The organism is Alistipes putredinis DSM 17216, assembly GCF_000154465.1.
Lineage (GTDB): Bacteria > Bacteroidota > Bacteroidia > Bacteroidales > Rikenellaceae > Alistipes > Alistipes putredinis.
Genome location: NZ_DS499577.1, coordinates 57,672 through 115,342, shown reverse-complemented (window position 1 = coordinate 115,342; position 57,671 = coordinate 57,672). Strand labels below are relative to the sequence as shown.

Here is a 57,671-nt window from a genome sequence, read left to right as displayed (position 1 = left end):
GCCGGGATGCGTACAAGAGGTTTGGCCGGGTTGAAGTCGTAGCGGCCCGAAATCCGACCGTTGAGAGAGCTGATGATCCTACACAGCGACAGCACGATGTTGTAAGACCTTTGAGGAGCCTCCAACAGGATACAGCCGCTGATGGTCCGATACGCCTCGTCCGTCTTGTCGTTGTACTGCCGGGCGGCTCGGTCGTCGATCTTGCGAAGCATCGACCACGCGACGCCGTGAGCCTGCGAGACCAAAGTCTGAGCCTGCGTATAGCGGCGTTTGGTTTCATGGTGGAACAAGCCGGATGCCGTGAGTTCGGACTCAAGGTCGAGCATCGCGTAGTTCAAGCAGCCGACCAGCGTAAGCATCCGCACCGCGAGCGGCACGTACCGCTCGTCTTCCGGCCGAGGACCCCGCGCGAGCAAGCGAGTGTTCATCCAGGCCGTATGTTTAATCAACATTGCCTGGCGGTAAGAAAGGTTGGTCATATAATCAATGCGTTTTACCCATAGTGAACCACTCGGCAGAATGAAGCCAGTGATAAAATTGTCGTTTTGTCATTTATCCAAATAATTTTGAACTGCCGTTATAGCTTCATTCAGTGTGCGAACAAGTACATACTTGTTTCCAACCTGTTCAAAAGATTTCTGCCATTGTTTTTGTGCTGGGGTCTGACGACTTCCTTTTACTTGGGTCTTAAATTCCAGTCCCAGTACACCAAACCCATCTCGGGGAACAAGTAACAGTAAATCCGCCGCTCCAGCCGTCATCCCTTCAGCTTTCATGATGGCCGCCTCGGTTTTACTTCGCAATCCACCATTGGGCACGCTCGTCAAATTCAAAGCATACTCGGGGTATTGAAGCCGGAACCAACGTACAAAAGCGCGTTGGATGTTCGATTCAAGGTGTTTCATTTGCGTAAACTGTTTCCATTAAAAGCGACCCGATGGCATAGATACTTGATCCGGTCGTATATCCGATCTCCATATCGGTCCTTGATCGCTTCGCCTGTAAGGTTCGAAGATATGAACAGAAGCGTATCGGGATTGTCCTGTGCCTTGTTGATGAGTTCTACGACCAGATTACGTCGTGTCCCGAACTCTACTCGGTCCACCTCCACGCCCATATCGTCCAGTGTGATAAACTTGCGTTTAATTACGTCGTCGATATTGACACTCTGTGACCCGCAGTCCACGACCGTTACGATCCGGTTGGCGAACTTGCGTAGCAACATCGGAATTGCGTAGCGGACCAACAGCGATTTCCCGCGTCCGCAGTTTCCGAACAGTAGTAACCCTTTTCCGTTGTTTGCCGACAGCCATTCCGCTACCTTGTCGTATTCCGGCAACCAGACAAACCGTTCGCCCATAGCTCCCAGAACTGCGGACATCGCAGTCACCAACTCTTCTTTCGCATTCGGAATACTGAAGGTGAAACGGGCGCAAGGCGTAGGATTACCTTCGATTTTCAACTGTTTCAGGATTTCATCGTAGTTCATTGTCAGAAGTCTTCATACGTTTGGCCCGGTTGGGCGTGATAGTCCGTTGCCGGATGGCGATTTGCCGAATTGTCCTGGTCATGTGGAGGGAACAGCCCCGAATAGTTGTTGGCGATCGAGAAGTCCACGATACGGCGAGCTTTGGCCGCATCGTTGCCCGAAAGCGTCAGCAGGCGTACATAGCAACGCTGTAATCCGAGCGGTCGATAGGTCTGTCCGCGTTCAGACTTGTAAGCAAGCCAATCCGCCATGATAGGCTGGAACGCAGGTTCGACAGCCGAGAGATCTATATTACGCCTGGATTTTTTCGGGAAAAAGTCGTTTAACCACGTTTGGAAATAAACATTTTTCGCAAATTGAGCGCTGCGTTGCAATTTAACATAATCTATAACCAGTCCCTCCGTCTTTTTGCAAAAGTCCTTGTAGTCATCGGTAAGCGACTTGCGCTTTCCCTTGAACTTATCCCACAACGTCACAAATTCAGTCGGAATATAATCTTCTTCCCCCTCGGGGGGATATAAGGGGGGATTATTTATATCTTCGACGTAAGGAGAAGATATAATACTTTTCTTTACTTCGCGGCAAAATTCCGGAGTATTCGGCGATTCTTCCGGAAGTTTGGCTGTTTCTTCCGGAAGAATGCGGCAAAATTCCGGTATTTCAAGATTCTTGCGTTTCGCTCGTATGCAAGTGTCAATATATCGCCTTTGGATGGCTGCCGACGTTATGATCCCACGAGAGAGCAGTTCTTTATTGAAAAGACCCACAACACCGCAGTACCGAACAATCTCCAAAACAACCGACTCCTTTAACCTGAGGTATTCAGCCACGTTGAAGGCAGTACTTTCGTCCCACGCAGCAAAACAGCCTTTTACCCGGTATATATTACATAGCAAGTAGTCGTAAACCGCAATACCGTCACAACCGAAAGCCTTAACAAGCCGCCTTATCCGAATATCCAAATATCTATCCGTATCGACGCTGTAATAGCTTAATCCGACCCTAATATTGGCCATATCATTGTATTATTTCGGTGGTTTATCAAACACTTCAATCATCTTCTTTATTTACAATTTTAAGCGTTCTTTCTCGTAACTTATCATAGTCCGAAGGTTGTCGCACTGATGCTTGCAAGATGCATTGATGCGGTCCAACCACTTTTCTAAAGCATTCAGCTCCGAAGCAGAACTGTTCACCAATTTTGTCGCCAACGATGGAGACAAACTGATAATCGTTTCTTTTTCATCGTGAAACAACCTGGCCACCGCAGCGTCACGCATTCCGACAACCTCACTCAACAATTCACCGCTGCGAGCGTAGTAAACACCCAGCTGGTCCAAACGCTCTATCATGGCTTCGATATTGGGATTATTCATACATTCAAGAGCCATCTGAATATTCCGAGCTTCCTTCCGTATTTGTTCGATTCTTTGCATGGCGTTTAATTATTTTTTTATACAGGATTCTACCCATACGGATAGCATTTAGTCCTCGGATAGTCGAGGCATCGCAAAACTCCAGGTCACGCAGAATACGTACTATTTGCCGAATCTCCCAAGACTTGATTTCATAACCGATCATGGGATTCCGAATATTAGAATGGAAGATCATCTACCCTATCTGCCAAAGGCATATCCGCGATATTCTCCACTGTAACCGGTGCCGAAGTGAAGTTTATGGCCTTACCCCGGCCGATATAAACACGAGGTGCTTTCGCCTCTCTCTCCTCTTTAGTCTGACGCATAAATACCGAATGGGTATTTTCGTAGGAATCCGGTTCCCGGAACTGCGAAACGCATACGGCGATATACTTCTTGCCATTATTGGCAACTTTGATCTGGTCGCGGGGAATATCCGAAACGCAAATCGATACATTGATAAGTTGTGACATAGCTACGGTTGTTTTTTGAATGTTGTTTTGATACTCGTTTTACTACTTCGAACGGGCGGGTAAAGCATCTCACCCGTTTCGGGATCGGCAAGCCCGGAAACAGGCAGTTGTCGAAGCATTGTTTCTCGCTCTTTAATGTCAGCTTTCAAGGATTCAAGAGTTGCGTACATATCATATAACTTACTGTCACCGCAATCCGCATAATCGTATTTGACACCGACCTCGGCTTCTTCCAACCGGCAATCCCCGAATTGGTGCGATTTCCCGTATTGGGATAATTCGCGGAGTGTGATGTCCCGGATCTCTTCATTATCCTTGAACGCCTTGATTGCCGCTTCCATCCTGCTGATATTGATATGGGCCGTTATCGGGTCAATATCCCCGTTTACGACAGCCCTGACCGCCCGAGAGGTCAATTCACTGACCGAGGCCGTTTCACAGAGCAATAATGAATTATTTTCCATGCCGAGCCATCTTATAAGAATTGAACAAAGCCGCATAACGTTTAAGCACGTCAGTATCGGCGTCATAAGATTTCAGAAGACGTGCGGCAATATCGAAATCTGCCGCATAGCCTGAAGCGGTCCATAAGTCATAACCCCAATTAAGCAGACAATCGCACTTGATCGGATCGTCAAGCATATCTGTCGTAATCCGATGTTTTGTCCGGGGCGTATCGGGCCGGGCCGAAGCGAGAGGGTCCGGAGCAGCTGCCGCGCATTTTGCTGACATATTGCGCGATTTACCCTTGAATACATCGGCACCAATCCCGAGCCAGGACCCGATCTTTGTCAAAGCATCGGTTGTAGCCCCCTTGTGGGCATCACCCAAATCTGAGTTATCGTTACCTCCATAACATTCATAATAGATACCATATTCAGGTATCTCGAACGTTACCTTGACAACCACCATCTTATTGTCACGGGCAACCTGTTCGGAGCGGACACGCCAGCTACCTACTCCGAACACGTCATTCAGACGCTCGGTAACGTAGATCGCTTTGATCGTGGACAAGTAGTTCTTTGTCGGATGCGGCGATATTGCCTCTGAAGGCAGCGGCCGATCCAGTAATCTTTTCTGTTCTTCGGATATTTTACGCAGTTCCATATTTTCAATCTCTATCGGTTATCACTCGTGATGCGAACTTTTTAGAATCGCTATACCGCATCATATATTTGGTTTCCTTGCGTATCTCGGCAGTCGAGAGTTGCCTATTCCAAGAACCCGAGGCAACAATGTTTTGCGGGCGGTCGATTTCGTAAATCTCGATTCTCGTTTTCATTTGTTTCACATGTTTTATTCGGTTAAACAGATATATTCCTTGAGTTTGCTGAATTGAAAATCGTTGATCTTCTCGTCACCTTCGGGCGTATAACTGTGAAACTCCCACCAACCCGAACCCAAGTCATCGACGACCTCCATACTGCCTTCCGGGAATCGGACCCTCTTACGATACACCCAAACAGAGCTGTCCGTAAAGGTGTAACTATTGCCGTCCTCATCCTCCCAATCGATCTTTACATTTGACAGACAATTACGATCACCGAGCATATCCTGAAGTATTCCGGCCACCTGCCGATAGATTGCAGCTCCGATCCGAAAATAAGGGATTTGATCCGATGGAGCGGGACATTCGGACTTACTTGTCGCTTGCAGTCCCTTATCCCACTCGATACTCGGATAATCGATGTACTCGTCATACATCCGATGGCATGATACATTGCCTTTTGTTGTGTGCAAGTCTGTATTCATCGCTGTTCGAAAATTTCATTCAACAGATAGCGGGTGATCCGCATACGCCGGGGCCTGGACAGCACCCAGTTGAACACCGCTGCGATCGGTGCGATCACAACGGCAAGCGTTATTACGTGTGCCATAGCTGAATTGGTTATTTGACAACTCGTTGTTTGATAATGATGCTGCCGATACGGCCGCATACATAGTTGTCGTAGAACTCCGTAACGGCACGTCCTATGGCCATCAATGGATGGAGCTCATCATAGACGCGAGATACCTCGACCTTGTGATCGTCGAGTGTTGTGCCGCTAATATTAACAAGATAGGTTTCGGGATGCTCTGAAAAGCCAACTCGAAAGAGATGAGTTCTGTACAGATACTTGTAATGGATTTGTTGCTGTACGTCGAATACAGCCGGAGTAAGGGTACTGTTATTCACCTTACTACTCGTGTCGGTCTTTGGCATTTAATTGAACACAAGTTAGTTTAACAAAAATGTACAAAAAGAGAGACGCGCCCCCTAATCTCGCCAAAGACCCACGACTACGTAGAGTAGAAGTGCAACAGGGACACGCCTCAAATAGCGTTCGTATGTACTTGTAATCACGTTACCGTGAGTCTTTGGCAAGGCAAATATACGAAATCATTTTTTATCTTGCAATAACAAATAAGAAAAAGGCATCGAAATCGACACCTTTTCAAAGTTGATGTAGGAATTTACTATGATTCGAACATCTCGTGAAACTTGACTATTCTGTATGCAACGGGCTTATTTTGTGACGTTTCCACTTTAACGTCCACCACATATACCGAGGTTAGTGGATTGTCTTCTCCGTACAACATCATCCGCTTTATATTTTCATCGTCAAACAATACTTTCATTGCATGACCCGGGAAAATACTATCAATAACACCTCTGTTCTTGGCATTGTTTTTTATGTCGCTGCTGGCCTGCTGCCATGTCATTAGCACATTCTTGTGGATGTCGGTTTGCTCGTGTGCCGATAGTTTATCTATTTCTTTCCTTATGGCATTTTGTATTGCATTAGATTCAATGCTATCCACTTGCAATCCGACGTTTATATTTCCATTGATATATGTCCCAATATTGATTACAGCTCCATTATCCGCCGCAATCGGATTTACTAAATTGCCGAAGTCTCGGCAGTCGGAAATCGTCAAGCCCGGATTATCAGCTCTTTTCCCTAAAAAGTATTTTATCGCATCTTTGCAATATCCGACAAAACCAATGATGGAATTGGCATTTTCCATAAACGGCAACACGGCAACTGCCAGAGTATCGATAAGCTCCACGATAACGCTCCCATGCCGAATCTCTTTAACATATAGCTTTGCATCGCTGTTTATGTTTTGTTCGGGATGCTTTTTGAGGTAAGCCACATACTGATTATTCAACGCGACGAGAGAACTTGTTAAATCCAGCAGTTCCATCGGTTGCGTATCCTCAATATGAATATGTAGCCTAATATCCTGCATAACATCTGAGTTATTCATATTTCCAAAGATACGAAAGTTTTTCATTATGCAAAAAACATACTTTTATTATGCCGACTATGAGAAAATTACGATAAGTCCTATCGAATTTCTACCCGATAGACACGGGGTCGGTTTTGGAGTTTATATGCCCGGCGGCGGGACTTGTCGATCATCCGGCGCACCTTGCTCTTGAGGCGGTACCACGCACGCCAGAGGCGGCCCGCAAGCGTGCCCCACAGACTTTTGACTGTGCTTTCGGAAAAGAAGGTTTGCATGTTGGTAAAGATTTACTTGTGGATGATATTTGCTGTTATTCTGCTGCTTCGACAAACTCGCCGCCTTTCAGTTGATAGAAAACATCCTCCTTGAGCGATTTCCCATCGATCTGTGCAGACCTTACGCACACTGGTTTCAGATCCTCGCCATATTCAGCGAGGGTAATCCAGCTACCTTTCTTTGCCTTTATTTTTGAATCTATACCTATGGCTGCTACAACAGCATTGTTACCTTCGCTTTCGATCTTTGCGAGGTCGCCCGAGGAGCCGATCTGTGCGTCGTCGCCCGAGGAGCCGATCTGTGCGCCGTCGCCCGAGGAGCCGATCTGTGCGCCGTCGCCCGAGGAGCCGATCTTTGCGCCGTAGCCCGAGGAGCCGATCTTTGCGCCGTAGCCCGAGGAGCCGATCTTTGCGCCGTAGCCCGAGGAGCCGATCTGTGCGAGGTCGCCCGAGGAGCCGATCTGTGCGCCGTCGCCCGAGGAGCCGATCTGTGCGAGGTAGCCCGAGGAGCCGATCTGTGCGCCGTCGCCCGAGGAGCCGATCTGTGCGCCGTCGCCCGAGGAGCCGATCTTTGCGTCGTCGCCCGAGGAGCCGATCTGTGCGTCGTCGCCCGAGGAGCCGATCTTTGCGCCGTAGCCCGAGGAGCCGATCTGTGCGCCGTAGCCCGAGGAGCCGATCTGTGCGTCGTCGCCCGAGGAGCCGATCTTTGCGAGGTCGCCCGAGGAGCCGATCTGTGCGTCGTCGCCCGAGGAGCCGATCTTTGCGCCGTAGCCCGAGGAGCCGATCTTTGCGAGGTCGCCCGAGGAGCCGATCTTTGCGAGGTCGCCCGAGGAGCCGATCTTTGCGCCGTAGCCCGAGGAGCCGATCTTTGCGAGGTCGCCCGAGGAGCCGATCTGTGCGTCGTCGCCCGAATTAACATTGTCGGTCGGACCCTCTTTGATGCACTTCTCGTAAATGAAATCTATACCAGCTTTAATGAATCCTTTGAAATCGAGTTTTGCCCCGATGTGAATCTTTGTCGTCGCCGTTTTATCCGAGTCGGAATGACATCGCCCCAAAGCTGTTACATGATGCACAGGGATGAACTTGCATTCATCATCCAGCATATCACGATAGCTAAGGACAGAGAACGGTGATTCGCAGAAATGAAAGCCTCGATTACAAACTTTCAACTCAACATCCTCTTCGTAAGTCTTGCCCTCCTCGAATTTGAAGCCCAGGCAGGTCATATCTGCATTGAACCCTTTAAATCCATCGATATGTTTTTCTTCGCCGAACTCTTGCGGAAGCACCACGTTATCGCCGAACGAGACGCTTTTGAATACTTCCACAATCTCTTCGACCGAGAATCCAGCGATGCCGCATCCGATCTTGGTTACATAGAAAACCTTATCGGTATTGTACCGTGTATAGTCTGCGAATCTCCGTACCGATCGCGTCAATTCCTCGGTAGACACCTTGTCCATCTGTTCATCGAGCGTAGGGATAGCGTAGGACTGGCCCTGTAAGCCCTCGCCGTGCCCCATGATCGCGCCGAACTTCTCGACCGCGACACGAGCTGCGCCGCCAACGTGGTTACCGGCCTTATTACTGCCGAATACAAAGACCTCGTTCTGTTTTAATTTGGAAATGTTCTCTGGGGTAAATACTTTGTTTGACATTGCACGTAAATTGTTTTGATTAAAATTTGCACCCTGTCGTCATCGAAGACCACGACTGAATCGCAGGGTATATCGCTACCGGCTCCCCGAATTGCTCCGGATCGTCGCCTGCTTTTTGGTATTGATCGGCCTAATATCCGCCCTTCTGCGCCAAGTCGCTCGCCGGGTTTTACATCCCTTCGGATGGTTCTCGTATTTCAATGAACCGCTTATTCGTTCCAGCCTTTCTGCCTTGCGGCCGGGGTTTATGGCAGGCTTTAGGACCCCTACGGCTTCCGTGCCGTCCTTTGCGCCCGCACCGGGACATTCAACCCGATACGGACTTTGAAAATCCGCGCCCGGAAAGGGCAAACTCAACTTAATCTCAAACTCTTAACTAAACTCTGAAAAATCGGGCGCGGGTTATTCGTGGTTATCGAACCAGCTGGCACGATTGCTTTGTGAGGCAACCAGTTCTATGCGCTCTACTAATACACGACACTTGCTATTGCGGGTTCCGTCTTTGATTATCTTGATCAGCCCCTCGGCAGCCCACCGATCGACCGTACCCCGGCCGAATTTCCGGTAGCATTGTGTGAGGGTGTAGTATTTCGCATCGTCGGCCAGCTCCGCCCGGGCCATACGATACCCGGCAGCGTAAGCGGCGGCTATCTGCTGCAAGTGCAGTCGGTCGAGAGGTTCGTGGTTCATGGTATTACGATTTACGTGTGATTTTGATAACGCCAATTACATCTCTTGCTTTCAGTTCTCCGGAGAATATGTCTTTGCTAAAAACAGCCCCTCCACCGGAACCTGGAACATCTCGGCAAGAATGGCCTGCCGTCTTTTGCTCGGCCTGCGATACCCGCCTTTCTCCGGATCTGTTATCCACGACTGAATCGTCCACATACTCACTCCTAATCGTTCCATAATCTCATTGGCCCGGCGGCTCTGTTCCGAAGGCGTGAGGGAGTGCCATATCTCCCCGAATGTCTGGTTGCTCTTCTTCGTCTCCATCATATTGCTATCCTTAATCTCCGAAATACTGTCCCGGCCGCGCATCGGCATAATAGTCCAGGCATCCCGCCGCGAAAGCCATACTTGCTGCAACATTGTGTTCTCCGGTCGTTTTAGGTGCGGAGGCTTCCAAAGTGCGTCCTTCGATCATCGCGCGGATGTTAGCCAGCTTCTCGTTATTCCATGCTTTGCGCAAGGCCTCCGCGAAATTTTTCACCATTTTCACCCGGAACATATACCAGGCATTCAGCATGATCTTCGATTTGTTATACACGGCCTTCATAATCAATATTATTTGCTATATTTGTGTTGTTGTATTGTTTGACAATGCAAATATATGCAATTTGCTTTAACAAACAAAGTATTTTGCATATATTTTTAAATCAGACAAATTAAAATCATATTAAAATGGCAGATTTTGAGGTAAATAGGCGATTAAAAAAAATTATTAGAGAGGTGTATAACATCTCACCATACGCTTTTTCTCAAAAATACAATGATAAAGGAGGGGTGAAAACTTCTCAAGTTTTACGCGAACGCAACGGACTTTCAAGCAAATTACTTGAACAAATATTAGAAGCATATCCCGAAATTAACCGTATTTGGCTCCTCACCGGCGAAGGCGAGATGCTTCGAGAAAGCCACAGCACATCTCCGGTCGGCAATGCTGCCACCAGTGCTGACAAGAGTGAAATGCAGCAAACGCAGGGTTCTCCCGCGCCTACAACCGAGAATATTACTAATCTTATAGCGATCACTCGTGAGGCGATGGCAGTCATAAGAGAGCAGAGTGCCCAGATGAATCGGTTAATTACACAAGTCGAGCTGTCGAATGCCCGTTACGATAGGCTGTTTGCGTCGATTTCAGGCGTTTCTACAGGCTTTCCAGCAACTCCGACAGATCTGGGGGTCAAAAATCCCCCCCCCATAAAATCGGAGCTAAAATAATGTATATCAATGAATTACAAAAATATATTGTAATTCAGACACCTGATAATAAGCATTCAAAGAAGAGTTAAAAAATAGGAGCCGATGCAAATTTCAGATTGAATTACTATTCAATGAACCTTATGATAGCCAAACTACAAAAAGGAGACATTAACATTGCCGACGTTTTTCTAAATGAATTATCAAGAAATCCGGCCTATTTTAATATGGATGCCGTCAAAACATTAATCCCAAATGAAGAACAACGGATGCGAATACTGCGCGTTCTTGAAGATCATATGGTCATTGAAATAAAAGGGGGGGGGTGGAATATGGTTAAAAGCTGCGGCTAATTTATCAGTGTGTAAAGACCAGGGAGGATGTGCAGTCATCTATAACGAACAACGCAAACAAGAAGAACGGGATAATTTAGAACTTCGCAATTTAAAAATAAGTAGGCGCGAAGCGCATTGGGCTATTGCATTAGCTATCATATCTATTTGCGCCTCTCAATTTTGGGGACACACTATTTTTGAATGGACTTGGATTGCAATGCAAAAAATCAGTAAATTACTTTTTTAATCTGTCTTGATTCAATATTCTACACAGAACATTGTTTAATCCAGTATAAGTATCACCTGTCAATTCAATATTAGTTCTGCCCCAAAAACGAACAAGATAGATCAAATACACAATCAACGCGATAATCACGAATAGCAAAATATAAATCCCGATCATAAACTTCTTTTTTACAAACCTCGGAACTTTCGGCACAACTTCAAAAAAATAGCCTCATTATTTTGCGGGGGGGGGAATTTTGTAACTTTGCAGCACCTAACTTAATATTACATTAATCATGAAAAAAATTTTATTATGGGGAGGGGTACTTGGCATAATATTAAGTATGACCTCTTGTTACAGCACACGGGTCCTGCATGGGAATGTAAAGCCTAATGAACCTTTGGTACAAGTAAATCAAGAATGGAACCACCACTTGATTGGAGGATTAGTGCCGGTCGGTAAAAATAAACTCGAAGCCGCAGAATACGTGAACAATGCGGAAGATTTCGTAGTAAAGACTAATCATAACTTCCTAAACCTGTTGGTTTCATGTATAACATGCGGTATTTATACACCAACGCAAACTAAATTTTATATTCCGCTACGTGATGTACAAAATACAGCACAAGATGGAAAAATCAAATCAGACAAATAAAAATTCACCCCGGTCATAGACCGGGGTTTTATGAATAAAAATAATAAATAGAATCAATCATCAAATACTTTTCGCACACTTACTGATCCTTTCTGAAAGATCAAGCAAAGCGCTTCGTAAAGTTTCTTTTTCTGCTTCGTTAAAATCATCCGGTTTGCCATTATTCACACCATCCATTTTATGATAAAGCCACGACCGGGATTTGCCGAAGTACCGCTCCGATATTTTAGCCCACGATACATCTAATAAAATATCGGACATTTTCTGTTTTACCGTTTTTCGGTTTTGTTTCACTAAAATTTCCATACGATCTATTTTTATACCTCCGGCCAATTGGTCGGAGGTGATTGTTTAATCTCTGTCTAATAATTCTTGCAAAATCATCTCAATATACCATTCTTGTTCCTCCTTTCCATTGGGATATGCCTTATGGTAATTACGAATAGATTCTATCAAATCCCACTCTTTTTCTGTTAGCTCTACTTCCATATCATATTTCGTGTTTGGTATTACAAATATAATACACTTTTGCGTATTATACAAATATTTCTACATCATTTTTTCATTCCGATTGAAAAATGTATATTTGTATCGTCAAATCTATATGCAATACAAATATGTCTGTAGTATCAGATATTTTGTATCTATTACATACAGTTAAATTTAACTGCGTCGAGTTCGGTAAGCGGAAACGCCCGACGGCTTGCATATAGGGCCGGACAACTCGTAACGCAGTTTTTTATTTGTCAAACCTATATGAAAAAGCACATCGAACGTATGAGCCGCATCGAAGCGGCAATTAACCCCATGTACTGCGTCCCCAAGCGCAGCGACCTATCGTTAATCGGGTCGGCTTTCGAGGCCGCAGGTTTCCGTTGTGTCCGGATCCGCACCGAATGCGAGGCCGAGCACCGCACAAAAGGTGGTGATCCCCGTCGGCACGGGATGCTGATTCTTGATGGCGACCGCGTGATTCTCGAAATCATCCGAAGCAAAAAAGCAGAATGTAATACTGCGGGACCCACCGTATAAGGTTATTCGAAATTACAAAGAGAAAGACCGAGGCAGAATTGCAGGCCAAAGATAAAGAGTAAAAAAGCCCCCGGAGTGATCCGGGGGCTGCCGTTTCCAAATAGGTCGTCGTCAAACAATAACTACCGGTAACAGCAATTCGTCACAACACAATCGAATAGAACGGCGCCGCGAATTTGTGCAACGCCTCGATAATCTTACGACGTTGTGCCGGGCGTGGTTTACTTTTATCATTGGCATAACGTCCCAACTGGGCGGCTGGAATACCGGTCAGCTCCGCCAGCTTGGTGTCCTTGATGTACTCTCGTGCATATTTCAATGCGCTAACCGCGTCATACTCCAGTTCGATCTCATACGCTCCGTCCAAATATGCCTTGTAGGGAAAACCCATCTCTTTGGCCGTTTTGATATAGAGTGCAACGCCCTCTTTCATGTCGGCAACGGCCGCCTTGACGGTATCGCCCATTCCAGCAAACATATCCTTTTCCATCATGGCCGAAATCGTTCCGTCCGATGCCCATTCGATGATAACCTTTACCTTTTCCATAAATCGTGTGTATTTATTTCGTTTCCGGTTGCCCGGGGAGGGGGGGGGCTTATTTCAGCCCCATCTCCCGGATAAACCGCCGTGCTATTCCTGAACCCATTTCTTTCGAGCCGTGAAAAGGAACCGAAACCGTTTTGCCATCCTTTTCATAAATTACGTGGCTCCCTGCCTGTCGGATAGATCGCCATCCGTTTTTTAGGATTAGGCGGTGCAACTCACTTGATTTCATATTACCCTTTGTTATTGTTTGACAGTACAAAGATAATGCAAAATATATCATTATCCAAATAAATAGTATATTATTTTATACTTTTATAGGTAATAATTAGTATTTACTTTTTCACGTAATCCAAAACGATGCGGTTGTTCGTGTCGTTGCGCGTGAACCGGCGGTGAATGTACCCCCGCGTGGTCTTGAGACTTTTGCCGCTTTCGAGGCCGGTAGCTGCCCCGACGTGATTCAGTGCCAGCGCGATGTCGGCCTCCGAGATCCCGCACTCCTCGGAGGCAAGGGTGGCCCAGGTGTGGCGGATGTAATAGGTACTCAACGGCACATCGATACCCAAGTGCGCGGCAAGCTGTTTGCAGCCCGCATTCACGTTGTGGTTGAACTCCCGAAAATTGGCATACATTTTATAGAACGAGAACAACCGTCGTTTGTCGGGGTCGCGATACTTGTGGATCAGTGGCAGCGCCTCCGGTTCGATCTTCACGGACATTAGCGCCTCGTCCTTGCGGCGGGTGGCTGTCTTCTGCCGGTGGTAGGTGATCCGGCCATCTCCGAGTTTGGCGTCGTCTCCGAACAAGTCGGCGGTGTTCATGGCCAGCAGGTAGAACGAGAGCGCCAGCACGTCCCGCGCCAGCTGCATGCGCTTGCCCGGGACCGCCTCGGCTTTCAGGATCTTCACGAGGTCATCCTCGGAAAGATCGCGTTTCTCCGGTTCCTCTTTCACCTCGACCTGTAATTTCTTACTCCCGAACGGCCGGTGGGTAATTAGAACCGTTTCGGCGTCCTCGTCGTTGTAGTAGTCGCATGCCGCATTAAATAGGGTGTGAATGTCGGCCAAATAGTCCTTTACCGTTTGCGCCTTACACCCGGGGCGCCGCACCGCCACCTCTTTGCCGTGCTGGTTCGTTCTCGTCTGCTCGTGCGGTTTCTGCATGTATTCGACGAAACCCTGCAAGTTCTTAACGTTGATTTCCTTGACGAATACGGTGGAACGCCCGAAATAGTCGGTTAGGTTGCGAATGACGGCCTCAAATCGTCCGGCCGTCCCATTACGCCCCTCGGCCCTCAACGCCTTAATATGGCCCTCGCAAAAGGCAATGAAGTCGATGCCCGCACCGCCGTCCGTCGTCGTGTACTTTTCGATATAGTCCGCCAACTCGCGGGCCGTGTATTGCGAGAGGTTCGAACCGAGGTTCCGCAGCAGGATATTTTCGTACTCGATGATGTCACGGTCGATCATCCGCACAACCTCGGTGTCCTTGATGGTTTTGAAGTCTGTCGTGATCTGTTTACGCGAAACATAGACGTCGGTCGGCATGTAAACCGACTTGCGATTATGCGTTATTCGAATCGAAACACGAAATTTCCCATCACGGCGCTGGTGATGCTTGAATACGGTGGGCTTGTAGGTTGGCATACTTGTGTGGCTTTGCAAAACATTCGTAAAACAAAGCTACATATTTCTCACGAAATATGTGTAAGAGTATGCAGAAAAAGAAAACCACCCGTATAGGTGGTTTTCTCAAAAATGCCCTCTATATGCGTTTGAGGCCGTTTTTTACTTGGTGGAGAATATCGGAGTCGAACCGATGACCTCTTGCATGCCATGCAAGCGCTCTAGCCAACTGAGCTAATCCCCCGTTAACGGGACAAATATAGTGAAATTTTCCAAATCCTCGAAAAACAGAGTCGATTTCCCTGAAAAATTCGCTCCGACAGTCCGCTCCTCGCAGAAAAAACATATCCCCAAAGAGGCAACGCCAGTCTGTATGGCAATGTTTTTGCTCTGAATTACAACGATATGAAATTCAATCATAAACCGGTCCGGCATTTTCTGCATGCCGACAAAAAACGATAGGATATGGACAAGAAAAGACTGACCTCCGAAAACGGGAAACCCATTGCCGACAACCAAAACATCCAAACCGCCGACGTGCGCGGCCCCGCCATGCTGCAAGACGTATGGTATCTCGAAAAACTCGCCCATTTCGACCGGGAAGTGATCCCCGAACGCCGCATGCACGCCAAAGGATCGGGAGCTTTCGGGACCTTCACCGTGACGCACGACATCACCAAATACACCCGGGCCTCGATCTTTTCGCAGGTGGGTAAAAAGACCGACTGTCTGGTCCGCTTCTCGACCGTAGCCGGAGAGCGCGGCGCCGCCGATGCCGAGCGCGACATCCGGGGCTTCGCCATGAAATTCTACACCGACACGGGCAACTGGGACCTGGTAGGCAACAACACGCCGGTCTTCTTCCTGCGCGATCCGCTGAAATTCCCCGACCTGAACCACGCCATCAAACGCGATCCGCGCACCGGCATGCGAAGTGCCAACAACAACTGGGATTTTTGGACGCTCCTCCCGGAAGCGCTCCACCAGGTGACGATCACGATGAGTCCGCGCGGCATTCCGGCCTCGTTCCGCCATATGCACGGCTTCGGCAGCCACACCTTCAGCTTCTACGACAAGGACAACAAGCGCACATGGGTCAAATTCCATTTCCGCACCCTGCAAGGCATCAAGAACCTCACGGACGCCGAAGCCGAGGCGGTCATCGCCAAAGACCGGGAGTCGAACCAGCGCGACCTGTTCGAAGCGATCGAACGGGGCGATTATCCCCGCTGGCTGATGCAGGTGCAGCTGATGACCGAAGAGGAGGCCCGAAACTACAAAATCAATCCCTTCGACCTGACCAAAGTGTGGTATCACGGCGATTTCCCGCTGCATGACGTGGGTATTCTCGAACTGAACCGCAACCCGGACAACTTCTTCGCCGAAATCGAACAGGCGGCGTTCAACCCTGCGAACGTCATCGAAGGCATCGGCTTCTCGCCCGACAAGATGTTGCAGGGGCGGCTCTTCTCCTACGGCGACGCACAGCGCTACCGGCTGGGCGTGAACAACAACCTGATTCCCGTGAATAAACCCCGCTGTCCGTTCCACGACTACCACCGCGACGGACAGATGCGCACGGACGGCAATTACGGAGCGACGATCCCCTACCAGCCGAACAGCTACGGCGAATGGCAGGACAGCCCGAACCTGAAAGAACCGCCTTTGGAGGTGAACGGTGCCATCTACAATTACGACGAACGGGAACTCGACAGCGACTATTTCACCCAACCGGGCAAGCTCTGGCGGCTGATGTCGGCCGAAGACCAACGGGCGACGTGCGAGAACACGGCCCGCGCGATGGGCGACAGCGCCCTCTTCATCAAACAGCGGCACGTGCGCAACTGCTCCTACGCCGATCCCGAATACGGCAAAGGCGTGGCGAAGGCATTGGGTATCGACTATGAGGAAGCCCTGAAAGCGGAGGACCCGGCACACCCGACGTGGGATCCCCGCAACAAAAAGTGATTCGCAGCAGACGCACCGAAAGGAGGTTCCTCCATTTCGTTAAGATCGCTACAAAATCCCGGATGAATATGTATTCATCCGGGATTTTACGCAATACGTCCTCTTCACCCTGTCCGAACGCCCCGCAAAACAAGGCCCGTCCGGCACGAACGGCCCGACGCGAAAAGCCTCATACGATGGGATCGATGACGCCTCCGCCTCCGCCACTCTTTCCGGCTCCGCAGGCTTTCTCCCCTCGACAACGATACTTCGAAAAATGCCAGCCGACACCTTGCTCCCGGCGACAACATCGACAGGCCGGTCCGCACAAGCGGATCGGTTTCCTTGCAAGAGGCAATCAAGGACGGTATTCCAGCATCGTTCCGGGACATTGGACATACCTTTACGGGGTCTTGGCCGGCTCCGTAAAATACAATGCCGGACTGCGATCCCGCACTTTCGGGAGCCGCAATCCGGCGCTGCGAATTTCAAAAGGCACTATGCCTGCGGCGTATCGTCGCCGCCTTTATTGCGATTACGGTTGCGATTTCGGTTACGACGACGCCCCCGGTCCCGGCTGCCGCGATTACCCTCGCCACGACCTTCTCCGTGGCGGGACTCCACATTCGCAGCCGCGACGACACCTTCTGCAGGTACCGGACCGGCACTCTTCGCACCGTCGCGTCCACGGCTCCGACCACGTCCCCCGCTGCGTCCGTTTCCGCCACGGCCCGACCCACTGCGTCCCCGGCGGCCGCCATGACCGGAAAAAGCGGCGGGGTTATATTCAGGGCCTGCACCTACGGCTTCCGGCAAGGACAATTTCGGAATCTCCCGCTCGATAAACTCCTCGATACGGTGGAATTTACCCTGCTCCTCCTCGTTCACGAACGTAACGGCCCGCCCCGTAGCGCTGGCCCGCGCCGTGCGGCCGATGCGATGGATATAATCTTCGGGATCGTGCGGCACGTCATAATTGATGACCATGCCGATATCCTCGATGTCGATACCGCGTGCGACGATGTCCGTCGCTACGAGAATCCTCACTTTATTATTCTTAAAATCGAGCATCACCTGCTCGCGTTTCTCCTGATCCAGATCGGAGTGCATGGGAGCCACGTCGAGCTTCATACGCTTGAGCGTATGGGCCAACTCCTTGACCTTTTGTTTGGAAGAGGAGAAAATGATCGTCTTGGACTCCGAAGGCCAGGAGAACATCTCGCGGACGATCCCCAGCTTTTGGCCCTCGTAACAGATATAAGCACCCTGTTCGATCGCCTCGTTGGGCTTCGAAATGGCGATATTGACCTCGGCGGGATCGTTCAGAATCTGCTTGGCCATCTGCCGGATCTTGGGCGGCAGCGTCGCGGAGAACATCAGCGTCTGCCGCGATTTGGGCATATAGGAAACGATCTGCATAATGTCGTCGTAAAAACCCATATCGAGCATACGGTCGGCCTCGTCCAGAATCAGGTAATCCACATGCGAAAGATCGACGCGGCTGTTCATAAGGTGCGAAATCAGGCGTCCGGGCGTGGCGATCACCACATCGGCACCCATTTGCAGGCCGCGCTTCTGCTGGTCCCAGCCGCGGCCGTCGCCGCCGCCGTAAATTACGGCGGTAGAAACGGGCATATAGTAGGAAAAGCCCTGGAACTGCATGTCGATCTGCTGTGCCAACTCGCGCGTGGGTACGATAATGACCGATTTCACGACGTTCTTCTCATTGCCTTCGAGCAGCAGCCGGTTCAGCAGCGGCAGCGTATAGGCAGCCGTCTTGCCCGTACCGGTCTGGGCGCAGGCGATAATATCGCGCCCGTCCAGAATGATCGGAATGGTCTGCTCCTGCACAGGAGTCATCTCCTGAAAATTCATGGCGTCGATGCCGTCCAGCACCTCGTCTTCCAGATCGAGTTCGTCAAATCTCATACTATGCGTTTTCTTTCTTTTCCAATTATTACACTTCAAACGGGCGGGTTCTTTCGACCAACTCTCCCTGCAACGTCGCCGACGAGGAGGCGGTCACCCGCACCCGCACGTAATCCCCGATCCGGCACTCGCCGCGATCGAAGACCACCACCTTATTCTGCGACGTACGTCCGAAAAGCTGCCGGTCGCTGCGCTTGGAAGTACCTTCCACCAGAATTTCGAACTCTTTGCCGACATCGCGGGCGTTGCTTTCGGCCGAAAGCGTATTCTGCAAGGCGATGATTTCGTTCAAACGGGCCGTCTTGACCGAATCCGGCACATCGTCGGGCATGTGACGTTGAGCGAACGTATCGGGCCGCTCGGAATACTTGAACATATAGGCGAATTCATACCCCACCTCCCGCATCAGCGAAAGCGTCTGCCGATGATCCTCGTCCGTTTCGCTGCAGAATCCGGCGATCAGGTCGGTCGTAATCGCGCAATCGGGCATATAGCGGCGGATAGCGGCGATGCGGTCGAGGTACCATTCGCGCGTATATTTGCGGTTCATCTTCTCGAGCATCCGCGACGATCCCGACTGGGCAGGCAGGTGGATGCAGCGGCAGATGTTGGGTTTCGACGCCATCACTTCGAGCAGACGGTCGCTCATGTCCTTGGGATGCGACGTTGCGAACCGAACGCGCAACAGCGGCGAAATTTCGGACACAAGGCGCATCAGCTCCGGAAAATCGACCGCTCCATAACGATACGAATTGACGTTCTGTCCCAACAGCGTCACCTCCCGGTAACCGTTCTCGAACAGGCAGAGGGCTTCGCTCAGAATAGTCTGCGGATCGCGGCTGCGCTCCACGCCCCGCGTATAAGGCACCACGCAGTACGAACAATAGTTGTTGCACCCGCGCATGATGGCGATATAACTGCTCACGCCGTTGCGATCGAGCCGCACGGGAGCGATTTCGGCGTAGGTTTCCTCGCGGGAAAGCAGGACATTGACGCCCCGGCCGCCTTCGCCCGCTTCGCGCACCAGGCGGGGCAGGTCGCGGTACGCATCCGGACCGGCGACGATATCCACGGGGTTCTCCCCTTCGAGCAGCCGTTCCCGCAAACGTTCGGCCATACAACCGATAATACCGACGAGCAGTCCCGGCCGGCGGCGGCGCAGATGAGCCATCTCCCGCAAACGTCCCCAAATGCGCTGTTCGGCATTATCTCGGATCGAACAGGTATTGATCAGAACGACATCCGCCTCCTCGATCTTGTCGGTATAGACATAGCCCTCCTGCTGCATGATCGCAACGACGATTTCCGTATCGCCGACGTTCATCTGACAGCCGTATGTTTCGACAAAAAGTTTACGGCCCGCACCCTGCAGCGGACGCAAAGTATTTATCTTCTCGTTATTCATAGTTGCAAAACCGGACTCGCCCGGTAAAATTAGGACCGAAAAACGGGAATCGACGATCGCGGTTCCCGTTTCCCCGGTATTTCTGAAAATTACTGTGCCTGAATCGCACCCGCTTCCGGGAAAGGCTTGAAGCCCTCTCCGTAGGTATCGTAGGCATCCGTAACCACGAAGAATGCTTTCGGGTCGATCTCCTGTACCTTACGCTGTACCGCATGCACCTCCTTGCGATCGACCACCAGGAAAATCATATCCTTTTCCTCCTCGGAGTACATACCCCGTGCCTTGATAAAAGTAGCGCTGCGTTCCAGATCCTCCAGAATGAATGTCCGGAGTTTTTCGTTTTCATCGCTGATGATGAACAGCAACTTGTCGTACGACGCACCGTCGATCACCCGGGCTACGACCCGCGAACAGATGAAGATCGTAATGAGCGAATAGAGTGTCAGCACCCAGCCCGAACCCGAACTATCGCCCGTACCAAGACCGAAACCGATCACCACCAAGCCAGAAAGGATCACCACGCAATCCGCCAGGAAGATACCCGTGGAAAACTTGATGCCCGCATACTTCTGAAGCAACATGGCGATAATGTCCGTACCGCCCGTGGTAGCCTGTGTCCGCACGACCATACCCTGCCCCACGCCGATAACGACCGCACCGATGATACAGGTCAGCAACAGATCGTTCGACAAGTTGAGCGAACCGCCCAGCAATAGCGCCGGATCGAGATTGATACCGTCGGCCGTAAATGCCGCATCGGAATAGACCAACCGCGTCAGGATATTCATAAAACCGGGCGTGAACAGCGCAGCCACCACCGTCCGGGCGCCGAACTGTCCGCCGAAAACCAATACGGCGGTAATCATCAGCGGCACGTCGAACATATAGCCGAAAGTACCGACCTGGATCGACGGGAAAATATTATGCAATACGATGCCGGCGCCATAGACTCCGCCCGGAACGAAATTGTAAGGATTGATAAAAAAAACGAAACCGGATCCCATGATCGCACAACCGACAAACAACTGAATCCAGGAACGCCACCAGGCCCAAGACCCCATCGGCTCCAATAAAGCTTTCGTATTGATCATAAAATTAACTATTTTAGAGCGGTTAATAATTGATTTAATTTTGCAAATATACGAAAAACTCCCGGATTTCCCGTTCGCTTCGGACTATTTTCCCCAAAAGCCGCAGTATTTAAATTTTTTTCGTTTATATTTGCATATACAATCCTGACAAATAAAGGGCATGATACTGACTTACTATTGCATTATCACGATGATAATCATCGCCTACCTGCTCGGCTCGATCCCCAGCGCCGTATGGATAGGCAAAAAATATTACGGCATCGACATCCGGGAACACGGCAGCAAAAACGCCGGTACGACCAACATGCTGCGGGTACTGGGACGCCGAGCAGCCCTGCCGGTCTTTCTGCTGGATTTCCTCAAGGGATTCGTCGCGGTCACATTGACCGAGATCCTCAAATACGACGCCTACATCAACGATATGTGGCTGATAAATATCAAGATCATCGCCGTATTCGCCGCCGTGCTCGGACACATCTTCCCCATTTTCGCGGGATTCCGGGGCGGCAAGGGCGTGGCGACCCTGGTAGGGGCGATTACGGGTATTTATCCGCCGGTAGTACTGCTCTGCTTCGCCGTATGGGTCGTGATCCTGATGATGACGCACTACGTTTCACTCGCCTCGATCGTGGCCGGCTGCTGCTTTCCGGTCTTCACGATCGCTTCGCCCAAAGTGAACCAATCGGTGCCTTTCATCGTCTTCTCGTTCGTCACGGCCGTTCTGCTGCTCTACACCCACCGCAAAAATATCGTTCGGCTGAAAAACGGCACGGAATCCAAAATATACATCTGGAAGCCCCATCGAAAAGCGGACAAATAGCACGGTAAAAACGATTCGCTTGTTTGGCGAATCGTTTTTTATCGAATAAGGTCCGAAACCGGAACCATATCCGAATAGGCACAAAAAAATCCGACTGCTCCATCTCCTGCCCCAACGGTCATTCGGATCGCTTCATCCGCCCGTTTCAGATCGGACATTCAATCCACGGTAAATAGCGAGCCGGAAATCGCCATTATTCAACACGCTTGTATTGTCCGATTTCGATCTATTTGTGTCTGTTTCCGCTGCGATCCGATCTGTCGAAACCGGCTGAAACGGCCTTGTAAAATAAAAACGAAGGCATCCCCGAATTCTTCCGACAAAAAACGGGTATTTTACCGATTGGATAGATTTTCATATATTTGCTCGCAACGAATACCGATTTGTACGAACTGTCAAAAAGCGAAACACACGAAATTTGCTTTGTTCCCGGCATATATTATCTTTGCCGGAAGAGGTTAAGAAGAATAACCCGAATCCGGCCGGACACCAGTCCCCCCGGGACAAGCGTTTCGCCCTAAAAATTGAATTATCCACTACTTGATACCGAAAATTCTATGTTACGCGAAAACCTGATTAATATTTACGAAACCAGCTTCCGGGAGAACTATGCACTGCCGGCATTGACCGACTATTTCAAGCAGGAGAACTTCACCTACCTGGAAATGGGCGCCGAGATCGCCAAGCTGCATCTGCTCTTCGACGAGGCGGGCATCCGGCAGGGCGACCGAATTGCGCTGATCGGCCGCAACAATCCCCGCTGGTGCATCACCTACATCGCCACGATCACTTACGGCGCGGTCATCGTGCCCATTCTGCAGGATTTCCATGCCAACGACGTGATCCACATCATCAACCATTCGGAAAGCCGACTGCTTTTCCTGGGCGACACGTTCTGGGACGCGATCGAAGCCGACCAGATCCGGAAAGTCGAAGCCGTCTTCTCGCTCACGGACCTGAACGCGATCTACGAGCGCCGGGATCCGAAGAAACTGACGGATTTCCAGAAGAACCGCGAAAATCACTTCCGCAAAGCCTATCCGAAAGGGTTCGGACCGGAGCATATCCGCTTTCACAAGATTCCCAACGACCGGATGATCCTGCTCAACTACACCTCGGGAACGACCGGATATTCGAAAGGCGTCATGCTCTCGGTCAATAACCTGACGGGCAACGTGCTCTTCGCCCGAGGAGCCATAAACACCCAAACCGGCACGAACTATTTCCAGCGCGGCGGACGCACGCTCTCGTTCCTGCCTCTGGCACACGCCTACGGCTGTGCATTCGACTTTCTCGCGCCGCTGGCCGTCGGAGGCCACATCACCCTGCTGGGCAAAATTCCCACTCCGAAGATCCTGATCGAAGCCATGCAGGTCGTGCGCCCCACGATCATTTGCTGCGTACCCCTGATTCTCGAGAAAGTCTATCGCAAACAGGTACTGCCGCTGCTCGAAAAGGGGCCGATGAGTATCGCTATGAAGATTCCGCTGCTGAATACCGCCCTGCGCTCGGTAATCCGCAAGAAGATGATGGAATCGTTCGGCGGAGAGGTGAACATCTTCATCGTGGGCGGTGCACCGATGAATATGGAAACCGAAGCATTTCTGATGAGTATCAAATTCCCGATCACGATTGGATACGGCATGACCGAATGCGCTCCGCTCATCAGCTTCACTCCCGACAACGAATTCAAGGCCGGTTCCTGCGGGCGTTTCCTCTCGGAATTTATCCAGGTGAAGATCGACTCGCCCGATCCCGAACACGTCGCGGGCGAGATCCTGGTGCACGGCGAGCACGTCATGATGGGTTACTACAAGAACGAGGAGGAAACCCGGAAGGTCCTGGACGAAAAAGGGTGGCTCCATACGGGCGACATCGCCACGATGGATCCGGACGGCACGCTTTACATCCGCGGCCGCTCGAAAACCATGATACTCACGGGAAGCGGACAGAACATTTACCCCGAAGAGATCGAAGACAAACTCAACAACATGTATATGGTCCAGGAATCGCTGGTTCTGGAGCACAACGGTCGTTTGACGGCATTGGTCGTTCCCGACTTCGAACAGGCGGAGCTCGAAGGGATCGATAAAGAGGAACTGCCCCGAATCATGGAAAACAACCTCAAGGAACTCAACAAACTGTTGGCATCCTACGAACAGGTCGCAAGCATCACGGTCTATCCCACCGAATTTGAAAAGACGCCCAAACGCAGCATCAAGCGCTACCTATACAATACGGCTCTGCTGGAGAAATAGGCCGATTCGATGACGCACGAAAAATCGCTATCGAAGGGTTTTCCGCCGACAATCCGACAAGTTTCCCTTCGAAACAGCTTGCCGCCTTTTCAGGCGGCAAGCTGTTTCGAAGGCTCCTCGGAAATCTTCGCAATAGTCCGTACGATTGTCCTTACCTTTCACTATCTTTGCAGAAAACAGGATGCGCCTCGGAAAACGATGAACAAGTTCCCGTTTTCTTCTCGGCTTTCACTATCTTTGTATTTGTAGAAGATAGGATGCGGTTCGGCAATCTTTGCGTGCAAGCCTGCACGATTGACCTCACCTTTCACTATCTCTGACACCGAACATTTCGCCTCGACAAAATGCAAATAAATTTGCGTTTGCCTCCGGCTTATCGCTATCTTTGCCAATATGAAATTCAGCAGCAAACAAATGATCGGAGAAAACCTCCTGTACCTGATGGTATGGATGGTGATTATCCTAGTACCGGTCCTCAACTCGAAAATGCTCGAAGAGGTACACGTCAGTCTGGAGAACATCCTGATCGCCTGGCTAAAAATCGCACCTTATCTGCTGATCTTCATCATCCACAACAGCCTGATCGCTCCCAGACTGTTACTGCGAAAACATCGTTATGTATGGTATCTGGTCGTCAATCTGCTGACCATTACGGCCGTTTTCTCGCTGGTCGCCATTTATGAAAAATACGCTCCATACGACACCGAACCCTACATCCTGAACGGCAAAGCGTCATTCACCGATCTGGCGATCTATTGGAACATCCTGCTGGGATTCTTCATGACGGGCCTGAACATGGGTATCAAACTGCTGTATCGCTCCCTGCGCGACGAACAGCAAATGGAGGAGCTCAAACGTCAGAACCTGCAAGCGGAAATGGATTATCTGCGATACCAGATCAACCCCCATTTCTTCATGAATACGCTCAACAATATCCACGCCCTGATCGACATAGATACCGAATACGCGAAAAGCGCCGTCATCGAACTGTCCAAGATGATGCGGTACGTTCTCTACGAATCGGGCAGCGAAACCATATCGCTCAAAAAGGACATCCAATTCATCGAGAACTACATCGAGTTGATGCGCATCCGCTACGACAGCAGCATCGACATCCGTTTCGACTATCCGGACTCGATCCCGAATAAAGTGGCCATCCCGCCCCTGCTGCTGATCGTATTCGTCGAAAACGCGTTCAAGCACGGAGTAAGTTATAACCACGCCTCGTTCATCCAGATCCGAATCGGCTACCGGGATGATGCGGTAACGGCCGTCATCAGCAACAGCCGTCACGAAAAATCCCGGTCGGGTACTACGGGCATCGGACTCGAAAACGTCAAAAAACGGCTGGCATTGATTTACCAGGACAACTATACGCTCGCTATCGACGATTCCGATCCGGCCGTTTATACCGTCAAACTCATAATCCCCATCATGCCATGCTGAAATGTATCGCCATAGACGACGAGCCGCTGGCACTGCGGCAATTACAGGGTTATATCGCCAAAATCAATTTTCTGAAGCTCGAAAAAGCGTTCACCAACGCCATCGAAGCCCAGCAATATCTGGCCGGAAATCCGATCGACCTGATTTTCGTGGATATCAACATGCCCGATTTGAGCGGCGTAGAGTTCGTACGGTCGCTCGTCAGCCGCCCGATGATTATCTTCACGACGGCATATTCGGAATACGCCGTCGAGGGATTCAAACTCGATGCGATCGACTACCTGCTCAAACCGTTCAGCTTCGCCGATTTCAACCGTTCGGTAACCAAAGCGCAATCGCTGTATGAACTGTTGGCCTATCGGAAGACACAGGGGGACGTCCCGGCCCCGGAAGCCACCCCGCGCGACCGGGAGTACATCTCGATCAAAGCCGATTATAAAACGACGCTGGTACGCATCAGCGACATCGTTTATCTGGAAAGCGAAGGCGAATACGTACGGCTCCATCTGGACGACCGATCGACCATCACGACTCTTTTCCGGCTCAAGAACATGGAAGCGGCCCTGCCGTCGGAAATGTTCATGCGGGTCCACCGTTCCTACATCGTCAACCTGCAACGTATCAGGAGCTACGTGAAAGGTCGGGTTTTCATAAGTGACAGCGAATACGTTCCGATCGGCGAAAATTACCGGGAGGCGTTCCAACGATACATCGAAGCTCATTACCAGAATCTATAACGGAGAATCGCCTCCGAAGTCGATATCTTCAGGAGAAATCGCACCGTTCCGAACGGACATTCGACCGCCCGGCAACAAATAACAAAACGCGATTATATGTTTTCGGGGAGCTATTGGAAGCCGACACGCCCTTCCCCTCTTTGGAGAGGAAGGGCGTGTCGGCATTACAGAAGCGGCACAGACCGCAAATAAGCTCGATGCCGCGATCGTTGGCCAAGGGTACATCGGAAAGACATGACCCCCAAATATAAACTCTGCATTCCCAGAGCGCAGGCACGCTTGCCACCAACCCCGACTATGAGGGGCGAATCTTATTTGCGATCGGCCAGGCAGCTCTGAATATCCAGACTGACCGGCTCACCGTTGAGAGAAAAAGAGAGTGTGCAATCCTCGAAAGCGGTAAGTTTCTCGAACTGCAAAATAACGGTGGAATTATCGCCCCAAATTGCATCGACACTCTTTGCCTGGAAGGTTTTACCACTGTTATAAAGCACCACATCTTCGATTGAAAGTCCGTTGGTTTCATCACGGTCGGATGCAGGGATTTCAATTTTGATAGTTGTTTTGCCGTGTTTGTTGTTCAAACTCAAAAATTTGGGAGTTGCATGGGCGCTTCCTATCGCCAGCAGAGCGGCAGCGCACGAAAGAATAATTTTTTTCATAGCAAATGAATTTGAAGTGATGTAAAAGAGTTGATTTCCAATCGTTACGAAATAATATCCAAGATACGAAATAATGTCTTTTACTATATGCAGAAGATTCCGATATTTTTACAATAAATTATTGTGGGGGGGGGCTTTTACTCTTTTCGGTACAAAACTAATATAAAAATCCCCCCCCCAAATATTTTGATTAAATTAACCAAAATATATCCGAATGCAAAAGTATCGGGAAAAATCCATGCGCATCAGGCCCGCATAAAGCCTATGACTTACAAGCGGGGAAAACGGTCCATACGGGTATATCGCCCCTCGGCATACTCGTAACAATAGTGCACCAGGCCGTTGGTCAGGACCACGTAACGGGCCCCCAGCACCGAATTGTACCGGACGGCCTGCGCCAGCACCTGACGGTCTATTCCGATCCCGGCAGCCTTGCACTCGACGAGCATCAGCGGACAGGCCCGATCGTCCACGACCACCACATCGGCACGCTGCGGAGATCCGTTCATCGCTACGGCATACTCCTGGACGATCCGCATGGGCTGTGCTCCGCAATGGGAAATCAGGAACCCGATCAGGTGACGGCGCACCCACTCCTCGGGAGTCAGCACCAGGTAGATTCCCCGAAGCGGATCCCAAACGGTCATCTGCTCCCCACGCTGCGAAATCCGCAATTTGACTGCAGGAAAATTGAGCCGGGGATAGTCGGGAATCATATTCGGAAAAAATTAGTAACTTTACAGGGACAAATATACGAAAAGGCGACGGAATCCGTATCGCCCCGTATGCAAAGTGCCCCAAGCCGCAGAATACAGCGCAAAGCGGGAGCGAGCGTACGGGCTCGCAAACAAAGAGTGCCGATCGTATCTTATTACTTAACTAAACAGCGAAAGGCGGACGGCGGGTCCAACTCGTCCGCATCCGCCCGAGCCGCATAAAAAATTTATCGCCTTATGAAGAGTCTTTTGACCTTGCTCCTTCTCTCTTCCGCATGGATGACCTGCGCCCAGGATTACGCTTCGCCGGAGCCGGTCGAGATAGGCAAGGAGCTTTCCCGCACCACTTTCGTCGTCTATCCGACGGCGGAAGAGGCTGCCGCCGGATCGCGCGAAGCCTCCAAATACTTCACCCCGCTGGCAGAGTGGGAAAAAACGACGACCGAAGCCGGCACGGAGTTCTCCACGAAATTCACGGTGCCCTTCGCCTGGATAAACCGCCAGGTGCTCCTGCATGTGGAGTGGGCTTCGTCGGCTTACGAAATTCGCCTGAACGGGAAAGTCGCGGGATATTGCCAGAACGGGAGCAATCCGGCGGATTACAACTTCACCAAACAGGTCCGGGAAGGGGTCAATAATCTGACGATCAAGGTGCTGTCCAATCCTGCAAGCGCCGTACTCGAAAGTTGGGCGCATCCCTCCGAACCGGCGTTAGGCAGTTGCTACGTCTTTTCCCAGCCGACCATCCGCATCCGCGACCTGTTCACCAAAACGTACCGAAACGGCAGCGTCTTCAACGGCGAGGTAGGCATCGTGGTGAAAACCGACGCGCTGAATCCCAAGAAAGCGAAAATCCACTACGAACTGCTGACGCCGCAGGACGAAGTCGTGACATACGGCAGCCAGGAGATCGAACTCGACATGCGCAGGGAAGATACCCTGCGTCTGGTCGCCCAGATTCCCGATACGATGGTATGGAGCGCCCGCAACCCGACACTCTACACCCTGCGGCTCAAGACACAGACTGAAGGCCGTTATACGGAGTACGTATCGCTCAAGGTCGGCTTCCGCACCGTCGGCAACACCCGGGGGCAGTTGGCGATCAACGGGTATCCGGTAGCACTCAAGGCCGTACCCGACCTGGGTACGACCGTATCGCCGAGCCAACTGCTCGAATGGAAGGAACAGGGGTACAACCTGATTCTGCTTCCGGCAGGCGGCGTATCCGGTGCGCTGTACGACCTTTGCGACCGATATGGCTTCTATGTCGTCGAACAGGCTCCGATCAACACCAGCCGCAGCGGTATGTCCCGCCGCAAGGGAGGGAATCCCAGCAACGATCCCGCATGGCAGGCGGCCTATATCGCCCGTATCGAGGAGAGCTACCACACCACGAAACTGCATCCGTGTGTCGTAGCATTCTCGCTCGCCGAAGATTCCGCCAACGGAATCAACCTCTACGAAGGTTATCTCCACCTCAAGGGCCTCGAAAAGGAGCGCCCGGTTCTCTACCCCGATGCCGGCGGAGAGTGGAACAGCGACAAACTCCGGCTGTCGGCCGAACAATAATCCGCTCGCCGCTCAAAAATAAAAAGGGCTGTCTGCTACATATAGACAGCCTTTTTTCATTCGTACTACACTCCAAGAACATCTTAAAACACCTCGCTTCCGACAAGTTTTGTCGGATCGTTTCGTTTTACGATCGAACACGCACGACAGAAACCTCCCTCGGACGACGAGTGCTGACAGCAGGCAACAGGTCAAAAGACAGGCAACGGCAAGCGAGTGACAGGCGCAAATGGCGAGTAACGAAAGACAGGCAGCGAACAACAAGCGACGGGAGCAGAGAGCAAGCGACGAAGAGTTGGTAGCACGTGACGAGCGGCAACTACAGATAACAACCGACCGGGAAAAGCTGGTAGCAGGCAATCGGGCGATGAGTCAGGGGACAGAAGGCCGGCAGCGTACAACCGGGCAAATGGCGAGCAACGGCAAGCGACGGATAGCTGAAACAGTCAGCAGGTGACGAAGGTAAATAACAGGGACACAAGTAACGGGCAACAGATAATAGATGCAGATGACAGGAGAAGTAACAAGCGACAAGTGACGGAGCATCCGCTATCGAAGGGTTCCTTCCAATATCTCTGAAAACCGTCCTTGCCCTGGTTTTGAAACTCCCACCCTGTCGCACCCGATTCGACACCATTATACGGAATACAAAACCCTACTCAGCATTCCGCCGATATTTGCAGGCCGGTTTTTCTATTTACCACTATATAGATAGCTATAGAAAGACGGCAATGCCCATTACTTTTTACTTTCCGTTCGGGAGCGACGAAAAAAATACCGAAGAATAGGGACACCAGCACCAATCACTCCGCCCAAGGATGAAATACCCGGACAAACACCAATCCGACTCTGTCATTTCCTGCCCCAAGCAGCCGTTATCAATAATCGGACTCTTAGCACCGACAACCTTCCTATAAAAAACGATTCGAACACTCCAAAGAGAGGGGGGGGGCACTGACGATCTTCCCTGCAAAACAGAAACCTCGCTCCCAATCAATCCCATAAAACAAAAGACAATCACATTATCAGTCCCCGTAAAACAGGCGCAAATGCCGCCGGACTTTCCCCGACATACAAACGAATGTCAAGGGACTTTCCCCAAGTCTATCTCTTCCAAAGATCCTTATACACAAAAAAGAGGGGAAGAGATCGCTCTCTTCCCCTCCGGGATTCCGTTACTCGTCGAAATTCGACGAATAACCGTTTTGTTTCGGATTATTTAACGATTTCAGAAGCAGCCTTGAGCTGTGCTCTTACATCAAAATCCAATTTATCCGATACCTCCTTTTTAGAAGCTGCATTGAGGATCGAAGACTTGCCATGGTCTGCACGCTCGCGCTCGATCTGCATGAACGAAGCCTGGCTGAAACGAATCGGAGCAGAAAGATCCACCTTCGATACGGTCGATACAGCCGATACCTCGCCGCGCTTATCATCGAAACCATCGGTCGGAGCAGTATCGATATCACCCTGGTGGTCAGGATCGTTCAGCAAGATTTCTTCATACATCAACTCACCCCAAGCACCGGTTGCATCCTGACCTGCATAGTAGAAGCCCCAAGGACCTACTCCCGGCGGAGTACAACGACCGTGCTTAGCATCCTTATAGATGGCTACAAACGGATAATTCTCGAAATAATCGAAGATCAACATATCCGGCAGAGGCAGCGTACCACCACGAGGTGCATGGATCAAGACCCACGTATGAGCAGTTTCCTCACTAGTCGGCTCCGCTTGGTAAACGCATACATACTGATTACCAGCATAGTTCCCCCAAGCTGCAGGATAACGAGCTGCAAGTTCATCACCGTTGTAAACCTGCCATGTTCCAGATACAGTTGCTTTCATATTACGCGGCAACGGTTTCGATTCTACGCGGGCAGAACTCAAATCGGACTGAGCCTGGCCATCCGCATAAGCAAAACCATAAGCCACATACTCGGTACCCGGCGTACACGAAGATGTCAGAACCTCTTCACCGACATACTGTGCCAATGTACCGCCACCGTCTGCATGAATCACTGCATCGATGAACTGACGCCAATCCTTATACTGATCGAAGTTGTTTGCAGAAGTCAGACCTACATGGTACCAAACGTCGTCCTGAGACGGAGTAACGGTACAAGTAAAGCTACGCATTTCGATCTTCGAGAACTCGAATTCCAACTTAAAATCTGTAGGAGCGACATATTCCGGAGTCGTGAATTCGGTCACCGAAACATCGGTAGTACGATGTCCGTATTTGTCGAAACCGAAAATAAAGATTTCGTAAGTGCTCTCCGGCTCGATACGCCACTCCTGATCGGCCCCCATCTTGGTCGTCATTTCGCCTTTCTGCACCCATTCGTTGGTCTGCCAGTTGGGAGGGGTGCCATCACCCAGGCCCGAACCGGAATCATACATATCCAGACGCTGGAGCAGACGCTCGACACAAACGCTTTTACCGTATTTCTCGGCACTGCCGCCGGGATACATACCGATGAAATATTTCGTCTCCAGATTCGAGGGCGTAATCTTGATCTCGCAATCCTGAGCTGTCACATTCAACTTCTCGACCGTGAACGTGCAATTATCGGTTACAGGAATCTCTCCGGTCGTAACCGTGAAATATTCCTCGGCATTTTCGCTGTTGATATTGTAGTTGTCATCCATGCCGAAGCACCAGAAATAGTAGTCGTTACCGCCCCATACACGGTTTTTTAAAGACGTGTTCAACATGAACTTCTGCTCGCCCTGATAAAGAGTCGGACGCTGCTTACGCGCACTGGACTGCAACTCCTGCAAATACTCTTTGCTGGTCCACTCGTCAACCTTGTAAACATAACTGTTCATCGTCGAGAACATCCACTTCGCATCCGGATTGCTCGGAGTGATCGTTACCTCTACGTTGTAAGGATTGTTGTCGGGATAAGGGTCGGCATTGACCTGCTTGGAAGTAACCGTGAACGTAAGGTCGGTCATCTCGACATTCTGGGTCGTGAACTCCGCCTTGAAAAGGTCCGTAGTAGGCACGCCCTCGGACGTACAACCGTACACATACCCATAATATGCCGTATTGGCAAGCGACAAGTCATCCACGGTATTGGTCTTCGAACCTTTCATGAGTAAGATGTTCAACCATTCAGACAACTTCATCCCCCGACTTTCGGCCTGTTCTTTCACCGCCTCCAAGTCGGCCTGAATGAAAGCCTCGTCGGACTCGAACGAATCGACGTATTCTTTAGTCATAAAAGCGCACAGATAGGTCTCGCTCTCGTTCGAAGGAACGATCTGCATTGCACAGCCGTTTGCCGTAATCGACTTCGGATCGATCGTAAGTTCGAACGTCATGGTACCACCCTGATTTACGGTAACGACTACATCGGCTGCCCCCGTATAAGAAAGGGTGATCTGCCCCGAACGAGACTCGACACCCTCGTCGAGTGCAGTGTAATCAAACTGGACGTATCCCGGCTCCGCATAGTTGAAATTCTTGATCCAATCCACGTTCGTCGTTGCCTCGACAATAGACGATTTATCGGCCCCTTGAATTTCATACGCCAAACGACCCGTTCCAGCGTTTTTCGATAAGGAAAGCGTAGTTTTAGCTACGATGGTGACGCTGTAATCCACGCCATCGTCGCTTCAGCCACTGCTTGCACTCACCATTGCGAGCATCGCCACAAGCGCCATCGCAAAAGAAAAATACTTTTTCATAGAAAAAAAATAACAAGTAGTTTAGTGAAAGAGCTACCGGATCGAAATCCGGACACCCTTTCGGGTTAATAAAAATTAAAAGTTAGGTATTAAAAACATCATAAAAAAGCGAAAATCCACCATGCAAGTATCGTAGAATAATCCTAATACACAATATAACCAACAAAATTCAATTCTTTTGTCCCGTCCGTTCCCCAGCGTATTCCTGCGATAAAGCAACTGCACCGAACGGAATCAATATTCTCGCCTTCATTCGGAATCGAATTCTTAATCCGAAATTCTCTCAAAGGTAGGAAATTAATCTAACTTAAACAACTTTTTAAGACAGTTTTTTCAATAAAAAAGCAAATCAAAAATCACAATATATTGAATATCTTACATTTAAAATTCAAATATTCGTACCTACAAAAAATCCCCCCCCCCAAAAAAAAATGATTTTTAGCCCACAGGCGGCGTTTTTTCCATCACCTGGACGGATGTACCGAAATAATAAATCTTGAAACATAATAATTCGGTAACCAGTCGATGCACCTATATAACTTAAATAATATTTTATTTAGTATATACACAAGATAAAAAAAAGCAAAATTCCGTTTCGAAGCCCTCCTCTGCATTTTTTACGAAGAAAAAATATTTTTTTCTTGCAGAAATAAAAAAAACATCCTACATTTGCACCTGCAAACGCCTCTTTAGCTCAGTTGGTAGAGCACGACACTCTTAATGTTGGGGTCCAGGGTTCGAGCCCCTGAGGGGGTACGGAAAGGCGGAAAACTTAAGTTTTCCGCCTTTTTTATTGTCCAAACAGCCCCTTATAGCTGATATATCTTACCGTTTCGTGTATCTTTGTAATTGGATCCCACCGTAAAGGATCTATGTAGGATAAAAAAATTTTACAAAGTCCCTTATTCAGCCGAGGTATAAAGATAAATTCAAACAGGTTATGGAGATCAATAAAGATAACTGGAAGCAGATCGATCTAAATGTGGACAGCCTGTGGTTGATCCCCGAAAGAGAGAGGCAAGGCAAGCACAAGAATATCTATCACGGCAATTTCGTTCCCCAACTACTCAAACGCTTACGAATGCCGGAAATACCGTGCTGGAGTTGTTCGCAGGCAGCGGGACTACCCTGTTCGCATATGAAAACCTGCGCAAAGATTACATCGGATTCGCCCCCCCAAAAAAATTATCGATTATGTCAATAGCATTATGAGCGAATGGTCTTCGATCAACTACGCAATCAAGAGTGTCGATGTCACCGATCGACAGCCGTTTTCCGAGGCGATCGCAGCATAGCTGGGCGAAAGGCACCGAGAGGAGGTCGATTTTATGATCGCTCATCCGCCTTATCTGGACATCGTAAAATTCACCGACGACAGCAGGGACCAGTCCAATATTTCGGACATCGATGCTTTCTAAAAAAAATTGTCGAACGCAATAGCCACGGCTTCCGATACTTGAGAAAGAACGGTTATTTTGCGATAGTCACCTGGGGATATTTCTGAAAAAAGCGAAGTGATTCCTTTGGCTTTCAAGATAATGGATTCCGTAAAACAACACCTGAAAGTCAAGTTAAAGGGCATCGTGGTTAAAAATATCGAAGGGAATCGCGGTAAATTAGGCGCACAAAACATCTGGAAATACAGAGCGTTGAAAAGCGACTACTTTTTATTCAACCGAGCAGAGTTTCCGAGTACATCTGGAGCACATGTTCGCAGGCACGAGATCCAGAAATAAAACCGTAGGTTTCAACCGATCAGCACATTCCAATATATCAGTTGCTCAAACGGGAAATACACTGGTTGCAATGATGGCCGATTTCAGCCGGGTACGCGCGAACGATTATGCGATATTTTACGTGCAGACATCGAAAGGAAAAGAAGGGAAATTTTACGGCATATATCAGATCGCCAGTGACCCTTTCCTTAAACCCGACGGTTACTATTTGCGCGAGAAACTTTGGATAAATCTGACATTCCGGGTATTGAGCAAACCGTACGAAGTATTTGCAAAAGGGGCTTCCGAATGGGAGGCTTTGGATGATATAATAAGGTATATAGGCCCCTATCAAATGCTGTGCAGTTTGATATACAGAAAGCTGAAAGGCAATCGCGGAAATACCATGCTTATGCCCTATGAGGCAGAGCGGTTGTTTTCTTTAATCCGCTCGAAAAAATAACCATAAGGCCCTCAACGGGAACAGTTTCACCGATGAAAACAGAAGACAAGTCGAAAATATGTTGCAAACTGAAGTATATGCCGACGAAACACAGACCGCGTTCGACATCTTGCCCCGACTGATCTACAAGAGACGCAACAGGAAAGCCTATAAAGTACATTTGCAGATGTATTTGGCGCAACATATCGGCAGGGATCCGATCTTGAACCGGGCCCTTAAAGTCAATTGCAAAAACATAGAATAGTTAGGAAACAAGGTTTCATGCGGCATCGGCATGCAGCGAATCGATGTGATGTTTTCGCAGAAAATAGATGAAAAAACAAAATAGATCGTACCTATCGAACTGAAGGCCGTAACTAATCCCAGACAGATATCCCGATATATAGACTGAATAGAACAGTAGTATATTCCCAACAGACCGAGCGTAATACATCCAATCCTGATATGCCCGGAATCAGAACTCGGTCAAAAAAACATCAACGCATTCAGAGCGTTCGACACAAAATCCAATAGACGTTACCTCCTATCCTTGGAATATTATAGAATTTACAGACGACGAAGAAATGCTGAAGTTTAATAATATCATGTACGAGTGATGAATTACATAGGATCGAAATATTCGCTGCGGGATTTTATCGACAATACGATCAAAAAGGTCGTCGGCGATAATCCATCGGATATGGTATTCTGCGATCTCTTTGCAGGTACGTGTATCGTAGGGCTCATTTCAAAACACGAGTTAGCAAAGTAATAGCCAATAATTGGAAGTATTACAGTTATGTCCTCAATCGCAACTATATAGGCAACTGCTACGAACTTGCGAACAAAGCCGATTATATAGAAATACTGAACTCGCTGTCAGGGACAGAGAATGGTCTCATATACTCTCAATATTGTCGAGGGGGGGGGTAATGACCGTCAGTATTTCTCCGATGACAACGATCAAAAATAGATGCCATCAGATCGACTATCGAGCATTGGCAGAAACCGGAGAAATATCCGACGATTTATACTATTTCCGGCTGTGCTGTCTGCTCGAAAACGCAGCCAAATGCGCCAATACGGCATCCGTATACGGAGCATTTTTCAAACATCTCAAACAGTCAGCACAGAAAACGCTCGTTATCGCTCCCGCAGATTACCAAATAAACAACGGCGAACACGAAGTGTACAATGAAGATGCGAATAGTCTGATTAAGCGGATCGAGGGCGATATTTTATACCTCGACCCACCGTACAACTCCCGACAATACAGCGCAAACTACCATCTGCTGAACACGATTGCCGACTATAAATCATTTACTCCGAAGGGAAAAACGGAGCTAAGAGAATACAACAAATCGAATTATTGCAGTAAGGCGAAAGTACAGCATACATTCAAAGATTTGATCCGGAACGCCCGGTTCAGATACATCGTATTGTCGTACAATAACGAAGGCATAATGCCAATGCAGACCATCGAACAGATAATGACCAAATATGGCAATTATCAGATGTTTCAAAAGGAGCATCAGAGATTCAAAGCAGACAAGACTGAAAATAAAAACCACTTGGCCGATACCACCACAGAGTACCTACAGGCGAAACAGAATCCGCAATAGTCGCCCGACTCATAAAATGCGACGCGACAAAATATGGAAAAATACAGTATCTTTCGGGAAACAGGAAAACAAATCGGATCCGCACGGCTAACCGGCAGAGCTGAAATCGTCCAAATGCTGAATCAGGGAAAAAGTATCGCGGCAATCTGCAAGGAATACGGGATCGCGAGAAACACCTTCGATCGGTTCAGAAGACAATACACCTATACTATTATAAAAGGAGAGAAAAAACGCTGGAGGGTAAACGGAAATGCTGCGGAGTTAAAAGAGAAAATACATGCAACGCTATAAACTGATGACTTTCCTCCCAACACAGGATAAGAAGGGGAGAGGGAAAAAGCCTGTCGCCACTCCGAAAGCGGCCCTCCACTGTTGCTGCACAAGGTCAGAAGGACAGCTGCGGCAAAAGCAGAATCAAACCTCGTAGCCCACACGCCCCCAACTGCATTCGATATTCACAAGGAAAGGGAACCTTTTTTCCCGCAATCTTTTATATCCGGAGTGAAAGATCAGAAACGGATTCCGGCGAAATCCGTCTTTCAACGGATCGTCGATACGGCATCGAACTCTTCGGGAGCGTAAGTCCGCAAGGCGAGTTTTTTAACCCAAACGACGAAGATCCCCGTGAGTACCAAGTTCAGCACGAGGGTCAGCACCGAAATAACCAGTGCCGGACCGCCCAAGCTATATCCCAGCGCAATGAAGATAACGCCCGCCCCTACCTCGCCGCGGGTAAACATACCGATCGAAAGGGCCAGACGTTCGCTCAACTTCCGATCACGATAAAAAAACATCGGGAAAAGTTTGCCCAGGTTGGACAGCAACGAGACGATCACCACATGGAATGCGATCACGCCCCACGACATCATGGGCTGCGAACCGGTCACGGAAGAAGCAGCTTCCCCAGTCGCAGCAGTCATACCGATAAACAACGGCATGCTCAATCCAACCAAAAACATGAACAAGAACGAAATGCCGGAAGCGGCCATCCGCTCCCCGCGAGATTCGACATGCCTGGTTTTCATCACCATACCCAATACGAAAGCGGGAAGCAGCACCTCGATATGAATACTGCCCTCCTCGCCGAAATAATATTTGGAAAGCAGGTAAACCAGTTGGGTAACACCGAAAACCACGACCGAATAGGTCAGAATCGCCCACCAATCCTGCCTCAACTCATACGTACTGAGTTTCTTCCACCCCAGCCACAACAGCAGAAAGACGATCACCACGACGACGAAAAGCTGCCAGCGCAGACCGATCATCAGGATTTGCAGAGGTATCATCAGCAGGATGGTATCCAGATCGTCGAAAATCGCCAGCACCTGAATTTTCCGATACATCCAGCTTCGCTTGAGCCGCAGGGCCGCGAGCATCGTGAACAGGATGCCGGCCGAAGTCGGAGCGGCAAAACGGCTCAACAACAGATTCTCTTTCCAGGCGTCGCCATTGCCCCAAAACTCGGGCGGCAACAACACGAAAACATAGTACAGAGCGATGAGCAGCCAAGGTACGGCTGCCGTAGCCATAGCGATGAAATAGTCCTCGGCATAGGAGCGCCAACGTTTTTTATCGATCTCGAATTCCCGGCCGACATTGATCATGATGAACGACAGACAGACATAAAGAAAGGTCGTCGCCCCGGCCCGAAATGCAGGATAGCTCTCTCCGAGCATCCCCGGAAGAATCTGGGAAGCCACGAGGCCAAGGATGAGAAGCAGGGAAAATGAGAAAATCTTTTTCATCGGAGGTTTTCAATAGAATGTTCGCGCAGTCGGCACAAGGATTTATGTCGGCTAAATCGCGGGTACCGCCCGGAATTTTGGTACAAAGAAAATCAAAATCCCGGAATTTCCCCGCATCGTCCGCCAAAAAAGCACCGACTGCGCACCTCAACGCCACTTTTTCGTGCGGAAGAACAAATAGGTCACGAATCCGATGACGATCATCACGCCCCAGGCCAGGATATAACCGTGCTCCCACTCCAGTTCGGGCATGTTACGGAAATTCATCCCCCATACTCCGACCAGAAAAGTCAGCGGAATGAAGATGGTCGATACGACAGTCAGCCGTTTCATAATATCGTTCATCCGCAAATCGTTGTTCGAGATATACAAATCCATCAGCGACGAAAGGGTTTCACGGCAGATGTCGATATTTTGCGCCACGTTGAGCAGGTGATCGTTCACATCGTTGAAGAAGGGCCGATTGACCCGGTGCAACAAACTCGAATCGGAACGAAATAGCCGCGAATATTGTTCCTTGAGCGGCAGAACCGTCCGCTTGAGCTGCATGTAATCCCGCCGGAGCTCCTGCATCTGTACTCCGATGTCCCGGTCTCCGGTATCGGCCAGCAATGCAGATTCCAGCTCCTCCAACCCGTCGCTGATCGCCGCTGCAACCGACATATAACCGGTTATCAAGCCATTGAGCAACACCGAAAACAGGTAGTCCGACTGTCGGGTACGGATTTTCAGTACATTGTTACGGATGGCACGCATCACATCGTCGAAAAAATCGTTGTCCCGCTCCTGAAACGTCAGCACGAAATCAGCGCCCTGCACCAGACTGACCTGCATCGCTTCGCCACCCATAATCTGCTTGGCAATAATCACATTGTACTGATCGTGCTCCTCGACCTTGCTGGCATGGTCGGTATTGAGAATGTCCTGCATGACCAGAAAATCGATCCCGAAATGCGTACAAACCGTCTGCACGGCATCCGTATCTTCCAGTCCGTGAATCTGCAGCCAAGTGATGCCATCGGGCTGAAAGCGGGACTTCATCTCCCCGAAATCATCTCCCGCAGCCTCTTCGACCCGATCCACAGTATAGCTGCACAGATGCAGATGAGTCCGTGTTTTCGTATCCCCGTTGTAGGCGAGCTTGTCGCTGAGCAGGTTGTTTTTCATGGCTGTACGATTAAAATTCGACCGTGACGCCCAGCGTCGGCACCAGCGTACCGCTCGCCTGGCGGATATACTTCATCTTATAACGCTGCTCCGAAGGCGGAGCCGAAGGATTCTCGATCACGCCGGTACTCATCAGCACGTCGGGCTGACGGAGCTTGCTGAAGGTCACGTTCTGCAAATCGACATAGATACCCAGCATGCATTTACGGAAATAAAACACCTTATCGACGCGCACGTCCAACTGGGCGAAGGCATCCAAACGTCCGGTATTGTATTTCGAATAGTCGTAATAAGGACGTCCCGAAGCGTTCCACGCCTCGACGAGCGACGATTTCTCGACGTCGTACGGCGTATAAGGCGTTCCGCCGATAGCGCTCAGCTTCGCCCCGACGCTCCACCCACGCGAGAAATCGTACGTACCGCTGATATTCGCCACGAAACGATTGTCCCAGGCAGAAGGAATATATTTCGCATCGTGCCGACTGCGGTATTCGCTGCTGAAAACGGTCAGTGCACCGACCAGATTGAAACGATCGGGAAGCTGCCAACGCACCATCAGCTCCAGACCGTAGGCGCGTCCCTGGGCCGAAGAAACGAGCAATTCGTCGCCCGAGGTACCGTAGTCGTTGCCTTTGCAGGTCAGCGGCACGTCGTCCGCCACCGAAAGCGGGATATTCGTATAATATTTGTAGAAACCTTCGAGCGAAACCACCAACCGGTCACGCAGACGCCAGTTGACGCCGACGGCGCTTTGCAGGACCCGCATATACTCCAGACCCCGATTGACCAGCTCGCCCGTATTGTCTTTATAACCGAGCGCCGTATAGGGCGGCAACTGGTAGAAAAGCCCTGCGCTTCCGCTCACCGACCAACTGTCGCTCAAGGCATAAGAAGCCGACACACGGGGCGAAAGCTGCTTCCAGAAACGCTCCATTTCCGCCGAATAGTCGCATCCGTCGGCCCGCACCCCCATCGAAACCGTCAGCCGCTTGTCTGCGGAGGCATAGTCGGCCCCCACGAAAAAGCCCCAGCCGACAATTCCCAAATAAGTGCGATAGTCCAGCAGCTCGGCTTCCTGCTGATAAGTCCGCTGCAAAGTCTTGTTATGATAGGTAGAATAGTTCAGTTCGGCTCCTTCGCGCAGCGTCCACCGGCCCAGGTAGGAGCGATTTTCGAACCGCAGGGTCGTCTTCTGCTCCACGCCCCGCAAACGCAGGGTCAGATTATCCGGAGTCGATTCGTCGTTGTTGCGGTATTTGGTATTGCGGTTATTCAGGTAGTTATGACTCAACGCCACCGACTGCACGTGCCGTCCGGCGTAATGGCGGTACACGGCACCCACAGTAAAGGTTTCCTGTTGGATACGAGGCAGGTAACTGAGCAGATATTCGTTCTCCTCGCCCTTCTCGTCGAGATTGAGCTTCATGTTGTCGATGCCCACCAGTCCGAGGAAAGTCAGCTCGTCCCGCTCCGAAAAACGGGTCTTGACCTTCAGTTGCCCGTCGATGTAATTGGGCAGAAAAGGAAGCCCCAGCAATTTGAAGAGGAACTGGAGGTAGGATTGCCGCACGGAAAAGAGGTAAGTCGTCTTTTTACCCACGTGTCCGCTGCCGCTGAGCGACACTTCGGAGGCACCGAGCGTCGCCTTGAAGGTCTGCCGTTCGAGATCGCCGTCCCGCAACCGGAAATCCAGCACCGAACTGAGCGCCCCGGCACGGTCGGCGGGAAACGAACCCGTATAGAAATTGATCTCGCGCACCAGATCGGAATTCACGATGCTTACGGGACCGCCCGTGGCACCCTGCGTGGCGAAATGGTTGATATTGGGAATTTCGATCCCGTCCATGAAGAAGCGGTTTTCGGACGGTCCGCCGCCCCGCACGATCAGGTCGTTGCGATAACCGATGGGCGAAAACGACACGCCCGGATAGGAACGTACGATACGCGACACGTCGCGATTGGAGCCGGGACTCTTCTCGATCTCCCGCATCCCGATCACCTGCATACTGACCGGGCTCTCGATCGTACGGCGGAAAGGCGAGGGACGAACGACGACTTCATTCAGATGCTCCGGCTCCTCCTCCATCTCGATTTCGATGAAAGGCGTCCGGGCCGACACCTGGTATTCGGGGGTCACGACCGTTCGGTAACCGATGAACGACGCCGTCAAGCTGTAAATGCCGGGCTTCACCTGCAGGATCTCGAATCGCCCGAGCGAATCGGTCATGGCGCCCTTACCGGGCTGGCCGGTGATCGTAACGGCTGCATAGGCGACCGGTTCCCGGGAAAGACGGTCGATAACCCTGCCCCGCACAGGATACCCCGCTGCGGCCCAAACAGAAGGAATGTACAATACCAGCAAAACGATTGCTGCCAGTAAGTTCTTTCTCATAATTCACAAAATCAACCGTCCGCAAAGCTAATAATTTTAGCGGCGTTTCGATCTTCCGGCCGTAAAGAATCGACCGAGGCGGACTGATTCGAGGCGAATCGGACGATTTACGGCATCGACACGATACCCCGAATCGCCCGCCGGCATAACCTAATAATCGAAAGAGATACAAAAATCATGAAATCCACCCCGGAAGGAATCGAAATTTACACTATTTTTGTTTCCGGTCAATCTCACCTAATAAGTATATGCGCACACTGATCTCGATTCTCTGGATTTCGTTCTTTCCGCTTGCCGCAGCAGCGCAGGGCGACGACCTGTCGTATCGGCTGAAAAAGGTGATAAAGGATAAAAAAGCCGAAATCGGTATTGCGGTCATCCTCGACGCACAAGATACGGTAACGGTCAATAACGACGACCGCTACCCCCTGATGAGCGTATTCAAATTCCACCAGGCCCTCGCCGTCGCAGATTACCTGGACCGAAACGGACTGACGCCCGACACGGAAATATTCATTCCGGAAGAAGAGCTCGTCCCCGACACGTACAGTCCCCTTCGGAAGGAATTTCCCGAAGGCGAAATCTCGCTTTCAGTCAGCCGTCTGTTGGAGTACAGCCTGCAGCTGAGCGACAACAACGCCTGCGACATCCTCTTCGAGCACACGGGCGGTCCGGCAGCGACAGACCGCTACGTCCGGTCGCTCGGACTGCGCAATTTCGCAATCGCAGCAACGGAACAGCAGATGCACGACGATCCGCAAACGTGCTACGAAAACTGGAGTACGCCGCTCGAAGCGGCCGCTCTGCTGGAGCTGCTCGTAACAGAACAGATTCTCACTCCTACACTGCGGGAAATGATCCGGCAAAACCTGATAAACTGTAAAACAGGTGCCGACCGTCTTCCGAAACCACTGTCGGGAACCGGCGCCGTCATCGGACACAAAACCGGCACGAGCGACCGCGACGAACGAGGCATCTTCGCCGGGACCAACGATCCGGGATTCGTCATCCTGCCGGACGGCACCCGCTATACCATCGCCGTCTTCATCAAAGATTCGGCGGAAAACCCGGAAACAAATGCCCGAATCATAGCGGATATCTCCGAAACCGTTTATCGATACGTTCACGACGAATACCGGGAAAACGACATCCGCCCTGGAAAAAAACACGTCGATCAAGGAGCCGGAATTGGATTCGAATCCGATTATTTTTATTAAATTTGGAAAGAAAACAGCGTAATTTGCACTGTTCTTGCACGGAATCAGAAAAACTTCAATACCCCAAGCATGAAAAAAATAGCGGCTTACCTCATTCCCGTCCTCGCCTGCTTTGCAGTAGGTATCTCGGCAAGTTTTTTCCAGGCTTCGTCCATCGCCGAATGGTATCCGACGCTGACCAAGCCGACACTCACGCCGCCCAATATCGTATTTCCGATCGCCTGGAGCGTCCTGTACCTCTGCATGGGACTTTCGCTCGGGCGTCTCATCGTGCGTCGGCAGCACAAAGGAATCATCCGGCTGTGGGTCTTGCAGCTTATCGCCAACTTCCTGTGGAGCATCCTGTTCTTCACGCTGCGCAATCCGCTGGCCGGATTCATCGACATCGTACTGCTGAATATCCTCGTGGGACTCTACATCTTCGCCGCGAGCCGCAGGGACCGCGCTGCCGCCTGGCTCTTCGTACCTTACCTGCTCTGGACGCTCTTCGCCGCCTACCTCAACGGATATATCCTGCTGCACGGCACCCCGGCGGCGGCTCCGACGACAATTCAAACCGAATCTTTAACAATATCAAAACCTAAAACAGAAAGAATTATGGTTCACAAAATGCCCGAACTTCCGTATTCGACGGAAGCGCTCGCTCCGAAAATGAGCAAAGAAACTTTTGAATACCACTACGGCAAACACCTCCAGACCTACGTGGACAATCTCAACCGCCTGATTCCCGGCACGCCTTACGAGTCGATGTCCCTGCAGGAAATCGTCAAGAAAGCCGACGGTCCGATCTTCAACAATGCGGCCCAGGCCTGGAACCACACGTTCTTCTTCCTGATGCTGACCCCCGATCAGAAGCCGATGCCCCAAAAACTAGCGGATCGCATCGCCCGCGACTTCGGATCGGTCGAAGCCTTCAAGGAAGAGTTCTCCAAAGCCGCTACCGGACTTTTCGGCTCGGGCTGGACGTGGCTCGCAGCCGACAAGGACGGCAAATTGCAGATCATCTCGGAATCCAATGCCGGCAACCCCATGACCAAAGGCCTCAAGCCCGTCATGACGATCGACGTATGGGAACACGCCTACTATATCGACTACCGCAACCGCCGCGCGGATTTCATCAAATCGTACTGGGAGCTGATCGACTGGGACAAGGTGGCCGACCGCATATTCCCCCGCAAATACCACTGCACCGCCTGCGACTACGTATATGATCCGGCCAAGGGCGATCCCGAAAGCGGCATCGCACCCGGCACGGCATTCGAAGACATCCCGGACGACTGGGTATGCCCCGTTTGCGGACTCTACAAGGATTCCTTCAAGATCGTGGAAGAGAAATAGGCGATCAGGAAAATTGAAAAAAGCAGCGCATAAAGCGCTGCTTTTTTGTATCGGGAGAATCCGTCGCAGACACCCGACAGCCGTTTTTCCGCGCCCGAGGGAAGAAGCCGGGCAGCCCATTCCGTCCGACACCAGAAATAAAGAGATCGACCCGGCAACAGATCGACCTCTTTGTTTCAGTCCATACTAATCTCTACTTTATTGCGACTGAAACCTTTATCGGCAAGACACTCTTCTTCTGCACAAACTCCGCACTTCGGCGTATGCCGTACAACGGTTTCGAAAAATATTTCATCAGGGAAACAGAGAGCCGCCTCGCTTCAGGTTATCAATCCACCGAAAAGATGCCTCGCAGGTCTTTTCCGAAAGCTCCGTTCTCCGCAGACGCATATCATCCGAACTGTCCGTTCATCGGGCAGGCAAAGGCTGGTCTTCTGACTCGTCCCCGCCGCAACGCCTTCCCGACCCCGCAGGACCAGTGGCAAAAGAGTGTCGCGGCAATACACCCGGGCATCCGAAACACCGCCCGCAAGCGGGCCGATCACCTCGGATCGTCGGGCAGGACTCACAGCAGCGGGAACTGTCGCAGACTTTCACTGCGTTCCCATTTAATCTGACGGGGCGTAACCCCTCGTGAACCGTTGCAGTGCAAATGTAAGAAAATATTTGCTATCTTTGCCCGGTAACCAAAAAATATTTTGACAGAAACTATGAAACACGCATACGTATTTCCGGGTCAGGGCGCTCAAGCCGTCGGCATGGGCAAAGACCTCTACGACAATGTCCCCGAAGCCAAGGCTCTCTTCGAGCAGGCCAACGAAATCCTCGGTTTCCGCATCACCGACATCATGTTCGCCGGTACGGACGAAGAGCTCAAACAGACTAAAGTCACCCAGCCGGCCGTATTCCTCCACTCGGTCATCATGGCCAAGGCGCTGGGCGTGAAGCCCGACGCGGTAGCCGGACACTCGCTCGGCGAATTTTCAGCCCTGGTGGTGGCCGGCGCTCTTTCGTTCGAAGACGGTCTGCGGCTCGTTTCCAAACGTGCGATGGCCATGCAGAAAGCCTGCGAAGCCGTACCCGGTACGATGGCGGCGATCCTGGGACTCGACGACGCCAAAGTAGAGGAAGCCTGCGCCTCGATCGACGGCGTGGTCGTGGCGGCGAACTACAACTGCCCCGGCCAACTGGTTATCTCGGGCAGCGTCGAAGCGGTCGATGCCGCCTGTGCCAAACTCAAGGAAGCGGGCGCCAAACGCGCACTGCGTCTGCCCGTAGGCGGTGCATTCCACTCGCCCCTGATGGAGCCGGCCAAGGTCGAACTCGAAAAAGCGATCAACGAAGCACCCTTCCAGGCTCCTGTCTGCCCCATCTACCAGAACGTCGATGCCAAACCCCAAACCGATCCGGCGACGATCAAGGCCAACCTGATCGCACAGCTCACCGCACCGGTACGCTGGACCTACATCGTCAAGAACATGCTTGCGGACGGCGTGACCGAATTTACGGAACTCGGTCCCGGCAATGTCCTGCAGGGTCTTATCAAAAAAGTGAATCCCGAAGCGGTCGTAGAGTCGAAATCGACGTTGTAACCCGCCTCCGAAAACAAAATAGAATCGATTGACAAGCAATCGATTCTATTTTGTTTATAATTTTTTTTCATATCACAAGATCAAATACGCCAAATTCGATTGAATTCTTTCTATATTTGCACAAAAATTACAGAAGACATCAAACGACATCAATAACTATGACATCGTTAACCGAATTTTTCAGCCGACAGGAAGATGACAATCTGAAAGGTATTTCGCACAAGAACAACCTCTTCAAGCGAAATATCATCGCACATATGGCGGTGAACGGGGAGTGTACGCTCTCGGAGCTTACCAAAGAGCTGCACATCAGCGTACCGACCATCACCAAGCTCGTTCAGGAACTCGTTCAGGAGAACATCGTCTCCGATCTGGGCAAGGTCGAAACTCCGGGTGGACGACGTCCCAACGTCTTCGGACTGGCCAGCTCGGCCATCTATTTCGCAGGCGTCAATATCGGCCGGGACAACATGTCGTTCCTCATCACGGACCTGCACAACAATATCGTCAAAGAGGAACTCTTGACCGACTTCGAACTGCAGGATCGCCCTCAATGCCTCGAAAAAATCTGCTCGAATATCGCACATTTCATCGATACGTGCGGTGTGGAACGCGCGAAAATCCTCGGAGTGGGTGTCAGCGTCAGCGGACGCGTCAATCCCACGACGGGACGCAGTTACCGCTATTTCACTTCGAGCGAACAGTCCCTGCGCGATATGATCGAACAACGCATCGGCATCCGCGTACTGCTCGAAAACGACTCCCAGGCCCGATGCTATGCCGAATACACCAACAGCAAATCCAAAGACGAGATGGACGTACTCTACCTCCACCTCGGACGCGGCCTGGCCATCGGTATCGTCATGAACGGCAAACTCTACTACGGCAAGAGCGGCTTTGCCGGAGAGTTCGGGCACATTCCCTTCTTCGACAACGAAATCATCTGCTCCTGCGGCAAGAAAGGTTGCCTCGAAACCGAAGTTTCGGGAATCGCGATCGAACAGAAGTTCGGTCGGCTTATCAGCCAGGGTGTCAATACGATCCTGCGCGAAAAATACAACAAGCACGAAGCCATCCACGTCGATGAGATCATCGACGCAGCCAAGCACGACGACAATCTCTCGATCGAACTGATCGAGGAGGTCGGAGAAAAGGCGGGCAAGGCCGTCGCCTTCCTGATCAACACCTTCAATCCGGAAACGGTCATCGTAGGCGGCGAGCTGGCCGAAGCGGGCGACTACCTGATGCTGCCCCTCAAGTCGGCGACCAACAAATACTCGCTCAATCTGGTTTATAAGGACACCAAATTCCGCTTGTCGAAAATGGGCAAGACGGCCAGCGCCTGGGGTGCTGCCATGTTGATTCGCAATCAGGTGCTCGGACTTTGCTAATGATGCTCCGAGGCCATATTTGCAGCCTGCGGGCCGTCGAACCTCAGGACCTCGAACTGCTCTGCCGGTGGGAAAACGATCCTTCGTTGTGGACAGTCAGCGGTACGATCGAACCGTTCTCGCACTATTCGATCGAACAATTCATCCAGGAGCAGCAGGCTGGTATTTACCGATGCGGACAACTGCGGTTGATGATCGACGACACAGCGGGGGAAACGATCGGAGCCATCGACTTGTTCGATTTCGAGCCGCAGCACGAACGGGCAGGCGTCGGCATTCTGGTTTACGATCCGGCACAGCGCGGGAAAGGATACGGGGCAGAGGCATTGGCTTTGCTCGAAGAGTATGCCCGCACGGTACTCCGGCTGCGGCAACTGTGGTGCAACGTACTCGCGGACAACGTCCCCAGCCTGACTCTCTTCGAAAGAGCCGGATTCCGCCGGGTCGGGGTTAAAAAGGAGTGGATCCGTACCCCCGAAGGGTATAAGGACGAAGTATTGCTCCAAAAGCTGCTTTAGACAATTTGAAATACAAATCTGCCGGAATTTTCCTGCCCGATAAGTGATCGGCGACGGAGCATCCCGGTAGATTTTTTTTATCGTATCTCGGGAGGAAACTCGCATCTCCTCCTCCCGACATCCGGCTTTTTCAAGCACCCCTCGCACCGGTTACGCACCGCTGTCGTGCCGGGGCAATCCCGCCCCTGCCGAAGCTACTCTTCGTCCGGTAAATCGGCCGCCTGCAAAGTCCGGGCAGACTGTTGTTTCTTGGTCGGAATTCCCAGTTTGCGAAGCCGCTCCCCGCAGCGGACGATGTTGTCGTTACCGGTGCAAAGCCGCTTGTAGGCATCGTTGTACTTGTCCCGGGCGGCGTCGAGCGACTGTCCCACCCCTTCGAGCGAAGCGGTGAAAGCCACCAACTGCTCGTAGAGTTTCGTACCGTAAGTAACGATGTCGGCCGTATTCTTATTCTGTGCGTTCCGCTTCCAAAGATCGTCCACCAACTTCAGTAAAGCGAAAAGATTGGTCGGCGAAGAGATGATGACTTTCTTGTCGTAGGCATCGGCCCAGATGGAGCTGTCGTTTTGCAGCGCCGCCAGAAACGCCGGTTCGTTGGGAATGAACATAATGACGAAATCGGGCGAATCGAGCAATCGCTGGTACTCCTTGCGACCCAGTTCGACGACGTGCTGCCGCACCGACGCGACGTGCGACGCAAGATACTGGCGCCGGGTCGCCTCGTCCTCGGCCCCGACGTATCCGACGAATGCCGTGAGCGACACCTTCGAGTCGATGACGATCCGTTTGCCTTCGGGCAGATAAAGCACCACGTCGGGCCGCAGGTTGTTTCCCGCTTCGTCCTTGATATTGAGCTGCGTATCGTAATGTACGCCCCGGATCAGGTTCGAATTGTCGAGGATCGTTTCGAGGATCATCTCGCCCCAGTCGCCCTGCACTTTGGAATTGCCCTTGAGCGCGTTGGTCAGGTTGGTCGTTTCGGTGGTGATGCGGCGATTGAGTTCCATCAGGCGTTCAAGCTCGTTGCGCAACGCCCCCCGCTGTTCGTTCTCGGAGGAGTAGATCTTCTCGACCCGCTCGCGGAACTCCACGATGTTATCCCGGAAAGGTTTCAACAACACGTCGAGCGCTTCGCGGTTGGTCTCCTTGAAAGTGCGCGACTGTTCGCCCAGAATGTCATTGGCGAGGTTCTTGAATTGGGTCCGGAAAGTCTCCTCCATCTTTTCGCGTTCGGCACGTGCCTCGGCCATTCGCTGTTCGGCCGCCTCCAGACGGGCCTGCGCCAGCGTACTCCGCTCGACCAGGGTGCGGATTTCGATTTCGGCGGCAGCGGATTTCTCTTCGGACACCCGGCGCGACTCCTCGGCCAGGCGGCGAGCTTCGTCCGCAGCAGCCCGTTCGTCCGACAAACGGGCGTTATCCCGACGCAGGGAGAGCAAAAGCAAACCCAGCACGGCGCAAACGACGCCGAGCGACAATAAAACGACAACGATTCCGGTATTCATGACAGCAACAAAAATAACAAAAGATGCAAGCAATCGTACGGGCATGCACACAAAGATTGCCGAACCGCATCCAATCTTTAACAAAGATAAGAATAAGTCAAATGCAAAAGCAAATTTATTTACATTTTATAATAGAGGCAAAGAACCTAAAAAATATAATCTAATTTATTTTCGAAACAACATTGTAAAATCATTTTTTATCCATATATTTATTCTGAAATTATTCTTTAACCAAAAAAATGCTCTATGATGAACTTTGCTTCCATGAAGTTTTTCCTGGTAGGATTGACTTTGACAGCCATGCTCTCTGCATGTAGTGATGACGAAACATCAGACCTTATCCCCGAACCGAGCATCTCAATTTCTGCTTTAGAAAGTGAAATCGGGGCACTGAACTTCTCGATCAACGTGGAAAATGCCGAGCAATGCGCTTACGTCTGCATGAACGCGAACGAATCGCTCCCCACGACTGCTGATGAAATTTTCGCAACCGGAACGAGCATTAAACTCACGGACAAGAACAAACTTTCGATCCGAGTTCCCGTCGACAAGCAGATTACATATGCCGTTATCGCTGCAGCTGCGAACCAGACGGGCAAGACAATTTCCAACAAATTACAACTTACCCCGCTCAAAGACGAAGACCCAGGGACGGAAGATCCCGAACCGAAACCGGAGCAAATCGATATCACTTTTTCAACAGGAGAATTACTTTATCTGCCTAACGGCATGCTACTAATTAACCTGTTCGAAACGGACAACACAAGTGTTTATCAGACCCAAATCAAACTTGAAGGTATCGAAAACAACGGCGCCTAGAGAAACGGCAGCCGCCTGCTTGCAGAAGACCTTTATAAAACAGTATCCTCCTCTTATCTGATAGACATCGAAGGGAATAGCGACATTGACGACAACCTTCCTGCAGGGACATTGGTCAAAATTGAACGAGGCACGGCAAACACTGTAATTCTGACCATTACAGGCACATTATCCAAAAGCGAAACCAAGTTTACCGGTCGATTCTCCGGCATACTCTCGCACGAGATGGAGTTAAAGAACTATTCTCTCAACAATGTGGTATTCGACGAAACCGGAGGGGCCAAATGGAATGCCGAAAAGAAGACAATCGCCCTTCCGCTACGCAGTTCTGCTCACCCCGACCTGAAACAGTTCTCGCTGGTATTCCATTCCGAAACCGAAACGCTCGCAACGGGTAACTACCCAATCAGCGAAAATGGAGAAGCAGGAACCGTATCGTTGGCCAAAGCCTATTTCGCCAACGCTCCCGTTTACATCAACGGTACACTCGGCCCGTCGGAAATCGGCTACAAAACCGGCTCGATAAAAGTTGAAGTGAGTCCGGAAACCAACGAATACACGCTCACAATCGACGCCCGTGATTCATACGATATTATCTATCAGGAAAACGCGTCGGCACAAGTCGTTTACGGAAGCACGCTGACTGGGTCGTTCCAAGGTTCTATAGGGGAACAAGGAGGAGGCGAAGATCCCGAGGAGCCTCAATATAATGTATGGCAAGACACCTATTCAAATACTCCAGCCGTAGTTTCATACGGACTTACGTCAGATTTGGAAGGTTACGAGCGTTCCTATATTGGACGTATTGACCTTCAACCCGACACCGAAGGAGAAGCCAACATGCGCCTCTTCTTTATTAATCGTGCTCCGGATGCATCGGCCGCAGGCTTCGATCCCACACAGATCGAGTTCATTCCCGGCTACTCATACGCCACGCTCGGACAGGATTTGGACGATCCCATATTTCCGTATGTACTCATGGAAGGCGACCTGAATCTGTCTTATGACAGCGGAAGCCAAAAATGGACGCTCCACTACGAAGGCTTCTTCGTAGCTCCACTCGGACACAAAATCAAAGTAATAGCTGACTATGTCGGTCCGATGGACGGCTTCACTGCTTTGTAAACAGACACAAGTAATCTATATTTTCAGCCGTCTTCTTTAATGACGGCTGAAAATATTTCCAACAAAAAAACACCAAGCCATGAAACATATATCAAAAAACATAAAGCACAGACTTCTTTATATCAACATGCTATTCTTGTGCGGAATCCTGTCAGGCGCTTGCAACAAGGAAAATGAGCCGGACATAACTCCTCCATCCGAAGGAGAGCAATCCAATCCCGTCGAAATGACTTTCACATTCGATGTCCAAACCTTGAGTCCGAATGCAGCCGAGATTTCCATCACACCATCAGACAATACACAAACATGGTATTGGACTCGTGCTACCGACAAGGAATTTACAGACGCAAATAAAAATAAAGACGCTTTATTCAAAGATATGCTCGAAAGCGACATTGAGTACGGCATTCAGGAAGAAGGATTCGACCGAGCCGGTGCCGTAGCCGACATCACCCACACAGGACCATTCAACAACACGCTCCAAAGTCTTTTCGGATCGACGACCTACCATCTGTTGGCCGCTGCGATCGACAAGGAGGGTAACCCGCTTTCGGAAGTCTCCCAATACACATTCGAAAGCCAGAAGACTCCGGTATCCCTAAATACATTCTCAATCAAGATTCCCGACGAAGACGTCTCTTATGCATCAGCCAAAATCTCGATTACTCCCACCAATCAGGATCCCTACACTTGGTTTATAGCCGTTTCATCACAAGGGACTCCAGAGGAACTCGCCGACGCCTATATCGATGCGAACGGAATTCTGATGAACACAGGACTTTACGATATTTACACGGGATCGCAAATCCGCACAATAAACGCACTGGACCCAAACACGTCTTATTCCGTCGTGGTATTCGGTTACCAAGCCGGTCGTACAACCAGTGTTGAGTCGGCTTCGTTCCAGACTATTCCGGCTGGCGACCCCTCCGAAACAGTTTTTGAATTCAGCATCGATCCCGCTAAATTGACGGCCCGTAGCGCGGAAGTTTCCGTCACACCCAGCGACCCGAGCGTATTATACTGGTATGAGCTCTTACCTGCCGAAAAATACGCACAATACGGATCGAATGAAGAGACCGTACGCGCTTATCAGCAACAGATATTCACGACTTACGAGGAACAGGGCTACACGATCGGAGAGATCGTTCGCGGATTCTGTGCTCGTGGTGCGGTCACCATGTCTTTCGGCCCGGAAAGCCCTGCCGGACTCCTCTCTCCGGAAACGGAATATATCCCGTTCGCTGTCTGTATGAACTTCGATGGCACGCTGGCAGGTGAAGTCTTTGTCGGCGAGAAATTAACGACACCAAAAGCAACCGTTTCGTCCGCTTGGGCCAAAGCTTGGATGCGGGCTTATTACGACTGCGACCAACTGGCTCTACTCGATCCCGAATTAAGTTCATTAGCCGGCAAGAACCTGCTAGCCATAGACATCGAAATCAGCCATAGCTCCGACGCGGCCCACTGGTATTTCCTAGGTTTGTCGGCCGACTACACCGACAAAACCAAATATCCCGAAGAAGAGATGTTATCAGCTATTTTGACAAACGTCAGCACGGAAGCGACACTCAAAGACGAAACGTCCACACTGATTCTCTTCCCGGCCGACCAGCAAGGCACATTCCTCTCGATGGCCGAAGATGCCTCTGGTAACTATAGCGAAATAGAGAGAGTATTGATTGGGCCGCTCTCCAAGGAAGGTGCATCACCTATTCCTATGTCCAGTTCGATGTCGCTTTCGAACATGCAGACCAACATTCCTTTAACAAATGCATATTTCCGCACGGGTACCAACGTACAGACGGAATGGCCGGATTACATATATCGTCTTCAGAATACCGTCGAGCCGATATCGGTTCGTTAAAACCGGCGACAAGCATTGCAACAGAAAAAAGTATTTTTCGGAACGAGAAGAGAGAGGCAATGCCTCTCTCTTCTCGTTCCTGTTCAACAGAATCCCTGTAAAACCAGCATAACAACTAAAATAATTACAACAAGACTGTCCGTAATACAAAGCATAAACAGACCGGAAATATTACAACGCCAAACAACTACAAATAAATTCCCCTGCCCGACATCCTCATTCTATTTCGAATTTACTATCTTTGCCAAAAATAACAAGGTATTTTGGGTAAACTCTACTCCAAAATTGTCTTTGTTTCTATTATTCAGTTTTAAGAATCTAAAACCATGCAACGAATCATATCCCCCTCGATGCTGTCGGCCGATTTCGGCCACCTGGAACGCGATACGCAGATGATCGACCGAAGCGCCGCCGAATGGGTGCATATCGACGTCATGGACGGCGTATTCGTCCCTAATATCTCGTTCGGATTCCCGGTGATGAAAGCCATCCGCAAGGCCACGTCCAAACTGCTGGACGTACATCTGATGATCGTCGAACCCGAAAAATACGTCACCCGCTTCGCCGAGGCAGGCGCCGGAATCGTCACCTTCCACTACGAAGCCACGCTCAATCCCAAAGGGTGCATCGACCTGATCCACCGCGCTGGCGCCAAAGCGGGCGTTTCGATCAAGCCCGCCACGTCGGTCGAAGTGCTGCGCGACATCGTACCCCTGATCGACCTGGTGCTCGTCATGAGCGTCGAGCCGGGTTTCGGCGGACAGTCTTTCATGCCCGACTCGCTGGAGAAAATCCGGGAACTGCGTGCCATGATCGACGAAACGGAATCTACCGCAGTGATCGAAGTCGATGGCGGCATCTCTGCCCATAACTCGCGCCTGCTCTTCGACGCCGGAGCCGACGCTCTGGTCGCCGGCAGCGCCGTCTTCGGCGCCCCGGACCCGCAGGCGGAGATCGAGAGAATGTTGCAGAGCTAACCTCCGACTCCTTTCACCCAAGCACCTACTTCCGGCAAGCCGGGCGTTCCGCACGCACGGAAAATCGCAGAAAACGAAACCATGATCTCTTTAGACAACCTCACCGTCAGCTATGGCGGCTGGACGCTTTTCGACAACATATCCCTGCTCATCAACCCCAAGGACCGCATCGGCCTGGTCGGTAAGAACGGCGCCGGTAAAACGACTCTGCTGCGTCTGATCGTGGGCGAACAGCAGCCCACCTCGGGTTCGATCTCCTACAACGGCGAATGCACGATCGGCTACCTCCCGCAGCAGATGCGCGTAGCGGACACTACGACACTCGTCGAAGAGACGGCCAAAGCCTTCGACGAAGTGCTGAAGCTCGAAGCCGAAATCGCCCGCCTCACCCGCGAAATCGCCGAGCGCACCGACTACGAATCGTCCGACTACGAATCGCTGCTCCACCGGCTGAACGAAGCGACCGACCATTATCACATCCTGGGCGGCGATACCCGCGAAGCGGACATCGAGAAGACGCTGCTCGGTCTGGGATTCAAGCGTAGCGACTTCCAGCGTGCCACGAGCGAATTTTCGGGCGGCTGGCGCATGCGCATCGAGCTGGCGAAACTGCTGCTGCGCCGGCCCTCGATTTTCCTGCTGGACGAGCCGACCAACCACCTGGACATCGAGTCGATCCAGTGGCTCGAGGATTACCTGAAAAACTACAACGGCGCGGTGCTGCTCATCTCGCACGACCGCGCCTTTCTGGATAACGTGACCACCCGTACGGTGGAGATCTCGCTGGGCAAAGCCTACGACTACAAAGTCCCCTACTCCCGATACGTCGTGCTGCGTGCCGAACGGCGGGCGCAGCAGATGGCCGCTTACGAAAACCAGCAGCGGATGATCGAAAAGACCGAGGAGTTCATCGAGAAATTCCGCTACAAGCCGACCAAATCGAACCAGGTGCAGTCGCGCATCAAGCAACTCGACCGTCTGGAGCGTATCGAGGTCGAGGAGGAGGATCTTGCCACGCTCAACATCAAGTTCCCGCCCGCCCCGCGTTCGGGACAGATCGTCGCAGAGATCAAGGAGGCCGGGATGTCGTTCGGCTCCAAACATGTCTTCAGCGGAGCGAACTTCACCATCGAACGGGGCGACAAGATCGCCCTGGTAGGCCGCAACGGAGAAGGCAAGACCACGCTGGCCCGGATGATCGTGGGACAACTCACGCCCACCGAAGGTTCGATCCGCGTGGGAGCCAACGTAAACATCGGCTATTACGCACAGAATCAGGAAGACCTGATGAACGGCGATTTCACGGTTTACGACACGCTCGACCGCGTAGCCGTCGGCGACGTGCGCACACGTCTGCGGGACATTCTCGGCGCCTTCCTGTTCCGGGGCGAGGACATCGACAAGAAGGTCAAGGTACTCTCCGGCGGCGAACGCGCACGACTGGCGATGGCCCGTCTGATGCTGGAGCCTTACAACCTGCTGATCCTCGACGAGCCGACCAACCACATGGATATGCGTTCGAAAGATATTCTCAAGAACGCCATCATGAAATACGACGGTACGGTGATCGTCGTCTCCCACGACCGCGAGTTTCTCGACGGCATGGTTTCCAAGGTTTACGAATTCCGGAACGGCGGCGTACGCGAATACCTCGGCGGCATCTACTACTTCCTCGAAAAACGCAAACTGGAATCCTTGCAGGAGGTGGAGCGTAAGGACGCTCCCGCGAAAGAGGCGGCGCCGAAAGCCAGCTCTTCGGGCAAGCTGACCTACGAACAGAAGAAAGAGCAGGAAAAACTCCTGCGCAAGCTCCGCAAGGCGGTCGAAACGATCGAAGCATCGCTGGCCGATCTGGAGAAGAAGATCGCGGATTACGACCGTAAATTCGCCGAAGCGACCCAATACAACGAAGCCGACTACAAGGCTTACAACGAGTTGAAAGCCGAATACGACCACCAGATGCACGAATGGGAGAAGGCGTCGTACGAACTGGAAATCACCGAAGGAGAGTAACGATCGGAGCCGGAAGAAAGCCAGCAGCACCATGAAAGCACTTATCCTCAACGGATCGCCCCATCCGCAGGGAGTTGTCGTCCAGGCGCTCCGCACCGCTGCCGACACCTTGCGGCAGGCCGGAGCCGACATCGAATGGATCGATGTTTACCGCACGGAGTTCCGCCCCTGCACGGGTTGTATGCAGTGCCGCGCGACGAACGTTTGTCCGCTGCCCCGCGATGCGGCCCATGCCGTCGGCGAACGGATCCGGCAGGCCGGCCTGCTCGTGGTGGGGACTCCGACCTACTGGGGCGGTATGTCAGCGCGGCTGAAGATGCTCTTCGAGCGGCTCGTTCCGGTTTTCATGGGCGAATCGGCTCTCGGCCTTCCGCAGCCCCGGCAAAAAGGCAAACGTGCACTCGTCATCGCTGCCTGTACGACGCCCTGGCCTTTCAACATCCTCGCACGGCAGAGCCGGGGTGCCGTCCGTTCGGTCCGTGAAATATTGGGTACGGGAGGGATGAAAGTCCGGACCTGCGAAATCCCCGGCACCCGGAAAATGAACGGCAAACTTTCCGAAAAGGAGGCCCGGCGAATCACCGCACGCACCCGCAGAATCGTTCGAAAAATAGAATAAAACTTTTGGCGACATCCGATTCGACTGTCCGGATAAAGAACACCGAAAAGCATGATTCCGGGCCCGATCCGAAAAGCCGCACGACAAAAAGACAAAAAAAATCAACTAACGAACCAACCAATACCATGACGGAAAACCTTGTATTCGGCATCCGCCCCGTAGTCGAAGCGATCGAAGCGGGCAAACAGATCGAAAAACTCTACATTCGCAAAGGCGCCGAAGGGCAGTTGATGACCGAACTGCGCGACCTCTGCCTGCGGCATCGCATCCGCACACAGGAGGTTCCCGTCGAGAAGCTCAACCGCCTCACGCGCGGCAACCACCAAGGCGTCGTCGCCCAGATCTCCCCCATCGGCTACGTCGAACTGAACGACATTCTGGAACGGGTGCCCGAAGACGAGACGCCGCTGATCGTCCTCTTCGACGGCGTGACGGACG

At 51.1% G+C, this 57,671-nt stretch carries 57 protein-coding genes, 2 tRNA genes and 1 riboswitch (2 of these 60 cut by a window edge); of the genes, 27 read left to right on the top strand and 32 right to left on the bottom strand.

The genetic code is table 11. The features are described from left to right. The 16 genes from ALIPUT_RS00650 to ALIPUT_RS00585 form a co-directional block, all read right to left on the bottom strand. Positions 1–479, bottom strand: partial view of a hypothetical protein gene (locus ALIPUT_RS00650; RefSeq protein ID WP_004327641.1) — the 5' portion only. 70 nt of this gene lie to the left of the window's left edge; 479 of the gene's 549 nt are visible here — the first part of the coding sequence; the start codon lies at positions 477–479; its stop codon lies beyond the left edge, outside the window. Positions 480–548: 69 nt separating this feature from the next. Further along, the gene (locus tag ALIPUT_RS00645) at positions 549–905 is read right to left on the bottom strand and encodes a PDDEXK family nuclease (RefSeq protein WP_004327640.1); all 357 of its coding nucleotides are present in this window, start codon (positions 903–905) and stop codon (positions 549–551) included. Continuing rightward, positions 902–1,489: a hypothetical protein gene (locus tag ALIPUT_RS00640; protein ID WP_004327639.1), complete on the bottom strand. Its 588-nt coding sequence runs from the start codon at positions 1,487–1,489 to the stop codon at positions 902–904. Before ALIPUT_RS00640 ends, ALIPUT_RS00645 begins: the two co-directional genes overlap by 4 nt. Positions 1,490–1,491: 2 nt before the next feature. Continuing rightward, a complete protein-coding gene (locus ALIPUT_RS11945; protein ID WP_004327638.1) occupies positions 1,492–2,505 on the bottom strand; it encodes a DUF4373 domain-containing protein in 1,014 nt (337 codons plus the stop codon). Positions 2,506–2,556: 51 nt separating this feature from the next. Next, positions 2,557–2,925: a hypothetical protein gene (locus ALIPUT_RS00630; protein WP_004327637.1), complete on the bottom strand. Its 369-nt coding sequence runs from the start codon at positions 2,923–2,925 to the stop codon at positions 2,557–2,559. Positions 2,926–3,083: 158 nt separating this feature from the next. Beyond that, positions 3,084–3,380 carry a hypothetical protein gene (locus ALIPUT_RS00625; protein WP_004327635.1) on the bottom strand — a complete coding sequence of 99 codons (297 nt, stop codon included), beginning with the start codon at positions 3,378–3,380 and terminating at the stop codon, positions 3,084–3,086. 2 nt (positions 3,381–3,382) lie between these two features. Next, positions 3,383–3,844, bottom strand: coding sequence for a hypothetical protein (locus ALIPUT_RS00620; protein ID WP_004327634.1), 462 nt, complete (start codon positions 3,842–3,844; stop codon positions 3,383–3,385). Next, positions 3,834–4,487 carry an RAD52 family DNA repair protein gene (locus ALIPUT_RS00615; RefSeq protein WP_004327633.1) on the bottom strand — a complete coding sequence of 218 codons (654 nt, stop codon included), beginning with the start codon at positions 4,485–4,487 and terminating at the stop codon, positions 3,834–3,836. Before ALIPUT_RS00615 ends, ALIPUT_RS00620 begins: the two co-directional genes overlap by 11 nt. A 189-nt stretch (positions 4,488–4,676) precedes the next feature. Further along, entirely contained in the window at positions 4,677–5,132 is a 456-nt protein-coding gene (locus tag ALIPUT_RS00610) for a hypothetical protein (protein WP_050751417.1), read from the bottom strand. Next, complete coding sequence (locus tag ALIPUT_RS13225; RefSeq protein ID WP_004327630.1) at positions 5,129–5,257, bottom strand: hypothetical protein; 129 nt, start codon at positions 5,255–5,257, stop codon at positions 5,129–5,131. The genes ALIPUT_RS00610 and ALIPUT_RS13225 overlap by 4 nt, the downstream gene beginning before the upstream one ends. 580 nt (positions 5,258–5,837) lie before the next feature. Further along, entirely contained in the window at positions 5,838–6,659 is an 822-nt protein-coding gene (locus tag ALIPUT_RS00605) for a hypothetical protein (protein WP_004327628.1), read from the bottom strand. Between the two features lie 53 nt (positions 6,660–6,712). Further along, the gene (locus ALIPUT_RS12945) at positions 6,713–6,889 is read right to left on the bottom strand and encodes a hypothetical protein (RefSeq protein WP_004327626.1); all 177 of its coding nucleotides are present in this window, start codon (positions 6,887–6,889) and stop codon (positions 6,713–6,715) included. Positions 6,890–6,924: 35 nt separating this feature from the next. Further along, positions 6,925–8,550 (bottom strand): A1S_2505 family phage non-structural protein, encoded by a 1,626-nt coding sequence (locus tag ALIPUT_RS12940; RefSeq protein WP_004327624.1) that lies wholly within the window; start codon positions 8,548–8,550, stop codon positions 6,925–6,927. 402 nt (positions 8,551–8,952) lie between these two features. Then, complete coding sequence (locus ALIPUT_RS00595; protein WP_004327622.1) at positions 8,953–9,240, bottom strand: hypothetical protein; 288 nt, start codon at positions 9,238–9,240, stop codon at positions 8,953–8,955. A 51-nt stretch (positions 9,241–9,291) separates the two neighbouring features. Beyond that, entirely contained in the window at positions 9,292–9,549 is a 258-nt protein-coding gene (locus ALIPUT_RS00590; protein WP_004327620.1) for a hypothetical protein, read from the bottom strand. A gap of 10 nt (positions 9,550–9,559) precedes the next feature. Continuing rightward, entirely contained in the window at positions 9,560–9,829 is a 270-nt protein-coding gene (locus ALIPUT_RS00585) for a hypothetical protein (RefSeq protein ID WP_004327618.1), read from the bottom strand. 125 nt (positions 9,830–9,954) lie between these two features. Between ALIPUT_RS00585 and ALIPUT_RS00580 the strand changes: the two genes are divergently transcribed. The 3 genes from ALIPUT_RS00580 (at position 9,955) to ALIPUT_RS12265 (ending at position 11,689) form a co-directional block, all read left to right on the top strand. Continuing rightward, on the top strand, positions 9,955–10,494 hold the full coding sequence (locus tag ALIPUT_RS00580) for a hypothetical protein (RefSeq protein WP_004327617.1): 540 nt from the start codon (positions 9,955–9,957) through the stop codon (positions 10,492–10,494). A gap of 122 nt (positions 10,495–10,616) precedes the next feature. Next, complete coding sequence (locus ALIPUT_RS00575; RefSeq protein ID WP_147554493.1) at positions 10,617–10,826, top strand: hypothetical protein; 210 nt, start codon at positions 10,617–10,619, stop codon at positions 10,824–10,826. A gap of 503 nt (positions 10,827–11,329) precedes the next feature. Beyond that, on the top strand, positions 11,330–11,689 hold the full coding sequence (locus tag ALIPUT_RS12265; RefSeq protein ID WP_081443352.1) for a Bor family protein: 360 nt from the start codon (positions 11,330–11,332) through the stop codon (positions 11,687–11,689). Between the two features lie 60 nt (positions 11,690–11,749). Here ALIPUT_RS12265 and ALIPUT_RS00570 read toward each other — a convergent pair whose 3' ends face one another. Further along, positions 11,750–11,995, bottom strand: a complete 246-nt coding sequence (locus ALIPUT_RS00570; protein ID WP_004327614.1) for a DUF5053 domain-containing protein — start codon at positions 11,993–11,995, stop codon at positions 11,750–11,752. Positions 11,996–12,040: 45 nt separating this feature from the next. Further along, positions 12,041–12,178 carry a hypothetical protein gene (locus ALIPUT_RS12935; RefSeq protein ID WP_004327613.1) on the bottom strand — a complete coding sequence of 46 codons (138 nt, stop codon included), beginning with the start codon at positions 12,176–12,178 and terminating at the stop codon, positions 12,041–12,043. A gap of 267 nt (positions 12,179–12,445) precedes the next feature. Here ALIPUT_RS12935 and ALIPUT_RS00560 point away from each other — a divergent pair, with 267 nt between their 5' ends. Next, the gene (locus ALIPUT_RS00560) at positions 12,446–12,721 is read left to right on the top strand and encodes a hypothetical protein (protein ID WP_004327611.1); all 276 of its coding nucleotides are present in this window, start codon (positions 12,446–12,448) and stop codon (positions 12,719–12,721) included. A 142-nt stretch (positions 12,722–12,863) separates the two neighbouring features. Here ALIPUT_RS00560 and ALIPUT_RS00555 read toward each other — a convergent pair whose 3' ends face one another. The 4 genes from ALIPUT_RS00555 to ALIPUT_RS00545 form a co-directional block, all read right to left on the bottom strand. Further along, a complete protein-coding gene (locus tag ALIPUT_RS00555; protein WP_004327610.1) occupies positions 12,864–13,268 on the bottom strand; it encodes a helix-turn-helix domain-containing protein in 405 nt (134 codons plus the stop codon). A 49-nt stretch (positions 13,269–13,317) separates the two neighbouring features. Continuing rightward, on the bottom strand, positions 13,318–13,497 hold the full coding sequence (locus ALIPUT_RS13320) for a type II toxin-antitoxin system HicA family toxin (protein WP_022460571.1): 180 nt from the start codon (positions 13,495–13,497) through the stop codon (positions 13,318–13,320). A 103-nt stretch (positions 13,498–13,600) separates the two neighbouring features. Next, positions 13,601–14,914: a phage integrase SAM-like domain-containing protein gene (locus ALIPUT_RS11940; RefSeq protein WP_081443351.1), complete on the bottom strand. Its 1,314-nt coding sequence runs from the start codon at positions 14,912–14,914 to the stop codon at positions 13,601–13,603. Between the two features lie 146 nt (positions 14,915–15,060). Further along, positions 15,061–15,137, bottom strand: a tRNA-Ala gene (locus ALIPUT_RS00545). A gap of 221 nt (positions 15,138–15,358) precedes the next feature. Between ALIPUT_RS00545 and ALIPUT_RS00540 the strand changes: the two genes are divergently transcribed. After that, the gene (locus ALIPUT_RS00540) at positions 15,359–16,861 is read left to right on the top strand and encodes a catalase (protein WP_004327608.1); all 1,503 of its coding nucleotides are present in this window, start codon (positions 15,359–15,361) and stop codon (positions 16,859–16,861) included. 477 nt (positions 16,862–17,338) lie between these two features. On the opposite strand, the gene ALIPUT_RS00535 is transcribed toward ALIPUT_RS00540, so the two are convergent. The 3 genes from ALIPUT_RS00535 to ALIPUT_RS00525 form a co-directional block, all read right to left on the bottom strand. Beyond that, positions 17,339–18,769 carry a DEAD/DEAH box helicase gene (locus ALIPUT_RS00535; RefSeq protein WP_004327607.1) on the bottom strand — a complete coding sequence of 477 codons (1,431 nt, stop codon included), beginning with the start codon at positions 18,767–18,769 and terminating at the stop codon, positions 17,339–17,341. Positions 18,770–18,797: 28 nt separating this feature from the next. Next, positions 18,798–20,174 (bottom strand): tRNA (N6-isopentenyl adenosine(37)-C2)-methylthiotransferase MiaB, encoded by a 1,377-nt coding sequence (miaB, locus tag ALIPUT_RS00530; protein ID WP_004327606.1) that lies wholly within the window; start codon positions 20,172–20,174, stop codon positions 18,798–18,800. An 89-nt stretch (positions 20,175–20,263) separates the two neighbouring features. Next, positions 20,264–21,262 carry a YitT family protein gene (locus ALIPUT_RS00525; protein WP_040293272.1) on the bottom strand — a complete coding sequence of 333 codons (999 nt, stop codon included), beginning with the start codon at positions 21,260–21,262 and terminating at the stop codon, positions 20,264–20,266. A gap of 163 nt (positions 21,263–21,425) precedes the next feature. On the opposite strand from ALIPUT_RS00525, the gene plsY reads away from it, so the two are divergent. From plsY to ALIPUT_RS00500, 4 genes are all read left to right on the top strand, one after another. After that, the gene (plsY, locus tag ALIPUT_RS00520) at positions 21,426–22,085 is read left to right on the top strand and encodes a glycerol-3-phosphate 1-O-acyltransferase PlsY (protein WP_004327603.1); all 660 of its coding nucleotides are present in this window, start codon (positions 21,426–21,428) and stop codon (positions 22,083–22,085) included. 557 nt (positions 22,086–22,642) lie between these two features. Then, positions 22,643–24,343 carry an AMP-binding protein gene (locus tag ALIPUT_RS00515; protein ID WP_004327595.1) on the top strand — a complete coding sequence of 567 codons (1,701 nt, stop codon included), beginning with the start codon at positions 22,643–22,645 and terminating at the stop codon, positions 24,341–24,343. A 393-nt stretch (positions 24,344–24,736) separates the two neighbouring features. Beyond that, positions 24,737–25,789 (top strand): sensor histidine kinase, encoded by a 1,053-nt coding sequence (locus ALIPUT_RS00505; protein ID WP_004327593.1) that lies wholly within the window; start codon positions 24,737–24,739, stop codon positions 25,787–25,789. Then, a complete protein-coding gene (locus ALIPUT_RS00500) occupies positions 25,783–26,526 on the top strand; it encodes a LytR/AlgR family response regulator transcription factor (RefSeq protein ID WP_004327592.1) in 744 nt (247 codons plus the stop codon). Before ALIPUT_RS00505 ends, ALIPUT_RS00500 begins: the two co-directional genes overlap by 7 nt. Before the next feature lie 311 nt (positions 26,527–26,837). Here ALIPUT_RS00500 and ALIPUT_RS00495 read toward each other — a convergent pair whose 3' ends face one another. Together ALIPUT_RS00495 and ALIPUT_RS00490 are read right to left on the bottom strand one after the other, a co-directional pair. Next, on the bottom strand, positions 26,838–27,188 hold the full coding sequence (locus ALIPUT_RS00495) for a DUF8177 domain-containing protein (RefSeq protein WP_004327590.1): 351 nt from the start codon (positions 27,186–27,188) through the stop codon (positions 26,838–26,840). Between the two features lie 269 nt (positions 27,189–27,457). Continuing rightward, entirely contained in the window at positions 27,458–27,901 is a 444-nt protein-coding gene (locus tag ALIPUT_RS00490; protein ID WP_040293271.1) for a type I restriction enzyme HsdR N-terminal domain-containing protein, read from the bottom strand. A gap of 240 nt (positions 27,902–28,141) precedes the next feature. Between ALIPUT_RS00490 and ALIPUT_RS00485 the strand changes: the two genes are divergently transcribed. Beyond that, positions 28,142–29,473 (top strand): glycoside hydrolase family 2 TIM barrel-domain containing protein, encoded by a 1,332-nt coding sequence (locus ALIPUT_RS00485; RefSeq protein WP_004327588.1) that lies wholly within the window; start codon positions 28,142–28,144, stop codon positions 29,471–29,473. A gap of 1,215 nt (positions 29,474–30,688) precedes the next feature. Here the strand turns inward: ALIPUT_RS00485 and ALIPUT_RS00475 are convergent. Then, positions 30,689–33,016, bottom strand: coding sequence for a hypothetical protein (locus ALIPUT_RS00475; RefSeq protein ID WP_040293015.1), 2,328 nt, complete (start codon positions 33,014–33,016; stop codon positions 30,689–30,691). An 836-nt stretch (positions 33,017–33,852) separates the two neighbouring features. Between ALIPUT_RS00475 and ALIPUT_RS00470 the strand changes: the two genes are divergently transcribed. The 5 genes from ALIPUT_RS00470 (at position 33,853) to ALIPUT_RS00450 (ending at position 37,239) form a co-directional block, all read left to right on the top strand. Next, positions 33,853–33,925: transfer RNA gene (locus ALIPUT_RS00470), tRNA-Lys, on the top strand. A 1,050-nt stretch (positions 33,926–34,975) separates the two neighbouring features. Further along, the gene (locus ALIPUT_RS11935; RefSeq protein WP_004327573.1) at positions 34,976–35,347 is read left to right on the top strand and encodes an EVE domain-containing protein; all 372 of its coding nucleotides are present in this window, start codon (positions 34,976–34,978) and stop codon (positions 35,345–35,347) included. 595 nt (positions 35,348–35,942) lie between these two features. Next, positions 35,943–36,098 carry a DNA adenine methylase gene (locus tag ALIPUT_RS12930; RefSeq protein WP_004327571.1) on the top strand — a complete coding sequence of 52 codons (156 nt, stop codon included), beginning with the start codon at positions 35,943–35,945 and terminating at the stop codon, positions 36,096–36,098. A gap of 181 nt (positions 36,099–36,279) precedes the next feature. After that, complete coding sequence (locus ALIPUT_RS00455) at positions 36,280–36,948, top strand: DNA adenine methylase (RefSeq protein WP_004327570.1); 669 nt, start codon at positions 36,280–36,282, stop codon at positions 36,946–36,948. A gap of 33 nt (positions 36,949–36,981) precedes the next feature. Further along, complete coding sequence (locus tag ALIPUT_RS00450; RefSeq protein ID WP_004327569.1) at positions 36,982–37,239, top strand: helix-turn-helix domain-containing protein; 258 nt, start codon at positions 36,982–36,984, stop codon at positions 37,237–37,239. Between the two features lie 248 nt (positions 37,240–37,487). Here ALIPUT_RS00450 and ALIPUT_RS00445 read toward each other — a convergent pair whose 3' ends face one another. The 3 genes from ALIPUT_RS00445 to ALIPUT_RS00435 all read right to left on the bottom strand — a co-directional run bounded on the left by ALIPUT_RS00445 (position 37,488) and on the right by ALIPUT_RS00435 (position 42,252). Beyond that, positions 37,488–38,693, bottom strand: coding sequence for a hypothetical protein (locus tag ALIPUT_RS00445; protein WP_004327567.1), 1,206 nt, complete (start codon positions 38,691–38,693; stop codon positions 37,488–37,490). A gap of 147 nt (positions 38,694–38,840) precedes the next feature. Next, positions 38,841–39,860 (bottom strand): magnesium/cobalt transporter CorA, encoded by a 1,020-nt coding sequence (corA, locus tag ALIPUT_RS00440; RefSeq protein ID WP_004327566.1) that lies wholly within the window; start codon positions 39,858–39,860, stop codon positions 38,841–38,843. A gap of 10 nt (positions 39,861–39,870) precedes the next feature. After that, positions 39,871–42,252: a TonB-dependent receptor gene (locus ALIPUT_RS00435; RefSeq protein ID WP_004327565.1), complete on the bottom strand. Its 2,382-nt coding sequence runs from the start codon at positions 42,250–42,252 to the stop codon at positions 39,871–39,873. A gap of 248 nt (positions 42,253–42,500) precedes the next feature. Between ALIPUT_RS00435 and bla the strand changes: the two genes are divergently transcribed. From bla to ALIPUT_RS00410, 5 genes are all read left to right on the top strand, one after another. Then, the gene (bla, locus tag ALIPUT_RS00430; RefSeq protein WP_004327564.1) at positions 42,501–43,469 is read left to right on the top strand and encodes a class A beta-lactamase, subclass A2; all 969 of its coding nucleotides are present in this window, start codon (positions 42,501–42,503) and stop codon (positions 43,467–43,469) included. A 69-nt stretch (positions 43,470–43,538) separates the two neighbouring features. Continuing rightward, on the top strand, positions 43,539–44,807 hold the full coding sequence (gene rd / locus ALIPUT_RS13250; protein WP_004327563.1) for a rubredoxin: 1,269 nt from the start codon (positions 43,539–43,541) through the stop codon (positions 44,805–44,807). Positions 44,808–45,214: 407 nt separating this feature from the next. After that, positions 45,215–45,465: riboswitch (cobalamin riboswitch) on the bottom strand. Between the two features lie 52 nt (positions 45,466–45,517). Beyond that, complete coding sequence (gene fabD / locus ALIPUT_RS00420) at positions 45,518–46,399, top strand: ACP S-malonyltransferase (protein ID WP_004327562.1); 882 nt, start codon at positions 45,518–45,520, stop codon at positions 46,397–46,399. A 158-nt stretch (positions 46,400–46,557) separates the two neighbouring features. After that, positions 46,558–47,790: an ROK family transcriptional regulator gene (locus tag ALIPUT_RS00415; protein WP_004327561.1), complete on the top strand. Its 1,233-nt coding sequence runs from the start codon at positions 46,558–46,560 to the stop codon at positions 47,788–47,790. Continuing rightward, positions 47,790–48,308 carry a GNAT family N-acetyltransferase gene (locus tag ALIPUT_RS00410; RefSeq protein WP_004327560.1) on the top strand — a complete coding sequence of 173 codons (519 nt, stop codon included), beginning with the start codon at positions 47,790–47,792 and terminating at the stop codon, positions 48,306–48,308. The genes ALIPUT_RS00415 and ALIPUT_RS00410 overlap by 1 nt, the downstream gene beginning before the upstream one ends. Positions 48,309–48,502: 194 nt before the next feature. On the opposite strand, the gene ALIPUT_RS00405 is transcribed toward ALIPUT_RS00410, so the two are convergent. Next, positions 48,503–49,813, bottom strand: coding sequence for a DNA recombination protein RmuC (locus ALIPUT_RS00405; RefSeq protein ID WP_004327559.1), 1,311 nt, complete (start codon positions 49,811–49,813; stop codon positions 48,503–48,505). A gap of 246 nt (positions 49,814–50,059) precedes the next feature. Here ALIPUT_RS00405 and ALIPUT_RS00395 point away from each other — a divergent pair, with 246 nt between their 5' ends. From ALIPUT_RS00395 to rlmB, 7 genes are all read left to right on the top strand, one after another. Then, entirely contained in the window at positions 50,060–50,632 is a 573-nt protein-coding gene (locus ALIPUT_RS00395) for a hypothetical protein (RefSeq protein WP_004327557.1), read from the top strand. 225 nt (positions 50,633–50,857) lie between these two features. Further along, positions 50,858–51,757, top strand: coding sequence for a hypothetical protein (locus tag ALIPUT_RS00390; protein WP_187117655.1), 900 nt, complete (start codon positions 50,858–50,860; stop codon positions 51,755–51,757). A 226-nt stretch (positions 51,758–51,983) separates the two neighbouring features. Next, the gene (locus ALIPUT_RS00385) at positions 51,984–53,624 is read left to right on the top strand and encodes a hypothetical protein (protein ID WP_147554491.1); all 1,641 of its coding nucleotides are present in this window, start codon (positions 51,984–51,986) and stop codon (positions 53,622–53,624) included. 326 nt (positions 53,625–53,950) lie between these two features. After that, positions 53,951–54,601 carry a ribulose-phosphate 3-epimerase gene (gene rpe / locus ALIPUT_RS00380; protein ID WP_081443347.1) on the top strand — a complete coding sequence of 217 codons (651 nt, stop codon included), beginning with the start codon at positions 53,951–53,953 and terminating at the stop codon, positions 54,599–54,601. An 81-nt stretch (positions 54,602–54,682) separates the two neighbouring features. After that, positions 54,683–56,614: a ribosomal protection-like ABC-F family protein gene (abc-f, locus tag ALIPUT_RS00375; RefSeq protein WP_004327553.1), complete on the top strand. Its 1,932-nt coding sequence runs from the start codon at positions 54,683–54,685 to the stop codon at positions 56,612–56,614. A 31-nt stretch (positions 56,615–56,645) separates the two neighbouring features. Continuing rightward, entirely contained in the window at positions 56,646–57,233 is a 588-nt protein-coding gene (locus tag ALIPUT_RS00370) for a flavodoxin family protein (protein ID WP_004327552.1), read from the top strand. Positions 57,234–57,358: 125 nt separating this feature from the next. Next, positions 57,359–57,671, top strand: partial view of a 23S rRNA (guanosine(2251)-2'-O)-methyltransferase RlmB gene (gene rlmB / locus ALIPUT_RS00365; RefSeq protein ID WP_004327551.1) — the 5' portion only. It continues 419 nt past the right edge of the window; only the first 313 of its 732 coding nucleotides appear in the window; the start codon lies at positions 57,359–57,361; its stop codon lies beyond the right edge, outside the window.

Coding starts and splice junctions, on each gene's coding strand:
- ALIPUT_RS00415 (WP_004327561.1), top strand. CDS start 46,558: ATGACATCGTTAACCGAATTTTTCAGCCGACAGGAAGATGACAATCTG.
- ALIPUT_RS12935 (WP_004327613.1), bottom strand. CDS start 12,178: ATGGAAGTAGAGCTAACAGAAAAAGAGTGGGATTTGATAGAATCTATT.
- ALIPUT_RS00570 (WP_004327614.1), bottom strand. CDS start 11,995: ATGGAAATTTTAGTGAAACAAAACCGAAAAACGGTAAAACAGAAAATG.
- ALIPUT_RS00625 (WP_004327635.1), bottom strand. CDS start 3,380: ATGTCACAACTTATCAATGTATCGATTTGCGTTTCGGATATTCCCCGC.
- ALIPUT_RS00555 (WP_004327610.1), bottom strand. CDS start 13,268: ATGGAAAAGGTAAAGGTTATCATCGAATGGGCATCGGACGGAACGATT.
- ALIPUT_RS12930 (WP_004327571.1), top strand. CDS start 35,943: ATGAATTACATAGGATCGAAATATTCGCTGCGGGATTTTATCGACAAT.
- ALIPUT_RS00435 (WP_004327565.1), bottom strand. CDS start 42,252: ATGAGAAAGAACTTACTGGCAGCAATCGTTTTGCTGGTATTGTACATT.
- ALIPUT_RS00580 (WP_004327617.1), top strand. CDS start 9,955: ATGGCAGATTTTGAGGTAAATAGGCGATTAAAAAAAATTATTAGAGAG.
- ALIPUT_RS00445 (WP_004327567.1), bottom strand. CDS start 38,693: ATGAAAAAGATTTTCTCATTTTCCCTGCTTCTCATCCTTGGCCTCGTG.
- ALIPUT_RS00575 (WP_147554493.1), top strand. CDS start 10,617: ATGATAGCCAAACTACAAAAAGGAGACATTAACATTGCCGACGTTTTT.
- ALIPUT_RS00395 (WP_004327557.1), top strand. CDS start 50,060: ATGATGAACTTTGCTTCCATGAAGTTTTTCCTGGTAGGATTGACTTTG.
- ALIPUT_RS13225 (WP_004327630.1), bottom strand. CDS start 5,257: ATGGCACACGTAATAACGCTTGCCGTTGTGATCGCACCGATCGCAGCG.
- ALIPUT_RS00630 (WP_004327637.1), bottom strand. CDS start 2,925: ATGCAAAGAATCGAACAAATACGGAAGGAAGCTCGGAATATTCAGATG.
- bla (WP_004327564.1), top strand. CDS start 42,501: ATGCGCACACTGATCTCGATTCTCTGGATTTCGTTCTTTCCGCTTGCC.
- rpe (WP_081443347.1), top strand. CDS start 53,951: ATGCAACGAATCATATCCCCCTCGATGCTGTCGGCCGATTTCGGCCAC.
- ALIPUT_RS11935 (WP_004327573.1), top strand. CDS start 34,976: ATGATGGCCGATTTCAGCCGGGTACGCGCGAACGATTATGCGATATTT.
- ALIPUT_RS12945 (WP_004327626.1), bottom strand. CDS start 6,889: ATGCAAACCTTCTTTTCCGAAAGCACAGTCAAAAGTCTGTGGGGCACG.
- ALIPUT_RS00385 (WP_147554491.1), top strand. CDS start 51,984: ATGACTTTCACATTCGATGTCCAAACCTTGAGTCCGAATGCAGCCGAG.
- ALIPUT_RS00540 (WP_004327608.1), top strand. CDS start 15,359: ATGGACAAGAAAAGACTGACCTCCGAAAACGGGAAACCCATTGCCGAC.
- ALIPUT_RS00455 (WP_004327570.1), top strand. CDS start 36,280: ATGACAACGATCAAAAATAGATGCCATCAGATCGACTATCGAGCATTG.
- ALIPUT_RS00560 (WP_004327611.1), top strand. CDS start 12,446: ATGAAAAAGCACATCGAACGTATGAGCCGCATCGAAGCGGCAATTAAC.
- corA (WP_004327566.1), bottom strand. CDS start 39,860: ATGAAAAACAACCTGCTCAGCGACAAGCTCGCCTACAACGGGGATACG.
- rd (WP_004327563.1), top strand. CDS start 43,539: ATGAAAAAAATAGCGGCTTACCTCATTCCCGTCCTCGCCTGCTTTGCA.
- ALIPUT_RS00515 (WP_004327595.1), top strand. CDS start 22,643: ATGTTACGCGAAAACCTGATTAATATTTACGAAACCAGCTTCCGGGAG.
- ALIPUT_RS00410 (WP_004327560.1), top strand. CDS start 47,790: ATGATGCTCCGAGGCCATATTTGCAGCCTGCGGGCCGTCGAACCTCAG.
- ALIPUT_RS00405 (WP_004327559.1), bottom strand. CDS start 49,813: ATGAATACCGGAATCGTTGTCGTTTTATTGTCGCTCGGCGTCGTTTGC.
- ALIPUT_RS00620 (WP_004327634.1), bottom strand. CDS start 3,844: ATGGAAAATAATTCATTATTGCTCTGTGAAACGGCCTCGGTCAGTGAA.
- ALIPUT_RS00585 (WP_004327618.1), bottom strand. CDS start 9,829: ATGAAGGCCGTGTATAACAAATCGAAGATCATGCTGAATGCCTGGTAT.
- plsY (WP_004327603.1), top strand. CDS start 21,426: ATGATACTGACTTACTATTGCATTATCACGATGATAATCATCGCCTAC.
- ALIPUT_RS00605 (WP_004327628.1), bottom strand. CDS start 6,659: ATGAAAAACTTTCGTATCTTTGGAAATATGAATAACTCAGATGTTATG.
- fabD (WP_004327562.1), top strand. CDS start 45,518: ATGAAACACGCATACGTATTTCCGGGTCAGGGCGCTCAAGCCGTCGGC.
- abc-f (WP_004327553.1), top strand. CDS start 54,683: ATGATCTCTTTAGACAACCTCACCGTCAGCTATGGCGGCTGGACGCTT.
- ALIPUT_RS00500 (WP_004327592.1), top strand. CDS start 25,783: ATGCTGAAATGTATCGCCATAGACGACGAGCCGCTGGCACTGCGGCAA.
- ALIPUT_RS00640 (WP_004327639.1), bottom strand. CDS start 1,489: ATGAACTACGATGAAATCCTGAAACAGTTGAAAATCGAAGGTAATCCT.
- ALIPUT_RS00610 (WP_050751417.1), bottom strand. CDS start 5,132: ATGAATACAGACTTGCACACAACAAAAGGCAATGTATCATGCCATCGG.
- ALIPUT_RS00485 (WP_004327588.1), top strand. CDS start 28,142: ATGAAGAGTCTTTTGACCTTGCTCCTTCTCTCTTCCGCATGGATGACC.
- ALIPUT_RS12940 (WP_004327624.1), bottom strand. CDS start 8,550: ATGTCAAACAAAGTATTTACCCCAGAGAACATTTCCAAATTAAAACAG.
- ALIPUT_RS00450 (WP_004327569.1), top strand. CDS start 36,982: ATGGAAAAATACAGTATCTTTCGGGAAACAGGAAAACAAATCGGATCC.
- ALIPUT_RS12265 (WP_081443352.1), top strand. CDS start 11,330: ATGAAAAAAATTTTATTATGGGGAGGGGTACTTGGCATAATATTAAGT.
- ALIPUT_RS00645 (WP_004327640.1), bottom strand. CDS start 905: ATGAAACACCTTGAATCGAACATCCAACGCGCTTTTGTACGTTGGTTC.
- ALIPUT_RS00495 (WP_004327590.1), bottom strand. CDS start 27,188: ATGAAAAAAATTATTCTTTCGTGCGCTGCCGCTCTGCTGGCGATAGGA.
- ALIPUT_RS11945 (WP_004327638.1), bottom strand. CDS start 2,505: ATGGCCAATATTAGGGTCGGATTAAGCTATTACAGCGTCGATACGGAT.
- ALIPUT_RS13320 (WP_022460571.1), bottom strand. CDS start 13,497: ATGAAATCAAGTGAGTTGCACCGCCTAATCCTAAAAAACGGATGGCGA.
- ALIPUT_RS00390 (WP_187117655.1), top strand. CDS start 50,858: ATGGAGTTAAAGAACTATTCTCTCAACAATGTGGTATTCGACGAAACC.
- ALIPUT_RS00615 (WP_004327633.1), bottom strand. CDS start 4,487: ATGGAACTGCGTAAAATATCCGAAGAACAGAAAAGATTACTGGATCGG.
- ALIPUT_RS00505 (WP_004327593.1), top strand. CDS start 24,737: ATGAAATTCAGCAGCAAACAAATGATCGGAGAAAACCTCCTGTACCTG.
- ALIPUT_RS11940 (WP_081443351.1), bottom strand. CDS start 14,914: ATGCCAACCTACAAGCCCACCGTATTCAAGCATCACCAGCGCCGTGAT.
- ALIPUT_RS00535 (WP_004327607.1), bottom strand. CDS start 18,769: ATGAGATTTGACGAACTCGATCTGGAAGACGAGGTGCTGGACGGCATC.
- miaB (WP_004327606.1), bottom strand. CDS start 20,174: ATGAATAACGAGAAGATAAATACTTTGCGTCCGCTGCAGGGTGCGGGC.
- ALIPUT_RS00595 (WP_004327622.1), bottom strand. CDS start 9,240: ATGAACCACGAACCTCTCGACCGACTGCACTTGCAGCAGATAGCCGCC.
- ALIPUT_RS00370 (WP_004327552.1), top strand. CDS start 56,646: ATGAAAGCACTTATCCTCAACGGATCGCCCCATCCGCAGGGAGTTGTC.
- ALIPUT_RS00590 (WP_004327620.1), bottom strand. CDS start 9,549: ATGATGGAGACGAAGAAGAGCAACCAGACATTCGGGGAGATATGGCAC.